Here is a 57,671-nt window from a genome sequence, read left to right as displayed (position 1 = left end):
ATTAAAAAATATTGGCAAGTGACTATTTTTAAAGATTCTCCGGCTAATACCCCTCATTCTTTGCTTTTATTAGTTCTGGTTGCTTGTCTTTATTTGACTATAATGATTTTTCAATGGGAATGGTCGCATATTGAACTGCAGTTCACTTATTTAGGTGCCATTTTTGCGGCTATAGCATTAATAGTTTCTTATACGCTCTATACAGGTATTTTATTAAAGGCCCTCGGTGTTTATAACCGCTTTGTGCAAACTCTTACCTCTCTTTTTGCTTGCCATTTTATTATTCATATTTTTGCTATTCCATTACTATTATTCATGCCCGTGGTCTCCACTAATGGAGAGATTTCTTCTCCTCTGATGCTTTTAGGTATTCTTTATTTACTGGCTACGTTGATTTTAACGGCCTGGCAATTTATTCTCACAGTTTACATTTATAAGGAAGCTTTATCCCTTCCTTATTTTCCCGCTGTGCTTGCTAGCGTTGGGCTATTAGCAACTAATATTTTAACTATTTCTTTTTGGCGATAACTATGCATTTACATATTCTGGGTATTAGTGGAACTTTTATGAGTGCTTTGGCAATTCTTGCCAGAGAAGCAGGATATACCGTCACAGGGAGTGATGAGCATTGTTACCCTCCCATAAGCGATTTATTGCGGGATAAAGGTATTGAATGGACGGAGGGATACAGTGATTCCACTACCGCTTTAAAAGCCGATTGTGTAATTGTAGGGAATGCAATAAAACGGGGGATGCCAGTAATGGAAGCCGTATTAAATGCCCGTCGTCCTTATATTTCTGGCCCGCAGTGGCTTGCGGAAAATATTTTGTCGCGTTACAAAGTACTTGCGGTTTCAGGAACGCATGGTAAAACTACTACTACTTCTATGCTTGCTTTTATACTTCATTATGCCGGGTTAAATCCGGGTTTTTTAATAGGTGGAGTTTCTAGTGACTTTAAAACCAGTGCGCACTTAGGGGAAGGTGAGTGGTTTGTCATTGAAGCAGATGAGTATGATAGTGCTTTTTTTGATAAGCGACCTAAATTTATCCATTACCATCCTGAAGTCGCTATTCTCAATAATTTAGAATTTGATCATGCGGATATTTACAGTAACCTGGAAGCGATTCAACAACAATTCCACTATTTTTTAAAAACTATCCCTGGTAATGGTTTGGTTATTAAACCGAAAAATGATACGGCATTAAATGCCGTAATTGATAAAGGATGTTATTGCCCTATACAAGAAATTTCTTTAGACGACAATGCCGATTGGCGAGCAAAATTATTAGATGACACCGGAAGCCGGTTTGAAATTTGGTATCAAGGGAAATGTGTTGCGGAAATTAATTGGTCTTTAATTGGACAATTCAACGTAGAAAATGCTCTCGCTGCCCTCGCTGCCAGTAATCACGCAGGAGTAGAACCTGCTAAGGCAGCGGAGGCTTTAATGCATTTTACTCCAGTAAAAAGGCGTTTAGAGATACGCGGGTGTAAGAATGGTATTACTATTTATGATGATTTTGCTCATCATCCTACCGCTATTAGACGAACGCTTGAAGCTTTAAAAAATAGCCAAAGACATAAACGTATTAATGTTGTATTAGAGTTTGCTTCCTATACTATGCGAACAGGAGTGCATTCGGAACAAATGACGGAGGCATTAAGACTTGCCGATCAAGCATTCGTGTTGAACCCACATGACTTTGATATTCAGACCATCGCCAAAGATTGGCCTTCTTCTTTTTTTATTTTAGCAACGGTTGATGACATTGTGGCAAAGGTAGCCGAAGAGGCTAAGGAAGGAGATGCGGTTTTGGTTATGAGTAACAGGGGGTTTGGGAATATCCATCAGCGGTTGATAGAGAATGTGGGTTAAAAATGTAGGTTGGCGCCGATAGGCCCAACAATCATGTTGAATGAGATTGATTGGTTGGGCCCTTGGCACCAACCTACACTTATTTAAACCCCTCGCGTAATCCTAATGCTGTAGGCAATTTATCCATCATCGCTGAGCCAATATTTTTAGCCAGTCTATCGATTACATTTTCTTTGTAGGTGTAGTCGACCATTTTTTCAACTTTAATAATCTCTCTGGCTAGTTGGCCGGGGCTGGCAAAACCATCTATCAGGCCTAGCTGTTTGGCTTGTACACCGGTCCAAAAGAGACCTGAGAATGTTTCCGGGCCAATAATGAGTCGGTTGCCTCTACCTTCTTTCACCTTATCAATAAATTGTTGATGAATGATATTTAGCATTTGTTTTAAAAGCTTTTCTTGATCCGGCGTCACTTGGGAAAAAGGATCCATAAATCCTTTGTTTTCTCCTGAAGTATAAAGTCGACGCGTTACGCCTAGTTTTTGCAGGGTGTCGACAAAGCCAAAACCATTATAGAGAACGCCAATAGAGCCTACGAGACTTGAGGGGCTGGCATAAATTTCATCTGCCGCTGCTGCTACATAGTAGGCAGCAGAAGCGCAAGCATCTACACAAACCGCATACACTTTGATATCAGGATATTTTTTGCGGAAATAGCGAACGGTGTTATACATATAATCCGCTTGTACCGGGCTACCACCTGGACTATCAATACGAAGGATCATGGCTTTCATGTTATTATTTTTATAAGCCTTTTCCATGCTCTTCATTAGGTTGTCGGCATTGGCGCTTTGATCGTCAAAAATGGTGCCTTTGAGATCAATGACGCCTACATGGGGGGTTGTTTTTGTTTCTTTGGTGTCCGTTTGTTTAGCCAGAATAGAATATAAAATCCATAAAATAAAAAGAAAAATAATAACTCGGATAACCCAACGCCAAAACCGTCTGCGCTTCTGATCGCGCATATATTCTAAAATAATTTTATTCAGTAATAGCTGCGATTCATTTTCTGCGGGGGAATTATTATTCATACTATCTACTTGATTTTTTTATAATGAAGCCACATTTTACGGTAGATAAAGATCAATTTAAATCTCAAAAATAAGGTTTTTTATTATGCGAATGGACAAACTCACCTCCAAGTTTCAAATGGCTTTAGCTGATGCTCAATCATTAGCATTAGGAAGAGATAATAATTTCATTGAACCGGAACATTTAATGAAAGCATTACTGGATCAACAAGGAGGGAGTTGTCGCCCGCTGCTCTCCAAAGCAGGAGTGAATATAGCGCAATTACGAACCCAACTTGATCAAGCGTTGGAACGATTGCCACAAGTATCTGGGGGAATGGCTGGAGAAGTACACATTTCCAATAGTCTTAATCGCTTATTAAATCTTACTGATAAATTAGCCCAACAGCGTAAAGACAATTTCATTTCCAGTGAGCTTTTTATTTTAGCCGCAATGGAAGAGGGAGGCAGTCTCGGTAAGTTATTAGAGCAAGCAGGAGCCAATAAAAAAGCTGTTGAGAAAGCAATTGACGAACTACGTGGTGGGGAGGCAGTAAATGATCCTAATGCAGAAGAACAACGCCAGTCCTTGGAAAAATATACCCTCGATTTAACGGAACGCGCAGAACAAGGGAAGCTGGACCCTGTTATTGGCAGAGATGATGAAATCCGTCGTACTATTCAAGTATTGCAAAGACGTACGAAAAATAACCCGGTATTAATTGGTGAGCCAGGAGTAGGTAAAACTGCTATTGTAGAAGGTTTGGCACAACGTATTGTAAATGGTGAAGTTCCCGAAGGTCTTAAAAATAAACGCTTACTTTCTTTGGATATGGGAGCATTAATTGCCGGAGCGAAGTTTAGGGGGGAGTTTGAGGAACGTTTAAAAGGAGTTTTAAAAGATTTAGCGAAACAAGAGGGACAAATCATCCTCTTTATCGATGAGTTGCACACAATGGTAGGAGCGGGGAAAGCAGAAGGGGCTATGGATGCAGGTAATATGTTAAAACCTGCCTTAGCCCGCGGTGAGTTGCATTGTATAGGTGCCACTACCTTGGACGAATACCGTCAATATATTGAAAAAGACGCAGCGCTAGAGCGTCGGTTTCAAAAGATCCTGGTTAATGAGCCTAGCGTCGAAGATACTATTGCTATCTTGCGCGGCTTAAAAGAACGGTATGAAGTACACCATGGGGTGGAAATTACTGACCCTGCCATTGTCGCTGCGGCAACTCTTTCTCATCGCTATATTACTGATCGCCAACTACCAGATAAAGCCATTGATTTAATCGATGAAGCCGGTAGTCAAATTCGCATGGAAATTGACTCCAAACCCGAAGCTTTAGACAAACTGGATAGGCGGTTAATTCAGTTAAAAATTGAAAGGGAAGCTTTAAAGAAAGAATCGGATGAAGCTTCTAAAAAACGTTTAGATGATTTAGAAGAAACTATTGGTGAATTAGAGAAAAAGTATTCTGACTTAGAAGAAGTTTGGAAATCAGAAAAAGCAGTATTACAAGGAGCAACACATATCAAAGAAGCCCTTGAGAAAGCAAAAATTGAATTGGAAACGGCAAGAAGAGCAGGAGATCTCGGAAGAATGTCCGAGCTTCAATATGGGCGTATTCCTGAATTAGAAAAACAACTGGAACAGGTTAACCAATCAGAGCAGCAGGAAACCAAATTAGTACGTAATAAAGTGACAGAAGAGGAAATTGCCGAGGTTGTTTCTAAATGGACAGGAATACCCGTAGCTAAAATGCTTGAGGGGGAAAAAGAAAAGTTATTACACATGGAAGAAGCGTTGCATAAACGGGTTATTGGGCAAAATGAAGCGGTGGATGTAGTTGCTAATGCTATTCGGCGTTCACGTGCAGGATTGTCTGATCCGAACCGTCCCATTGGGTCCTTTTTATTTTTAGGCCCTACAGGCGTAGGAAAAACAGAATTATGTAAAGCTTTAGCGGAATTTTTATTTGATACAGTCGAGGCAATGGTGCGCATCGATATGTCTGAGTTTATGGAAAAGCATTCGGTAGCTCGCCTGATTGGTGCACCTCCTGGTTATGTGGGATATGAGGAAGGAGGGTATTTAACGGAAGCAGTAAGAAGAAGACCTTATTCTGTTATTTTGCTAGACGAAATAGAGAAAGCGCATACGGATGTGTTCAATATCTTACTCCAAGTATTGGACGATGGTCGGTTAACGGATGGACAAGGACGAACAGTGGACTTTCGCAATACTGTTATTGTGATGACTTCTAACCTCGGCTCACATTTAATACAGGAAATGAGTCACAAGCATGCAAAATACGAGGAAATTAAAGAAGCGGTTATGGAGTTAGTAGGGCAGCATTTCCGCCCCGAATTTATAAACCGTATTGATGATAGCGTTGTTTTCCACCCATTGAGCAAAGAGCAAATTGGCAATATTGCTACTATTCAAATTAATAATCTAAAAAAACGTTTACAGGTGCAGGATATAGAATTAATTGTTGATCCCAAAGCACTGAATTATTTGGCCGAAGCAGGATATGACCCTGTATACGGTGCAAGACCATTAAAACGGGTCATTCAACAAAAACTAGAAAATTCTCTGGCGCAGGCGTTATTAACAGGTAAATTTGGACCCGGGGATAAAATAAAAGTGAATGAGGTGGACGGGGAGCTAAAGTTTAATTAAGTCGGGGTAATCAAGGTTTCCATTCCTCACGGTCGCGGCTCTGTGATTCCAATAACAGAGCCGCGACCGTAAGAGAGTGAAATACTGGATTTTCTGCACAATCCTACTGTAATTGCCTCCATGATTGTCTACCCATTCTTGTTGTACCCAAATCCAGTGTAGTCTTTTGTATTTCACCGCTGGTACCGGCCATATAAGCGATAGCGCCATCGGCAATATGCGCAATAGCAGGTGTAGAAATAAGGCCTACTTGTGACTTAATACCACTAACGGCAACGTTCACTGTATTACCTGCTTCTACTATGGCAACGGTATCGTTAGTATCTACGGTACCACTATTATCGGCATCTAATACCGGATTGATTAGCCGGGCTCCGGTAAATGCATCCAAGGTCATAAGCCAGCTTTCCCCTCCAAAATCACAAGGATCAGAGGTGGGAATAATTGTTGAAAAAATAAGTTTTTTATCCAGATAGATCATATTGGAAATGATACGCTCGCCTTTTAGAACCCCATTAACAGCTAGATCTAAATACCATCCTCTATCATTATTGGACAGTTGGTTGTTACTAGTTACTCGGACATCACCGGCTTCTTCAATAATCGTTTGTTGTCTTAAAAAAGCCCTACCTGAAATGGTGGTAGCACTATCATCGCGTAATGCATAGACAGTTTGAAGACTCGTATCGGTTTTATCGGCATTTTCAATATAACGGCCCGTACCTACATATATTTGCAAGCCGGTGGCGCTATTAGCTATACGCGATACGGAGATTTTTGATGTAATCGCTTGTCTTTTTCCATTTGCATCAGTTGCTACAAAAAACGGTACTGGACTGCTTCCTGACTTAAATGAAAAATCCCACTGAGACGTGTTGCTAGAAGAAATGTCTATTTTCCATACATTACCAAAAAGGTCGCCTACATAAATTAAATCAGCTATGAAATTACCGTCGCTATCTACAACCGTCGGAGTGGACATACCGTTAGGTCTTGCAAGATTTAAAGGATCAGCGCTCATTCCCACGCCGGTATTAAATTTTTTAATAATCGCGCCAGTGGAAATGTTAACTATATATAAAACTGCATTTCCCGTAGAGCTTACTCTACCATCCGAATAGGTATTATTATAACCATTGCCAAAAATAGCAGCCCATTCACCATTAGCCAGACGCACAATTGAAGGCTGGCTATAGGTAAATCCGAGATCTATATCGTTAGCATCAGTAAACTCCCATTTAACAATACTGGAAGCATTACCTTCGCTGAAAGTTCCTGGATTAGTAACATCTAAAGCGTATACGCCTTGTCCACCCCCATTCAGCCCCCCGGAGATAATTGTTCGCCATTGGTTATTTATAAAAACGTCAATCACGGTAGGGGAGCCGTCCACAAAATAATTGTGGCTATAAGTATCGGAGCTAAGAAGATTTAATTTGCTGTATATTGCAGAAGGTATATAGGCTAATAACTCATCTCCGGTAGAAGAGTCAAAAGCATGCAAAGCACCATCATTCGCCCCTACGTAAATGACCGATTTACGGTTGAGATTATTCTGTCGGAAGCTGCTGTACGGGTTACTATTTTCAGGTTCTGAATCACCCCAATATGCAGGGTATTGTTGTTCCGGTATGCCCACTGCTATGGGGTTTGAATTAATAATATCCCCTAATAAAGTACTGCGATTACGAAATGTTCCTCCATTTTTAACTTCTGATGATTTACTACCACGGAGATAATTCAAACGCAAACTGCCTAAATTATCTAATACAGCATTAATGGGGTTTGTATTAAGCAAGGTAATTTGAGAGGCATCTAATTCATTGCTAGAAGGAGAAGCAGGGAGCGAAGGCCAACGAAATGGAATGCCTTTATTTAAAGAGGGTTTATAAGTAATTATGTTTCTGCCAGTGTTGAAATTTACCAAATTAAGTTGTTGAGCTGCATCCCATACTGCTCCGGCAGAACCATTCCCGTTTGTGAGGATATCGCCGGTAACTGGATCAATACCAAAAGCCAGTAATTGGCCACTCCAATCAGTGGTACGGAAAATTGCTTGATAGATTTGTGTTTCTGTCTCGAGAAAACCGCTACTCAAAGCGGCAGAAGAAAAAGAACCTACTCTTTCTAAAATTTGTGAAAGTGCTTTTCCTAGCTGTGCTTTTAAATTATTAGCATTGGTTACAAAGAAATGGTTATCGGGATTTCCGCTGTTGCTTGCGTCAAACTCGCGTGTTTGATCGGGAATATTGTTTTTATTTAAATCGTTAAATCCCCCCCATTTTGCTGCATACCATAAAGGAGACTCGAGTAGGTTGGCAGAAGGTAAGCTACTGGGTGAAAAGGTACGCGTGGCTGAAGTGGGTAACGCAAGATTATCTTGCCACGCTTCACCGGGTTTTTTTCCAGGAGGGGTGTCCAGGAAATAGTCAATATCATTGTAAGAAGCAGTGTCTACATCGCGAATTTCAAGATACACCCCGTCCGCTGTCGTACCGGAAATAATATAGCCTAAATGTTGAGTGATACTTCCCGCGGCACTTAAGTTTTGTATGGTTACACTAAGGCTACTATCACTATCTACATTGACGGTATATCTAACAATTGCATCCATATCAAAGTCAGAACCTTGTTGGACATCTTCAAAATTAACGCGAAAAACCGCGCTGGTATCTGTTAATGATTCAAAATAAAAATCTACCGTATTATTGGTTGGTTGATAAGCTCCTTGTGTCGCGTCAATACTTAAGCCCTTTACGGATTTAGCAAAAGGAATAATGGTAATAGGCTTATTGCCTACTTTTAAAGTAATCTGCGGGGCGGGGGCTGATAAAGAAACCATAAAGGATTTGATATTTTGTTTGCCTGAGGCAGAGTTCACATCATTGATGTATCCATAATAAGTAACATCTGCAAGATTATAACTACCTTGAGAGTTCGCTTCATAAGGGGCAAGACCACGGATATTACCAAAACTGCTCACTGTTTTTGGAGTAGGGGCTCCATTCGCTACGCTTCCTGATTGACCAATAAAATAGGAGCTGCTAGTCAGTCCTTCCCCAGAAAATATTTGTTGGCCAAGCGAGGAAGCATTTAAAGAAGGGGTTAGATCGCCGGAGAAGCTTGTAAAACTATTTCCTGGCACTTGATCGCTATCATAAGAAGGTAAATCACTGACTACTACTATATTGGCTTTCGAACAGCGCGGATATTGACTATAAGGATTAACCCACGTAGGTTTAGCAAGCCCAAGCGTGGAGTCTGTTCCACCGCTGTAATCAAAACTGGGGGTAGGAGAGGCTTTCCCGGCAAAATAGCGAACGGCCTCATACACCATTTCCGCCAAAGGATTACCCCACATCTGGCATTCACCATTTACAATATTACGAGTGACAATTAATCCACAGTCGTAATTATAATCCGTTTGAAAACCGGAAACGGTTAAACGATTTAAAGTACCGATAATGCCATTAACAGAGGTAAATTGCCCGGTAGATAGGTCAATTTCATCCACGATAGAGGAAATATTTTTACGTAGCACCCCTCCTTGCAAATTATTATTATAAGAACCCGTTAGTAAACCAAAGTACATCGAATTATTTTCCCCAAACTCTTGTAACAGTCCTATGGGTTTTTTAGTGGAACTATTTGGATAGGTACGGCAGTTCTCTTCCAGACCTACGTTGCTATCGCAAACTTTTACGCGAACAACATAATTAGTCACACCAGAAATAGTAGGTCCGGTACTACCATTTTGCACCCGTGATCCCGCAACGGGCTTTTCAATACTTACCCATTCCCAAATGCGGTAAGGTTGATTTAAGGCAACGCGAAGAAGCGGTACATTCGTGCTGTTTCTAAGTGTGGTATTGGCAAATAAATGGTAATAAGTACTATAAGTTGGTGCAGAAAAAGGAGTGTAATCACTAATATTATATCCATTTACAAATAAACTTCTGTACTCCTTACCCCAACTGTGTGCGTCTTGCGGAATATAGGAGCGCTCAAGAATAGTGGTGCTGGTGGAGTCAGTAGAACGATATCCTCCATAGAGCACTTTGCGCAGGGCATCGAGCCTTGACATGGTTAAATAGTTTAAAAAATTACCGCTCCAGGTGCCTGGGCAGGTTCCTGTTTGGGTAACTGAGGTGGGGTAAAAGTATTGACCAGAGGAATCATAGGAATAACATTTTTTACTATCAAAATAACCATAATAAGAAATACTAGGCTTAAACTGAATGTCAATAACGCCATCGCCATCAATATCGGATGCATCATCATAAGCCTCAAAATATAGTTTATGATCGCGGCTTACCACAAAAAGTGTTAAAGGCGCGACACTATCAGTTAAAAATAAAGGCGTTTGTGATAAGTTCAAGGTGGCAGCAAAACCGGGTGTACTAAATAGCACTAGCAAAGGCAGTAAATAACGTTTCATATTAAAACCTCCTGCCTAATGAGGTTTGTAAAATAGTTACTGAACTGGTGGTAGAGCCTGTACCTCTAGCGGTTACCTGATAGTAAGTAACCCCTTTACTTTTTACAGAAGAGTCGCCAATGACAGGGGAGTCGGGTACAAATTGCAGAGCCTCAATATAATATCGCGGTTGGGTAGTAATATTTGTGAGGGAGGTATTATATACGGCTGAATTTGTTTCCCACCAAGTGTTTGTTTGTGCTGTAACTACTAAATTTTGATAGGGGGCTTGCACACAGGGAAAGGGGTTGCAGGTAGATACTGCGGGTGGGAGGATACTTAAACTCATTAGCCAACTTTCCCCCGCTGCTAAAGCAGTTTCCGCCGCATTAAAAGATAATTCTTTATCTTGTAATGTTGAAGCCATTTTTTCCTGCATGCTCGTGACTTGCATAGTGCTTACACCTAGCAAAGTAATTAAAAAAAGCATGATTAAAGTCACTGCCAGGGTGGCGCCGCATTGTTTTATCATGACGGTAACCCCCTATTACGAATAGTTATGTAACTTTCCCATTCCCGGCGTAATTTGCGGTCAGTGGGTGTATAAGTTACCCCATTGAATTGATAGGATTGGGGTCGTGGAGCCACATTTTCTATAGTAGCGAAGAGTAAATTTAATTTGATGCTGATTACTTTATTCCAATTATTATCACTATTAACCTCTGCTGCAGTTTGATAACGATCCGCCGTTTTATCACTATTTAAATCAACCCCATAACTAATTTTCATTCGTTCAATGCCGTCTACAATTTCAACCTCATTACCCAACACATCCTGGCGGACAAGTGCATAAATGGGTTGATTGTCACCATTAGTACGGCCTGAGTCTTTAACATAAAAAGCATAATATATGTAACGCATGACCTGAGCGCCCGCGGTATAGGCGGTTGTTAAATCATTGGAAAGATTATTCGTGACAGTATGGGTGATCGCCGTGGCATTGGTATCCCCGCCAGCAATAAAAATATCTCCTACCAGGCAATTACTAATAACCACTACCTCTCCCGCTTTAACCCCCAAGCGGTCATAAACTAAAATTGGATTATTGGATTTATTCATATCAGAGCGCAATTGCACCCCGGTATTCGCTGCCATGCGTATTTCTATAGCATCAGTGCCCGCAAGTACTTTGCCGGTTAAATGGGTAGGTAAATTAGGATTAAAGGCACCGGCGAGTCCTTCAAAACCATACAAAGGAGTGTCATAAAGTAACACTTTTGAGGGATCTTTGACGTTATTGGTCATGGTTACGAAATTTTCGCCGGCACATCCTTGGAAGCCAGCCATGCGAATTTCTTTATTTAAAAAATAATTTGCCACGCGGCCATTTTCTTGTAATCGTGATAGCGCTTCTTGAATACGAAACGTATTTTTATTAGAAATATATACAGAACCTGCGGTAGCAACTAATAAGGTTCCCAGGGTGATAGCAATCATCGCTTCAATAATAGAAAAGCCTTTCATAATCGCACCTCCATGGTCAAGCAGGTGAGGTCTACTTTCTCATTACCGCTACACCCTAAGCCGGTTACACCGGTGCGATTATTATCCCAGCGGACAGTCACAACATAATGATTTCCATTTTTAGTTACTGTACCTTGACCCGAAGGTAAAAGTTTAGAGTTTGTTGTATTCCATAAATTTAGATCGCGCAAAGCGGACTCTGCCGCAGTACAATTTGTACAAGAAGGGAGGGAGGGAATACCAGACAGAGAGTTATAAAGTCCACTCTTTACACCGGTATAATTGGCACGCATGCGGTCTAACATGCTTTCTGCTTGAGCAATGGCAATGGAACGTAATTGAGCAGAGTGGTTATAACGAATCATATTAACTTGTAAGGAGGCAATACCTAACAAGCCAATTGCTAAAATAACCACACTAATCAAAACTTCCAGTAAACTAAATCCTTGCTGTAATTTTGCGACAAGATTCATGTATAGAAATTCCAATGCCCTCTCTATAAAAATAGTGCATTTTTTGTGCCATTGTATAATTTATATGCAAATAATGCAGCCTGGTTACTGGTTAACCAGTTTTTTATCTTACGAAATGAAGGATTTCAAACCTGGTTGACCAGCAACCAGGTTATAACTACTAGGAGAAGGTAAATAAATAAAAATGACTTTTAACAAATAAAATCGTTAGGGAAGACTACGGAGACACTGTTATTGGGTAGGGAGAGTTTGACTGCACCTGCCTTAAGTATGCATTGCCCAATTTGCTGATCAGTAAGCGTACCTGCGCTATAACTAGTTGCACTGATGGTGTAAGGTATTTGAAAGTCACAGGGCAGTTGATCAATAACTGCGGGTGCGCTCCCACCTTTTAAAGTAACTGAATAATTGATGCCAGCATCACCATTGGTGATGTTAAATGCTACGCGTTCATTTCCCTGTACGGCAGTGGAAACAGCTAATTCTACTTTACAATTTTGCTCGGGTTCGGCATGTGCGGTTAATACGCAAATGGAAAGTAGCGAAACTGCTGCCATTCTTATTTTTTTTACCATGATAATCCTCACTACAGAGTTAAGTTATACTGCTTTAAAAGCCACGCCAATATAGCATTTTTTTTTTACTAGAGGGCAATGCCCACATTAAGCTCACTCCTGTCATTTTCCGCATCGCTTGCTTTTATATCAGGCTTTTTAAAAAAACGCATTCCCATAGTACCGATAAAAAAACCGCCTGTTAGAAACGCTATATTTACACCTATGGGGATGCTTGTTAAGAAAAAGCCGCTGGTAATAAGAGCTATCGCAAATGCTATCATTAAACCGCCCAATATTTTGAAACCAACCCCCTTCAATTTTTCTGCTTGCTCTAAATATTGTTCTTTCCTTATTCTGGCTGTTAAGAATTGTTTATTGTTTACTAAACAAGCGATAAGGGTATCGGGATTAATATCTTTAGCTAATTTATGCGATTCGATTTGTATAATTATTTTTTCAGCATCTTTTTTTAGATGTGGTTTTGAGATTACTTCATTAATTGTTTTTCTAAGGGTATCGAGGGCTATGCCATATCTTTGTTCTTGGTCTTGTGTCCACGTAAAAGCATAGGTATATGAAGGACTACTGTGGACAGAATCAGCATAAGCTTCTTCTTCGTACGCAATAATACATTGGTGTAAAATTTTATGACCTATTTCTTTATTTAAAGCAAACTGTTGTAATTGCTTAGCTAATTCGTGCGTAGGTGCGAGACGATTGGCAATAATAGGTTGCCAAACTTTATTGGTAATATTGGCAGCCAGGTAGTCAAAATATTCCGGTTTGCCAGTGGCAGCTTGTTTCTCCCTCGCTTTGGTAACAAGGGTATTTACTAAAGCGACAGTTCGCTGGCTAAATGTATATTTACCTAATCCCTGCGGACCCTCCAAATTAAATAATTCCGCGATTTTTTCCCCATCATAGGTATCAACATACCTTTTAATAAGATCTGCTAAAAAATTACTGGCTCCTTGTCGTATAAAAAGAGGACCGCAAACAGTAAAACAAACGTCTGAAAGATGGCTTACAACTAGAAGAAAATCTTGCTCAGTGAGGGACTCCACTAATAACTTTGCAATATTTTCGCGTTCTATTTTTGGTTTTGCACTGATGTCCCAATAATTTTCGGCTGTAATTTGGTCTAGACGAATTTCAGGAGTAAAGGGAATGAGAGTCATGGTTTTCCTTAGCAATATATAGTTCGTCCTTAATAATAAGAAATTATTTGGAAAAAATTTCTCAAATTTAATGGCAATCTTGGCTAAACTGACATTAAATCAATAATAAGACATTAAATTCAAGGATGAGAGAGAAAGAATAGAATGACAACTTCTTTTCCACATAAAATCATTATGATTGGCTTTGGAGGAGTTGCGGGCTGTACGTTACCGCTCTTGCTACGCCACCTGGAAATTTCCCCATCGAGGATACTCGTAATTGATTTTCTGGATAAAACAGAAGTTCTTCATCCTTGGATTGAACAAGGATTAACGTTTATCCAAAAACAAATTACCCGCGAAAATTTAAATGCAGTTTTACAGACGTATGTTTCTACCGGTGATTTACTCGTCGATTTATCTACCTATATTAATAGTATGGAAGTGCTCAATTGGTGTCATGATCAAGGCGTTATGTATATTAATACTTCCCTTGAGATTTGGGACCTGGATGAATTAAGTAATAAGTCGTTTACCGAACTTACTTTGTATGCGCGACACATGGAATTACGAAAAAATGAAAAATTATGGTTTGATACTAAAGGATCTACCGCAGTTCTTGATCACGGAGCTAATCCCGGATTGGTTTCGCATTTTGCAAAAATTGGACTGGAAGACATTGCGGAAAAAATTCTACGAACAAAACCGCAAGATCCGCGAAGGAAATTGTTGGAAAAATTTTTAAATGAAGATAATTTTCCTGGTCTTGCTGAAATAACTGGAACGAAGGTTATCCATATTAGTGAAAGGGACACGCAAGTAATACATAGCCCTAAAAAACCCAATGAGTTTGTTAATACGTGGTCTGTTGAGGGCTTAGCGGAAGAAGCGATAGCGCCAGCCGAGCTTGGGTGGGGGACTCATGAAAAGAATTTACCGAAGAATGCTGCTTCCCATATACATGGACCTCAGAATCAAATTTGTCTTACGCAAATGGGGCTGGATACGTGGGTACGCTCATGGGTTCCTTCTGGAGAAATTATAGGGATGGTTATTCGTCATGGTGAGGCATTTTCCCTCTCCGATTATTTAACTGTATGGGATAATTATAAAGCCCGTTACCGCCCCAGTGTTTATTATGCTTATTGTCCGGCAGATTATGCTATTAATTCGGTGCACGAATATAAAATGCGTCGTTTTAATTTACAACCAACGCAGAGATTAGTAAAAGAGGAAATTATTGAGGGTTATGATGAATTAGGTATTTTATTAATGGGCCATGATTTTAATTCATGGTGGGTAGGGAGCATTTTGGATATCCATCAAGCAAGAAAATTATTGCCTGGGGAAAATGCCACGCTGGTACAGGTTGCTATTTCGGTCGTCAGCGCTATTTTATGGATGATTAAAAATCCCAATCGAGGTGTCAATTTGCCAGAAAGCCTGCCTCATAAAGAAATAATGAAAACTGCTAAACCTTATCTCGGCAAGTTTGTTTCTCGCTCGGTCAATTGGACTCCTCTTACCTATAAAAATCCTAAATATACGGACTTTGCAGAACCTGAAAGGAACAATGAAAATTTATGGGAATTTAGAAATTTTTTGGCGTAACTATGGGAAAGAAAAATAGTAAGCAGTATATATTATGGCTAATTTTCTTTTCTTCTTTGTCGCTTGCTTATGCAGAAACTCCGGATTCTGAACCGCCAAAGGAAGGCTTTTTTTCATTACCTGCTTCGCAAATTCCTGGTCCATTTTATTCATTTGGACAAAATCTTATATCAAAAGACCAGTTACAAATATTTGGAGAACTTGATTATTTATATAGTTCCCTTTCTGTTTACAATTTTTCCGCAGCCCCTACATTACTTTATGGGTTGAGTGATTCAGCTTCTATCTTATTGACTATGCCTTATGCTCTTAAGAATAGATCAGGATCCAGGCATTCTACAGGTATTGGCGATACTGTATTCCAAGGGGAATACGGTTTTTATGAAACGTCTGATAAAAGACACGAGTCAACCGCGACCATTGTCGGAAACTTCTCTTTACCTACAGGGTCCTACAGTAAGAATCCAGCAACTGGTTATGGGTCTCCCAGTTTTTTTATAGGAACGACTTATAACCAAACATATACAAATTGGTTATGGTTTGCTTCGCCCGGGTTTACATGGATTGCCCCTAGAGAGCATGTGCACTTAGGGTCTCTTTACTACTATCAAGCAGGGATTGGACGCAATATTAGCAGCCAACCCGATAAATTTATCTTTAGCGGTATATTAGAAATCGATGGACAGTATACGGAAAGAAATAAAATAGATGGCCTTATTGAACCGAACACAGGGGGAAATATAATTTACTTAACGCCATCTATATGGTTTTCTACAGAAAAACTAATCGTACAAGTGGGTATTTCTTTCCCTGTTTCGCAAAATTGGAATGGCAATCAAAATAATATTAGTTACTTGGCTTCAAGTTCAATTGGATGGAGTTTTATGTAAGTTGGGCCGAAAGACCTAACAATCATCCAGGGGGTTAAATGTGGTGCCTTTGGCACCACACCCATGAGTAGTTACTTACAGTTAAAATCGTTAGGAAATACCACAGAAATACTATTATTGGCTTGACCTAAAATAATATCACCTGCTTTTAAAACACAAGTTCCTATAGCACCAGAGCCTAAGTTAAAGGAAGGTGAGAAGAATTGTGTAGCTGTAATTGTGTAAGGCACATCAGAGCAGATAAGTTGGTCTAACAACTTGGGAGAGCTGCCACCTTTCAGTGTTACCGAGCGATTAATTCCGTTAGCCGAATTTATATTAAAGGCAACGCTTTGGTCAAATCCTACCGGAGGGCTCGAAACCGCTACTTCTAATGAACAAGAGTGGGATGTTTCAGCATTTGCAGAGGAAAAAGCTGAAATGGCAATTAATGAGAGGGTAGCGGTTGCAATTTTCTTAAACATCATGTGTAAATCCTTATTATTATTTTTCTTAAAACTCATTTTATTCCCACTGTGCATGGTGAATAAAATCGCGCGCAGTATATTCCATCAAAATTAATATGTACATCAAAAGATTAGAAAGGATTTTTTGCGGGCACATTTGCTTTTACGAGAGCATTTGCACGGAGATAAATTTTCAATCCCTTATTAAAATTTACCCCTCCATCGCAACAGGTAAGGGATGTACTTTGGTACACTCGCAAGAAGAGTGTGGGGCTCGCAATGACGTCCTCTATTCGCTAAAATGAGCCACTTAAAATATTTTATTGAGTATTATGCCTAAGCGAACGGACATACAATCTATTTTAATTCTTGGTGCCGGTCCCATTGTTATTGGACAGGCTTGTGAATTTGATTATTCGGGTACGCAGGCAGTCCGCGCTTTAAAGAAAGAAGGTTATCGCGTTATTTTGGTCAATTCTAATCCTGCTACCATTATGACTGATCCTGAATTAGCTGACGCAACTTATGTAGAACCTATCTTGTGGCCTGAAGTGGCCAGAATTATTGAGCAAGAAAAACCCGACGCGCTATTGCCCACGATGGGTGGACAGACTGCATTAAATTGTGCCCTGGATTTGGTTCGCGAAGGAGTTTTAGAAAAACATAACGTAGAGCTCATCGGGGCTACCCGCGAAGCGATTGATAAAGCGGAAGATCGGGAGAAGTTCCGCTTGCTTATGAAAAAAATTGATTTAGAAATGCCGCGTTCGGCAATTGCCCATAGTTTAGAGGAGGCTTTATCCGTTCAAGCCCATTTGGGGTTTCCTGCGATTATTCGACCCTCTTTTACTATGGGCGGAAGTGGGGGAGGTATTGCCTATAATCGAGAAGAGTTCGAAGAAATCTGCCTGCGTGGTTTAGAACTTTCGCCAACCCATGAACTTTTAATTGATGAATCGGTGCTGGGCTGGAAAGAATATGAAATGGAAGTGGTACGTGATAAAAATGATAATTGCATTATTGTATGTACCATTGAAAATTTTGATCCCATGGGCGTACATACTGGCGATTCTATTACCGTGGCACCAGCCCAAACGCTAACTGATAAAGAATTTCAGCGTATGCGCGATGCAGCTATCAAAGTATTGCGCGCGGTAGGTGTTGATACGGGCGGTTCTAATGTGCAGTTTGCGGTTAATCCTGATGACGGGCGTATGTTAGTTGTAGAGATGAATCCACGTGTTTCGAGAAGCTCCGCTTTAGCATCAAAGGCTACCGGTTTTCCTATTGCCAAAATTGCTGCATTACTAGCTGTTGGATATACCCTGGATGAGTTGTCAAATGAAATAACGGGTGGAAAGACGCCGGCTTCTTTCGAACCTAGTATTGATTATGTGGTAACTAAAATTCCTCGTTTTAACTTTGATAAGTTCCCGCAAACTTCTCCGATATTAACTACCCAAATGAAATCAGTGGGCGAAGTGATGGCTATCGGATCCACATTCCAGGAATCTTTGCAAAAAGCAATAAGAGGGTTGGAAATTGGTCGCAGCGGTTTACATACTCTATTTAAAGAGAATGATATAGCTATTTTACGAGGCCATTTACGCGAACCAACTCCTGATAGGTTATGGTATATTGCTGATGCTTTTCGAAAAGGATTAATGCTGGAAGAAATTCAGCAAGAATCTAAAGTGGATCCCTGGTTTTTAGCCCAAATTGCAGAGTTAGTTCACACGGAAGATGCAATGAGTGGTTATTCTATTCATGACCTCAACAAAGACACACTCTTTCAGCTTAAAAGAAAAGGATTTTCTGATGGATATTTAGCTTCCCTTTTATACTGTTCAGAGGAAGAGGTAAGAAATCGCCGTACAGAACTTGGGATTAAACCCGTTTATAAAAGAATCGATTCTTGTGCAGGAGAGTTTCCTAGTGAAACCGCTTATCTTTATTCTACTTACGCTTCTTTTTGTGAAGCGAACCCGCAAAAAAATGATAAAAAAGTCGTCATTCTGGGAGGTGGCCCCAATCGAATTGGTCAAGGTATAGAATTTGATTATTGCTGTGTACACGCATCTTTAGCATTGCGTGCAGCAGGATACCAAACCATTATGATCAATTGTAACCCTGAGACGGTTTCTACCGATTTTGATACTTCCGATCGATTGTATTTTGAACCGGTAACCCTGGAGGACGTTTTAGCTATTGTAGAATTGGAAAAGCCATTAGGCGTCATTGTGCATTATGGAGGCCAAACGCCTTTAAAGTTGGCGCAAGCTTTAGAAAAAAACGGGGTCAAAATTATTGGTACCTCTTCTGATGCTATCGATATGGCAGAAGATAGGGAGCGTTTTCAAAAGTTGGTTAGCGCGCTCAATTTACATCAACCACCGAATGGCACCGTCCGTAGCGAGGAAGAAGCAATCCTTCTGGCACGTAAAATAGGCTATCCCTTAGTCGTTCGACCTTCTTATGTGTTAGGGGGACGGGCGATGGAAATAGTCTACCAGGAAGAAGATTTAAAGCATTATTTAGCTCATGCAGTGCAAGTATCGCCCGATTCCCCTGTACTGCTTGATAAGTTTTTAAATGACGCGATTGAAGTTGATATTGATGCCGTTTGCGATGGAAAAGAAGTACTAATTGGCGGCATTATGGAACATATAGAACAAGCGGGCGTTCACTCAGGTGATTCTGCTTGCATATTGCCTCCTTTTAGCCTAAGTGTCGTTGTACAGCAAGATTTAATGGAGCAAATCAAGCTAATGGCATTAAAATTAGGCGTGGTAGGTTTGATTAATGCCCAATTTGCCATTCAAGCGGATGACATATACGTATTAGAAGTGAACCCGCGGGCTTCTCGCACAGTTCCTTTTGTTTCTAAAGCTACAGGTTTACCCTTAGCCAAAATAGCAGCATTATGTAAAGTGGGTATAAGCTTAAAAGCTCAGGGGTTAGGCTCGAATTATCCGCTGCCTTCTTTTTATTCCACAAAGTTACCTGTTTTCCCCTTTGTGAAATTTGCAGGCGTTGACTCTATCCTCGGACCTGAGATGAAATCCACAGGAGAAGTAATGGGGATTGCCAAACGCTTTGGGCAAGCTTATGCCAAGGCACAATTAGGAGCAGGTAGTCATATCCAAAAAAGGCGTAAAGCGTTTTTATCTGTAAGAGATGCAGACAAAGCAAGAATAGGTGAAATTGCCAAACGTTTAATAGATCTGGGTTTTGAGATCATTGCGACCCGGGGAACAGCTATGGTATTACATGCAGCAGGTATCCCCTGTACACGTGTTTTTAAAGTGGCGGAGGGAAGGCCGCATGTGGTGGATTATATTAAAAATCATGATATTGATTTCATCGTAAATACCACTGAAGGAAAAATAGCTATTGCTGATTCTTTCGCTATTAGGCGCAGCGCATTGCAACATAAGGTGAGCTATACTACAACGTTATCTGGTGCGGAAGCTGCATGTTTGGCTATGAAATATGAAGATCGGGAAACAGTAACCCGATTACAAGATTTACATAAAAGAATTTAGGTGAAGGTTATGCAAAAATATCCAATGACAATCGAAGGTTCTGAAGCTTTAAAAAAAGAACTCCATCGTTTAAAAACCATAGATAGACCAAAAGTAATTGAAGCGATTGCCACTGCACGTGAGCATGGAGATTTAAAGGAAAACGCTGAATACCATGCGGCGCGCGAACAACAAAGCTTTATCGAAGGGCGTATTCAAGAATTAGAAGCGAAATTGTCACACGCCCAGATAGTAGATATTAGTAAGTTGGAAAACCAGGGAAAAGTAGTTTTTGGCAGTACGGTAAAACTATGCAATATTACCACAGACAAAGAAACCACTTTTCAAATCGTTGGAGAAGATGAGGCTGATATTAAATTAAATAAAATTTCCTATAGCTCACCTATAGGAAAAGCACTTATCGGAAAACAGTTAGATGATACCGTAAGCGTTCAAACACCCGGGGGAATGGTAGAGTATGAAATTATTGAGGTAAATTATTAGCTTGCATATACTACCCAACTAATGGATTTTCGTGGAGCAATAGATGGCTCATTCTGGTACAAAGCATAATGAACATACGAAAGAAGAAGATTTACATCAATTTTATATCAATATTCTCAACTGCATTCCCAGTATTATTTATTGGGTTGACTCTAATTGTAAACTGAAGGGTTGTAACAATAAGTTTGCCCAACTATTGGGTTTGCAGTCTGAACGTGATTTTACCGGAACGCCTTACGAATTAATGGAAAAATTTGGCCATTGGTCAAAAGAACGGGTAGAGCAGTTTCGGTTAGAAGATATGAAAGTAATTTTCACCGCAGAAGCTCAAAATGAAGTTTACGAAAAACCAGTTTTAGATAAAAAAGACAAGCCGATTTATTTTCTTTGTAACCGCACCCCTATACTTGATAAAAATAAAAAAGTAATTGCCTTGGTTGTAGCCTTGACTGATATTTCTGAATGGAAAGAAGCACAAGAAAAGAATTCTGGGGCTGAGAGTGTAAAAAAGCGTGGAAAGTCAAAAAAAACCCAGCCCTACGTATTAATGGTAGAAGATAACTTAATCGCTCAAAAAGTCGAATATGCACTATTAACCGAATTAAATTGTCAGGTAGACGTGGCTGAATCTGGCGATAAAGCGGAAGCGCTTTTTAAGCCAGGAAAATATGATTTAATCTTGATGGATATTGGCCTGGAAGATACATCAGGCTATATGGTAGCAAAAAAAATCCGTGACACAGAAAGTAAAACGCAATTTCACGTACCCATTATTGCTCTCACTTCTTACCAAGCCGACGTGGTTAAATATGACGTACATGATTACTTTATGGACGGTGTTATTACCAAGCCCCTGACTAGCGAACAAGTCAAACAGCTTATACAGCGTTTTATTTATCATGAAGAAGACGTAGAAGTAACGGGCTTAAAGTTAGTGGAATAGAATGGTAGCTTTGATGGGCCTGGCGGCTCAGGGCGTCACTTTTTATTCAACTTCTAACATATCCCTTTTATTCTGATATTTCTTTTTGTCCGTCCTGCATAGGCAGGAATCCATTTCTATGATGGAATTGTGCCAATTAAGAATAGATTCCCGCCTATCGCGGGAATGGCAGGCATTAAAAAAGACAATCCCTGAGCCTGACGCGGCGCGACCTACAAGAAATCTAGGGTAAATAATAATAGGGGTTGGGTAGTTTAAATGTTTTTTCTGCGAAACCACCTTTAAGATCGCTCATTTGATCCCCAATAGAAGCAATGATGGTATAACCCATATGGGTAATTTTTGCACGTGCGTTGGATTTGAAAGGAATAATTGAGGTTTGTTCATAACTTTCGGGCCTGAGAAATAATCCTTTATAGCCTTTAAAGCCTGCATTATTTAAATTTTTATTCGTTGCAACGCGTAATGATTCGCCTCTTCCAGTGACAAAAAATACACTCACTCCATTTTTTAAAGCAGTTTGAAATAATTTTAAGGTAGGTTTGATCTCGGGGGCGTTGGCGGCCTGGATCTCTTTTTTCACTTGCTCTTTACTGCCGGTAAAATTACGTAATACCATTTTGTCATAATTAGTTAGGCAGGTTTCATCAATATCAAGAACAATGGCTAATTTTTGTGGATGGACAGCTTTTTCGTTTGTTTGTACACGCTGTAGAATATAAGCATTCGCTTGAGAAACAACTTGATTTAGCTCTTTTTCATAAGTACCCGAGTCATGGTACGTTTTAATTTCGGAAAGAAGCTGAGTAAGATTGGCCGGCTCAGCATGAGTACTGGCCTGGAAAAATAATGTGGAGACGATCAACAAGAATAGATTAAACTTTTTGAACATTTTTACTCCTCATCCGACTAGCGCCGTCTATTATATAGAAAATGTCATGGATGTCAATGGTGCAATCTGTTTAAATTTTGCCACACCTAACTTCGCCAGTCCAGGTAACGAAGCAATATACCCTGGTTGCTTGCCTCTCAGTGTGATTACGTTCGCAATAACAAGAACGAATACGGATTAAATTTGCTCCATTTTCTAATATTCGCTATCATTAGCCATTTTTTGTAAATAGAACCAATTTAGTACTATATTATACTTAATAACCTAAATAAGACTTAATTAGTACTAGATTAATCACGATAGGAATGCTATGCTGCGCCTCAGCAAGTTGGCCGATTATGGAACAGTTATAATGGTGTATTTAGCCAAGCGGGCTAATCAGCTGGCGAATGCACGTGATATTGCTTTGCATACCCATATTTCTGTACCAACTGTCAGTAAAGTATTGAAGCGTTTAACGGCGGCAAGTTTATTAACTTCGGTCCGTGGCGTCTCCGGCGGCTATCGTCTTCAACGAGCACCCGCTGATATTTCTATTACTGATATTATTTATGCTTTAGATGAACCGCGTGGACTAACCGAATGTAGTTTAGAACCTAATACTTGTTCTCTACAAGGTGTATGTCATGTTAAAGGTAATTGGCGCTTAATAAGTCAAGCAATTGAATCGGCATTGGATAGTGTGAGTCTTGAAGCGCTGGCTAAACCCACGCTGCAATCTTTTGAGCTGCAACGAATTAAGAATTTAGCAACTGGAGCTAGTGGTGGCTAAAAATAATACCCATTTAAACTCTCTTTTAGAAAGAGATTATCAACATGGTTTCGTAACAGATATTGACGTGGAAACCTTTCCTCCCGGACTAAATGAGGATGTTATACGTCGGTTGTCTGCTATTAAAGGGGAACCTGAATTTTTATTGGAATGGAGGCTCAAAGCATTTCGTCATTGGCAAACCATGCCTCCTCCAGAGTGGTCCAGCGTTCATTATCCTCCTATTGATTACCAGGAAATTTCCTATTATTCAGCTCCTAAAAATATAAAAGAGGGTCCTAAAAGTTTAGATGAAGTAGATCCTGAACTTTTACGCACTTATGAAAAATTGGGCATTCCCCTGCGTGAACAAGAATGGCTTGCTGGCGTCGCGGTTGATGCGGTATTTGATAGTGTCTCGGTTGCTACTACTTTTAAAGCAAAACTTGCAGAAAAAGGCATTATATTTTGTCCTTTATCAGAAGCCGTTAAAGAATATCCTGATTTAGTTAAGCAATATTTAGGAACGGTAGTTCCTTTTCGGGATAACTTTTATGCTGCTCTCAATTCAGCGGTTTTTAGTGATGGTTCTTTTGTATACGTTCCTAAAGGAGTACGTTGTCCAATGGAATTGTCTACTTATTTTCGGATTAATGCGAAATCCACAGGGCAGTTTGAGCGGACTTTAATTGTGGCTGATGTTGATAGCTATGTATCCTATTTGGAAGGATGTACTGCCCCCATGCGCGATGAGAATCAGCTGCATGCCGCGGTAGTGGAATTAGTCGCTTTAGATGGTGCGCAAATTAAATACTCTACAGTTCAAAATTGGTATCCCGGAGATAAGGAAGGCAAAGGAGGGATTTATAATTTTGTAACCAAGAGGGGTGCTTGCCGTGGTAAACGCTCCAAAATCTCCTGGACCCAAATTGAGACGGGCTCGGCTATTACCTGGAAATATCCCAGTGTTATTTTGCAAGGCGATGATTCGGTAGGTGAATTTTATTCTGTTGCGGTAACTAATAATTTACAGCAAGCAGATACCGGTACCAAAATGATTCATATTGGTAAAAATACCCGATCAACTATTATTTCAAAAGGGATTAGCGCCGGACGCTCGCATAATGCATACCGCGGCTTGGTACGCATAGCCCCCACCGCTTTAAATGCACGCAATTATACACAGTGTGATTCCATGCTAATGGGCAGTGACTGTTCTGCGCATACTTTTCCTTATATTGAGGTAAAAAATCAAACAGCTCAAGTTGAACATGAAGCCACTACTTCTAAAATAAGTGAAGATCAGTTGTTTTATTGCCAACAACGAGGAATTGATACGGAAGATGCCGTTTCAATGATTGTAAATGGTTTTTGTAAACAAGTTTTAAAAGAATTACCAATGGAGTTTGCTGTTGAAGCAACCAAACTTCTTGGAATCAGTCTGGAAGGGGCCGTGGGTTAATATGTTAACAATTAAAGATTTAAACGTATCAATAAATGATCAGGCAATTCTCAAAGGAATAAACCTCAAGGTTAAAGCCGGCGAAGTTCATGCCATTATGGGACCAAATGGTTCGGGAAAAAGTACCCTTTCCAAGGTATTGGCTGGTCACCCTGCTTATGAAATAACGCAGGGCAATATCTCTTATGAAGGGAAAGACTTATTACCTTTGAGCCCTGCTGAAAGGGCTCAGGCTGGAATTTTTATGTCATTTCAATATCCAGTTGAAATACCCGGCGTTACCAATATTAATTTTTTGAAAGCCTCTGTAAACGCAGTACGTAAAGGACAAGGCTTAAAAACTTTGGATGCCATTGAATTCCTAAACTTTATCCGTGAAAAATGCCAGTTGGTCGATATGGATGAAAGCTTCTTATATCGAAGTATCAATGAAGGGTTTTCTGGGGGGGAGAAAAAGCGTAATGAAATCCTGCAAATGGCTGCTTTAGAACCTAAACTCGCCATTCTTGATGAAACTGATTCTGGTTTAGACATTGATGCTTTGCGTATTATTTCTGAAGGAGTAAATGCTTTACGGAGCCAAGAGCGCGCAATTATTTTAGTAACCCATTATCAACGCTTATTAAACTATATTGAACCCGATTACATTCATGTGCTTGCTAACGGGAAAATTATTAAATCGGGCGATAAATCTTTGGCTTTAGAGTTGGAAGAGAAAGGATATAGCTGGTTGGAGGAAAAGGAAAAGGTATGAGCGAACTCCTCGAATTTTACCAGAAAGAAGCAGTCAATCACTTTTCTGCTATTCCTTTTATTGCAAAATTACAGGAAAAAGGTTTAGAACATTTACAACAACATGGTTTTCCAACATCGGCTCTTGAAGATTGGAAATATACCAAAATGGATTCTTTTTTAAAAAATACTTTCCATATTAATGAAGAACATAATAATGCAACCTTTAACGATACAAGTCCGTTTCTTAATATCACCAGTAGCTCTATGTCTATTGTAAATGGAGAAATTTTTCTGGGGGATAAGGCGGATAACCGTGTAATTATAAAAACCTTGGAGCAAGCCAGTACGGAACATCCTGAATTAGTAAAAAAATATTTAAGCACGATTTTAAAACCGGAGCATGGATTCCACGCTCTCAACATGGCTATGTTAAATAAAGGGATATTTATTTATATTCCTCAAGGCGTAAAATTGCAGGAGCCCCTCTTACTCACCCACTGGCAAGATAAAGAAAACCAGGCTCACTATATTCATCATTTAATTGTGGCAGAACAAGATAGTGAAGTTTCTATTATTGAAGACTATGCTGGCAAAGAAGGCTGTTCGTATTTTACTAATACCATCACCGAAATTTTTGCTGCCAAAGGGGCGAGTGTCCATCATTTTAAAATGCAAAGAGAAGGTAAACTTTCCTATCATATAGGACATACCAGTGCAAAACAGAATGAAAGCAGCAAGGTTCAATTGCATACTTTTAACATTGGTGGAAAGATTGTGCGAGGTGATACCTCGGTTCATTTACAAGAGCCGCAAGCGCGCTGTTTTTTAAATGGTATTTATGCACCCCAAGAAGGCCAGCACATTGATCAACACACAGTGGTTCACCATCAAGTGGCCAACTGTAGAAGTGAAGAAGATTACAAAGGAATTTTAGGAAAAAAATCACGCGCTGTTTTTAATGGTAAGGTGATTGTTGCTAAAGATGCTCAGCATACAGAAGCGAAACAACAAAATAAAAATTTATTGTTAGCTGCTGATGCAGAAATTGATACCAAACCACAACTTGAAATTTTTGCAGACGATGTTGTTTGTTCCCACGGTGCTACGGTTGGCCAGTTAGATGAAGAAGCCTTATTTTATTTTGCCACGCGCGGCATAGGGGCTGAAGAAGCAAGTCAGTTTTTGATCCACGCTTTTGCGGCGGAAAACGTGAAAGCATTTGGCGCTATACTTTCTCCTTGGGTAGATAAACTTTTAAATAAACAGCTACGGTGAAAAATGAGTACTGTGACAAGAGCGGTTTTTGATGTAAACGAAATAAGAAAAGACTTTCCCTGCTTAAACCAACAAGTCAATGGAAGTCCTCTTATTTATTTAGATAATGCGGCCACGACCCAGAAACCCAAAAGTGTGATTGACGCTATCTCTCATTTTTATATGCATGACAATGCCAACGTTCATCGTAGTGTGCATTCATTAAGTGTACGAGCAACCAATCTCTATGAGGGTGTGCGAGAAAAAGTAAGACGTTTTATTAATGCAAGAAAAACATGTGAATGTATTTTTGTACGCGGTACGACAGAAGCTATTAATTTAGTAGCTCAAAGTTTTGTAGCTCCGCGTCTCCTGCCCGGTGAAGAGATCTTAATTACAACCATGGAGCATCATTCTAATATTGTTCCCTGGCAGATGGTATGTAAAAAAACGGGCGCTGTACTTAAAGTCGCCCCTATCTCACTGGAAGGAGAGGTGTTACTGCAAGAGTTTGAAAAAAAATTAACGCCTAATACCAAATTTGTCGCTATTAATTATGTTTCTAACGCCCTAGGAACCATAAATCCCGTAAAAAAAATGATAGAAATGGCGCATGCCCACGGTGCTCTCGTTCTTTTGGATGGCGCACAAGCGACCGCACATTTACCTATCGATGTCCAGGATTTGGGTTGTGATTTTTATGCTTTTTCCGGCCATAAAATGTATGGACCAACCGGCGTGGGTGTTCTTTGGGCAAAAGAGCATTTGCTAGATGGAATGGCTCCCTATCAAGGTGGGGGCGAAATGATTAACTATGTTACTTTCCAAGCAACCGATTATGCTCCACTGCCTTACAAATTTGAGGCAGGTACCCCAAATATTGCGGGCGTAATCGGGTTAGGTGCTGCTATGGATTATTTATGGTCTCTGGATTTAGAAGCGATTGCCGCCTATGAGCAGCGTTTATTGGAGTACACAACACTCGCTGTTCAATCAGTTAAAGGATTTAATTTAATTGGCACGGCGCGCGCGAAAGTGCCTATTGTAGGTTTTGTTCACGGAAAAATTCATGCTCATGATATAGGAACGATTATGGATAGCGAGGGAATCGCTATTCGAAGTGGACATCACTGTGCAATGCCTTTAATGGATTTTTATGGGGTTCCGGCCACCACGCGCATTTCCTTATCTTTCTATAATACGGAAAAAGAAGTAGACAGTTGTGTACGCGCATTGCATAAAGTCAAAGAGGTATTTGCCTAATGGATTTACGTGAACTTTATCAAGAAATTATCATTGATCATAACCGTAATCCCCGCAATCACCGCGAGATGGAGAATCCCACAGCACATGCGCAGGGCTTCAATCCGCTATGTGGCGATAAATTAACGCTCTATCTTCATATTCAAGACCATATTATAAAAGACATCAGTTTTTTGGGCTGTGGCTGTGCTATTTCCCAGGCTTCTGCGTCTTTAATGACGGAAGCTTTACAAGGGAAGACGATAAAAGAGGCGCATGAATTATTTTTGCGCTTTCATCACATGACAACCAAAGACGACGATATACCTTTTCTTGCTACCGATAAATTAACTGTGTTAGCAGGAGTGAAAGCCTTTCCCGCCAGAGTGAAATGTGCCACCTTGGCATGGCATACATTGGAATGTGCTTTAAAAAAAGAAGAGGCAGTGGTTTCGACGGAGTAATTAAACGTATGTTTGGTTTAAAGAAAAAGCAAGGCAAAGAGGTTTTAAAAGACGCTGTTATTGAGGCTCTAAAAACCATTTTCGACCCGGAAATCCCGGTCAATATCTATGATCTTGGTTTAATCTATCATGTTGAAATTGATGACGAGCATAATGTCCATATTCAAATGACCCTTACCTCGCCCGGATGTCCTGTAGCGCAAACTTTTCCTGGAACGGTAGAACAAACCATTAATAAAGTAGAGGGAATCCATGATTGCACGGTCGAACTCGTGTGGGAGCCGCCCTGGACTCAAGAGAGAATGAGCGAAGTGGCACGATTGGAATTAGGAATTTTTTATTAATGCAAAGAATGCCTTGGCAACCATCGGCCTCTTTAGAAAATTTAAAATTACGCTCACAAATTCTTGCGAATATCCGTAATTTTTTTGGCTTGCGCGATTATTTAGAAGTGGAAACGCCTATCATGGCACGTTATGGGATAACCGACGCTTATCTTGCCAATATAAAAGCTACTTTTAGACATGCTACTTATTATTTACAGACATCCCCAGAATACCACATGAAAAGATTGCTGGCGCAGGGTAGCGGTCCTATTTTCCAAATAGCGAGGGTGTTTAGAGATGATGAGTATGGTAGATGGCATAATCCTGAATTCACATTATTAGAATGGTATCAGTTGGGAGTAGATCATTTAACTTTATTGCAAGAAGTAGAGGCGCTTTTACAAGAAATACTAAAATGTCCCCCGTTATTAACAATGACTTACAGTCAAGCATTTGAAGAAATTGCGGGATTTAACCCTTTTTCTGCCACTATTCCCGCGCTTAAAAATATTTTAAAAAAATATAACTTAGATACGGTTTTGCATGAGGATGAGCAAGAAATTGATCAATACTTATTTTTGCTAATGAGTCATGTAATCGAACCGGCTTTTGACGAACACCATCAACCCATAGCACTTATCGATTTTCCCTCCTCGCAAGCCTCATTGGCCAAAATAGAAAATGGAGTAGCACAGCGTTTTGAGGTGTATTTTAAAGGCATAGAGCTTGCCAATGGTTTTTATGAGCTCTCGGACGCCGAGTCGCAAAGAGTACGTTTTGAAAACGACAATGCGTTAAGGCGACAAAAAGGCTTGGAACCTATGACGCCTGATGAATATCTGCTTAATGCATTAGAGCACGGATTACCCACTTGTAGTGGAGTAGCGCTCGGTCTGGATCGTTTAATTGCTATTGCACTACAGGCCCAGGGAATTAGTGAGGTTATCAGTTTTAATTTTGAAAGGGCTTAGCCTGATCTGGGGAATCGGCGTATTTTTGCAGGCTCCATGAGAGTTATTGCCCAAGGTACGCCATAATTAAAAAATTGTGCTATCATTTGATAGAACAATTTTAGAGACAAATATGGATACATTTACCGTAAGAGATTTAAGAGAGCGAACAGGTACTTTAATTAGCGATGCAGAGCAAGGCCAGGTTTCACTGGTCACTAAATTTGGGCGTCCTGTTTTTTTGGCTGTCCCATTCTCAGAAGAGTTGATTAACCTTGGGTTACGAACTTCTTTGGCTATTAAATTATTTAAAGATGAAATTCTAACTCTAGAAAAAGCAGCGAAAGTTGCTGAATTAAGCGTAGAATCCTTTATAGATAAACTGGGGCAGCTCGGCATATCAGTAGTTAACTATTCTGAAGAAGATTTAGAACAGGAACTAAAAGATTTTGAATAAAAAGATCATCGTTGCCGATGCTGGACCTTTAATTGCTTTTGCTAAAATTCAACGCCTTGATCTATTAAAAAAAGTATTAGGTCAAATCATTGCTCCCCAAGCAGTAATAGATGAATGTTTAGTAAACCCTAAATTACAAGGGGCAGCGGAAATTACTGATGCTTTAAAGGGTGGTCTAATTAGACAATATGAGAATTTGCAGGGGGAGAAGGAAAAGTTTCTGTTTGAAAATCTAGGTCAAGGAGAAGCCTCTGCTATTTTGCTGGCACTTCAACTTCATTCCAAACTCTTAATTGACGAACGGATAGGACGCAGAGTTGCAAAACAAAAAAATATATCCATTATAGGTACCGCGGGAGTTTTACTGCTAGCTAAAGAAAAAAAATTAATTCCGAAGGTCGCAAGTTTAATTTATGAATTAAAAAATGTGGGATATAGGTTATCGGAAGATTTGGTGAATACCATCTTAATCAGAGCAAAAGAATAATTTATCGAATGCAGGTGAGGTCGGGCGGTCAATAATTCCATCTCGATCGTTTGTTGGCCTGCCTGCCCAGTCTACATGAAATAAAGGGTAGTAACTTTTTCAAGGTCCAGTAATGTTTCGCAGTGATTTATTCTTTCTATGAACGCCTGTTTTTGTTGTAGATCCCTTGCATAGTATTTAGCGAATTTTCTTGCCTGGATAATGGCGAACTTCTCGCTTTTTAATAATTTGGTTAAGGCAGTTACGTGATCAAAAAATAATTTTCCGATTTCGGGGGCTGTAGGACATTTATACTCTGCTCCTTGGCTTTCTGCGATTAATTTACCAATTAACCAGGGTTGACCTACACTGGCTCTGCCTACCATGACTCCGGCGCAGTTTGTGGCTAGCATTTTTTGTAATGAGCTTAGGCAACTTATATCTCCATTACCTATGACGGGTATTTCCAACTCTTCGACAAAAAACTGGATTTGATCATAATGACAGGGAGTATCGTAACCCTCGCGCCAATTTCTTCCATGCACGGTAATAAAATCAATGCCCGCATCCTTCACTACTTTTACAATTTCATGATTAAACCTATCCGTACTGTGGCCGTCCACGCGAATTTTTATAGAAACGGGAAGATGGGTATTTTCTTTTAATGCTTCCATTAAGCGATACAGCTGAGCAGGTGTCTGCAAAAGACGAGAACCTGCTCCTTTCGCACGTATTTTATTGACGGGACAGCCGCAGTTTAAATCGACTAAACTGGCACCTTGATCAGTGACTAATTTGGTCGCCTCGGCCAATTCTTTCGGATCGTTCCCTGATAATTGAAAACCAACAGGACCTTCCTTATTGTCAATATGAACGAATCGCTCATTTGATTTTTTTTGAAACAATAATGTTTTGCATGAAATCATTTCCGTATAACAGAATGCCGGCTTGCTTATTGTCCAGGTCAGCGCTCTAAAAGGTGAGCAGCTGACCCCCGCCAAAGGGCCCTGGATAATATTGACGGGGAAAATGGCTTTCCCTACTGTAAGTGATTTAATCAAAGTCATACTTAAGGGGCAACTTGAGTCTGTAGTGCTGGCGTCTCTTTTTCTATACGTTTAGGCACTCTTTCGTCGTTCTCCGTTATAGATTCAGCATGCGATCGTTTGGGTGGTTTAAAAAATCGCGGTTGCTCTGTTATTGGCGAACCACAGGAAGGCAAAAGCGGAAGAGGGGCTGCAGGAGGGAGGGGGCGCGGTATAGGTAAAGACATAGGCTTTCCTGTAGGATCTAGTGCACCAAGGCACAAACTCATAGGAACTTCACAGGGCATCTTCGCTTCAATGTTATAAAAAAGATCCACGATACGGCCTACTACTTTTCTAAATTCCTCCGGATCTTCTGTCATGAATACTTTTTTAGGAAACTCACTTCCCACGTCACTCATACATCTAAACTCTAATAGAATAGAAAGGGCAAGTCCGGCGAGAATGTCTGGGCCCCAAAAAACCTCTTGTGAACGTTGTGCAACACGCTCTATGGATTTTATAGAACCATCAGGTTGTCTCTTTTGATAAATATATGTTTTGTATGGTTCAAAGCGATCATTAAGGAAGGAGTCTTCATCACTTTCATTTTCAGAGTACTCTTCATCAGACTCTGCGTCTTCCTTTTTAGGGGCATCGAATTCTACTATTCGTACCACATCGTCAAATTCATAAACTTTATCTTCATCATTAGTATAATTGACCCAATCATCAAAACTAATCCAACCCCTTTGTCTCATCATGGGGTTGAAATCGAAGATTAAATGGGTGTCACTTTGTTTTAACCAAGGCCATAGTTTAAAGTTATCGCCTATGCCTAAACAAAAAAAGACAAAGTTTGCATTTCCGGTAGCAGCATCTGACTCTCGGGTGTGTACCCCCGTAGCTGGTAAAGAGTGGGAGTTTTTTAAGGCTGTATAGGACTTTAAGCTGCCCGCGGCGAGAATCTCCCGGATAGCTGAGGTTGAATGTCTCAGTCGAAAGGGTAACTGCATAAACCGATGGACGAACTGTCGCTCTTCCGGTGATAACTCCCCTAATTTAATAAATAAGTTATGAATATTGGTTTGCGAGGTTTCTTGGCAAGTAAAGCCATCCAATCGCATCCCTGCTCTTAATTCTTCATAAGCAGCTTTTACCGCACTATCGGCTAAGTTAAAGGCGTCAGCAGATACCGGAGATGGAGGAAAAAGAGGATCGTGGCGATCGTGTATTTTTCCTAACGTCTCCATAAAAGAGTAGGAGTAATCTAATTGTCGCAGGGCAGGTAAAGTAAGGTGACTGGGTCCATGTGTTTGAAGATGTAATTTGATGGTGTCGGTGTCTGTTAATATAGTGCCAGCCGCACACGCACGAAGAGCCGTGTAAAAGTCCTTAAGAAGGGAGAGCTGTGCTTCTAAAAACTCTGGAGGAAGTCTACTTTTATTAAATTCTAGCCAACTCTGGTTAAAAAATTGATAAATAGCGAAATAATGATTAACCGTCAAAAAAATTGTATGCAAAACCCTGGTAGAAAGCGTGGTTTCTGTGGTACTTTGATTATATCTTCCTAGCTCATTTGCCAACCAATCTTTAAACTTGGCGGTATTAAAAATAAACTGGCTGGTAGGGGAGATGTGGGGAAAACTCGGGGGATAAAAAACAAAAACCTCTCTTAATGTTTGCAACAACCTGCTTTGCTCCAGTAAGGCAGGAGATAATCTTTCTCGTAAAAAGGTAAAAGCTTCTTGGTTTGTTAACCCTGAAAAGTAATAAGCACAGGCCATTTCTATTAATTCGGCTTCCGTGAATGGGGACTTCGAATCCATTTGAATTAAACTGCGCACAGAGCCTCTTAAGAAGAGCCTGGTACAGGTAGAATATAAATCTTCGAAATGATGGGATTTAAAATCAACAATTGTTTCTTGAGTTAACATGCTTTCTGGAATATCGTCTCGTAAAACAGCTTCCATAAAGTCGGCGGGGGGAGCTGGGGGGGTACTGGCACGCTTATATATTTCTTTAAACGTTTCCGATATCTTTCCCCAATGTTCCGCAGCATAAATATTGGGGTAATCTTTTATGTAGTATAAGGGTTGCAATGCTTCAGGGAGGTCTTGCTTTGCGATAGTAGACCATGTTCCCAGGAAAAAAATGGCTTTATTAAAGTAGGAATATACGCTTGCCTCACCTTCTTGCAAAAAAATACTTGCCACACTATTTCTCTGCTGGGTGGTATCGAAGCTTAAATACATCCCCCCAAAACAAAGCCAGGCTAGCTCTTCCGTAGGTATAGCTTCTTGCGAATGGAGAAGGGCTTCTATTTTTTGAGAAAAATAATCTAATTGTTTTTGGTTAATGGCTGTGAGGATTTCTTGTAATTTTTCGTTTATCATTTGTTTATTTAATAATTAAAAAACAAATGATAATACATACTGGATAAAAAATTAACTTGTTTCAAAAAATAACCAGCAAATGGAAAATAAACCCATACAATGACGATCTGTGGATAACTGCTACTTATTTTTGTTCTTTCAAAACAAAAGTGAACCTCTAAACATAGCTGCTTATATCTGTATACATCTAACCCCAGTCCACACTCATTTCTTCGTATAGACTTATCCACAAAATCTGTGGGTAACTCTGTGTGTATATTTTAAAAAATGAGATGTACAAAGAAGATTGCCTAGTGTCTATAGTTTCTGCAATGGGATTTTTAATAGGTAGTGCCTATGGCCTGAAATATGGTCACTTTTTTCCACACGATTATTCTACCGAGCTGCGATCGCAAATCCTCGTTCCCATTCGTTCTAAATAATACTACTATTAACAATAACCAGGATGCTAAGTGCAGGATTTACACATGTTTGAATTATTCATCTTCTATGTTTTCGTGGGGTTTGCAGCACAGATAGTCGATGGGGCTTTAGGCATGGCATACGGCGTAATCAGTACTACTGTTTTAGTAAGTTTTGGAATACCTCCAGCTGTGGCGAGTGCTTCTGTGCATACTGCCGAAATCGTCACTACCGGTATTTCGGGTATTTCCCATGCGATGTTCAAAAATGTTGATTATGTGCTTTTTCGCAGATTAGTTATTCCAGGTATTATTGGAGCGGTCTTGGGAGCCTATGTTTTAACGATAATTCCCGTGAACATTGCCAGGCCTTTGATTGCTATTTATTTTATTATTATGGGCGTCATTATCCTCAGTCGGGCGTTTCAAGGTGGGAAAATAATGCAAAGCATCAAAAATTTTTTTTCTCACCGTATTACGCGTCAAAAATTACCTTCCAAAGAAGCCAAGGGTCTTATCCCTTTAGGCCTGGCGGGTGGTTTTTTTGACGCAACAGGAGGCGGTGGCTGGGGATCCATGGTTACATCTTCGCTATTGGCGCAAGGCACCACCCCGCACTATACAATTGGTTCTGTCAATTTTACGGAATTTTTAATAACCATTAGCTCTTCCATGACTTTCTTTTTTACGATTGGTATTTCACATTGGCTTATCATTTTGGGTTTGATTGTAGGCGGAGGAATAGCGGCCCCTTTATCCGCTTATATCGTTCGCCGTATCCAACCCAGGATTATCATGCTCGTTGCGGGGTTTGTAATAATTGGCCTTAGTATTCGAACAATCATCAAATTATTTTTTTGACAGGTAATCTTGGTAACCAGAATGTCTCCTCATCGAAAAGTTTATACTAGCGGTAAGATTTATATTTTTGCAATCTGGGCAGTAATTTCTTCCATTTCTTACGCGGATCAAACTTTTAAAGGATCCTGGAACGCTTTTACATTAACCACACCACAAAAAGAGCATTCTGTTTTCTTTTATTATAAAGTCGAGGCGCGTTTTTTTAATGATAATCAACAAGATGAGTTTTTAACCCGCCCGGCTTTCGGTTATATGGTGACTAAAAAGCTAAGTCTTTGGCTTGGGTATGATTTGTTTCAGAGAATGCAAAATTCAGCGCGTTATACCCAAGCTTATTGGCAACAACTGCAAACGACACTTATGCAAACAAGCCAACTTAATCTTGGGTTTAGAAATCGAATCGAAGCCCGTTACAATCACCTGGCCCCTAAAACGGCATTCAGAGATAGGGCGAGAGCTTTTTTTACCTTTAATGATGCTATTAGTAAAGGAATATCCCCAGTAATTTATGATGAGATATTTTTTAATCTGAATCATCCCCAATGGGTTTCTGCCAAGACTATTAGCCAGAATAGATATTTTGCAGGAATAGAATGGCAACTTGATAAATATACCAATTTATTGGTAGGGTATCTTGAGCGCAATAGTTATGAACGGTTAGGAACCATAAGAGACCATTTACTTAGTATTGAGCTTGAGGTAAAACTTTAATAAGCCTTTCTACACAAACTACTATACTCACATTGGCTACAAATGCTTTCTCTACTGGGAAGCGGTGCACAATACCCCGATGTAAATTCCTGGACCAGGCGGGTTAAGTTCTCTCGCCAAACTTCGCGTTGATTTATCCAGGAATGTTCTTCTTTCAATGGTTTTAATCCCTGTAAATCAATAAAGTCTTGGCTAATTCCCTGGCATTCAATTTTGCCTGTTTTTATTTGTAGAAAAAGCAAGGCGTTTATGGAGTTATCAAGAAGGGCATATAATAACAGTTGCGGTTCTTCAGGCCTTTCCTCGTACCATGGTTTTTGACTGGGTAAACTGCTTTTGTAATCAATGAGCCATTTAGTGTTTTCTACCTTATCAAGCCGGTCAACACGTACTTTAAATTCAACGCCGGCTATATTAATTGTAAAAGATTGCTCCAGGGCTTCTATGGTAAATGCAGGTCTTTGTTTTTCCCATTCGATACACCCGTAAACTAGTTTTTTTAAACGGATAGTTTCGATTTCCTGTATTACCGGAGAAAAAGAAACGCGGTTTTCGTTGTTTAAGGGGGCTAAACTGGTTTGAATGGTTTCTTCAATAAGCGTTTCTAATAGAGGGGGAGAAAGAGCATTTAACTGCGTTTGGCTTTCTATTTTTTTCCAAATGTTTTCCATCACTCTATGAATTATTTGTCCTCTTTGTAGGGGATTTAGGCCAGCAAAAGACTCTAATTTTGCATAGGCGTGTAAACGGTGCGCGGCGAATGCGCGAAAAGGGCATTTTGCCTGGTTGGCAAGAATTGCCGTACCCCCAATAATTGTCTCTTCATTTATTAAAGGGAGGAAATAATTTTCTTTCCTCTCAATTAAACTATGAGAAAATTTTTCTTCTACTGCTTCAAAATCAAGGAGGGGAAGATTAACTAAAAAATGACTAGGCATCTGGGGAATGTCATCAACTAATGAAGGATAGCTAAAGATGTTGGTGGAACTACTATTTTGTAAACGCTTGAGTAGCTTATCCATTAATTCCACCTGGCTTACCGGGTCTGCGAAAGGCATCTTTTTTTCACGTTGAAGCGAGCTGTTTATAAAGGGAGTAGTTTTACCTCCTTGGAGAAGACTTTGCAGGGTCAGTCCGCTTACCCATAGTTTATCAAAGGTACAGCCTGAAGCTTCAAGAATACCTAAAATTTGCAGAGGAGCATTATTTTTTTCCGGCTGAAATGCCGTATTTTCTACCAATAATTGTAAGTAGTCTAACGCCTGTTCCCTGGTTATTTTTTCGTGCAAAAAAGAAAGCGTAGTAAATTCATCTACTAGTTGTAAAAATTTTTTGTAATATTGGAAACACTCCGAATTCAGTGCATATTCACCGGGGAAACCGATTTCTGCTAGCCGTTGTTTGAAAAGAAATACCCACTCATTTAATGGGGCTTCCAAGGGGTAAGGGGTTAGTTTTTTTATTATTTCGCTAAAAACAGGAGCGGTTTTTTCGCAAGAAGCTATGAGGGTAATGGAGGTCACAGTTTCTTCTTGTAGTAACTGATTGCTATCTGCTAACTCTGCGCGCGCAATAAATTCACTATGTGCGCCTTTTAAATAAGGGCTTTTTAGTAAGTGTTGCACGGTTTGTCTGGTTACAATTTTATTTAAATTTAAAAATTCCAATGCATGCGCAATGAGTGGAAATTCAATCAGGGGCTGAGCATAAGAAATATTAAAATCTTCTGCTTTAAAATGTCTTAGAAATTCTCTATGGAATCGTTGCGCTTGTAAGTGTAACTCTGGAACCACAATACCAACACATTTTTGAGTATTTAACTGTTCTTTTGCCCAGTGAATAAGCTGGGTTAATTCGTGCTCTTTATCAGAAGCTGCAAATTGATAGCTATACGATGGTATAGCTGTTAATTCATAGGTTTTATGGCTACAACCTGCATTTTCCAAAATTTTTTGCAGCGCTTGCTGTTGGGGGGTAAAGTCATCAAAGCAAGCCCATATAATCATGGCAGGCACTTTTATTTGGCTGAGAAAAGAACCTAAATAATTGCCTAATTCTTCTTCAGTTAAGGCATTGTGGCGACGCAGTTCTTTTTCAAACTGTTTATGCCAATTATGGTAAGCACTGGTTTGATTGTTATACAAAAAACTAGGGTGGTTAATGGATAACTGCCAATAATGGAAACGTTTCCAGGTTTCTGCGACCATTAAAAGTAACCCTTTGGGTATCGGCTCACCATTACCGATGATTTGTTGCCATAAAAATAATTGTTGCAATTTGCTTAGTAAAATCGGGTGGGCTTGACGGTTTAGTTGATGTCGGACTTTTTTATATAAAAAATGTAAAAAACTATGGTAAGAAAAACAAAGGGGTTTTTTGCTAATTTTTTTTTGTTGAATATAGGATTGCAAAAAATGCTGGCTTAACCTTTTATTGGGAGTAACTACAATAGCTCCCTTTTCAAGTTCCTGTAAAAGCGCTGCTTTATTGTTTAGGTTTTCGGCCATGCTTTATTGTTTTTTGATCTATTTTTTGTTGACCATATTTAGGTGTTTTGGTTCCGATCGTTATTCCGGTTGGGGATGTACGACGAACGTATAAAGAGCGCAATAAAAAATTCACCAGGTAGCCTCTTAAAAAAATAGCGGCTATTCCAGCAAATAATGCTAACCACACTCCTGCAAGTATAAAGCTGTAAAGTAAAACTAACAAATATAAATAGAAAAGATGCTGGGTGGTTGCATTTAAGAAAAGGCTGGGATTGTGTTGTTTTAAGAGGATGAAAAAACCCAACGTGTAAAAGGGTACAGCCACCATGACCATTAAAAATGCCCACCAAAACGCATGTTTTTTATAAGGAGTGGGGCTATGGACGATGTTCTCCCCAAATAAAGCGCCAAAAGTAGCAGCGATAATAACGGCTAACAATATGGCTTTAAAAAGAGGAATAGAGAAATCTATTCCCAAGCTATACATAACGACATCAATAGCAAGGGTAATAATAATTGCCAACAGGCTAAAGTAAATAGCAGAAAGCAGACGGGGGTTAGAAATGCTCAGTGCTTCTTCTTCGCGGTCCATATAAATCTCTCCCTTTTATGATTAATTTTAGCTCATAATTGGGCTATTGCGAACGCTAATAAGTCCTGTCTATTACCTACGTTTCGCGCGGATAAACAAAACTTCCGTACGGGAGTATGCGAAGATTTATATCGGTGCGACCGACAATAACGGAGATATAAATCTATGTAACAGCATTTTGGAGTTTCCTTCGTATCTTATCTACACTTAATTTATAAATAAAAAATACCGGATAAAAATATGGATATTATCCCTTTTTTGAAGTTAATGGCGGATAAAGGTGCTTCGGATTTATTTTTTAGTGTTGGAATTCCCCCCCATATCAAAATTGAAGGGATAACCGCTCCCGTGGGTAAAGCGCCCATCCACTCGCAACAAATGATCGAAATTGCCAATTCCATGATGAATGACTCCCAACAAAAAGAATTTGCAGGTACGATGGAATTAAATATGGGACTATCAGTAGAAGGAATTGGGCGTTACCGTATTAATGTCTTTAGGCAAAAAGGTGAAGTGGCAATGGTAATTCGCTATATAAAAGGCGAAATACCCTCTATTGAAAATTTAAACCTGCCCCCTATCCTTAAAACTATTGTTATGGAGCAACGTGGCTTGGTTTTAGTAGTTGGGGCGACCAGTTCTGGTAAATCGACTACCTTGGCTTCCATGATTGATTATCGCAATGAAAATTATTGCGGCCATATTTTAACAATTGAAGATCCCATTGAATATTTACACCAGCATAAGAAATCCATTGTTGACCAACGGGAAGTGGGAATAGATACCCAAACTTACGGAAATGCTTTAAAAAATGCCATGCGTGAAGCACCTGACGTAATCCTCATTGGTGAAATAAGAGACAAAGATACTATGAAACATGGTTTAGCCTACGCTGAAACGGGTCATTTATGTTTATCCACCTTGCATGCCAATAATTCCAACCAAACCATGGACCGCATTATAAATTTCTTTCCCGAGGAAGCGAGGCAACAACTTTTATTAGATCTCTCCTTAAACTTGCGCGCTATTATTTCCTTGCGTTTAATACCAGGCTTGGCTGCCAAAAGAGTTCCTGCAGTGGAAGTATTGTTAAATACTCCCTATATCTCAGACCTAATAGAAAAAGGAAAAATAGAAGAAGTAAAAGAAGTTATGTCTAAAAGTACCGAACAAGGCATGCAAACTTTCGACCAAGCATTGTTTGATCTGTACAAAAATGGCAAAATTAGTAAAGAAAACGCGATATATTATGCTGATTCTAAAAATAATGTGGGGTTAAAAATCCGCTTATCTGAGGAGGGAAATTTTGATCAAGATAGTGATCTCACCATACAATCAGATGATATAGATAAATTTAAATAATAGCCTACATTGTAAGGTATACATGTTTTCTCTTCAGCCTTCGTGTTAACACGCGAAGCTAAGTTTGGGATTATTAATTGGCTTGGAGATTAGTAATTTGTGGGGGAGCAAATTAATCAATTTGCATGTTTTTATATAAATTTACATTTTGACAGCTAAAAGCATCGTATGACCGTTTATTTTAAGGAAGAAAGAATTGATCTTGGCGACCAAGTTCTCAATTCTGGACATAATGTTTACACTAATTCTCGTTACGAAATTGGTAAAGGTGAATTTGTTTCTGTTATTTATAAAAAAAATAAATATAAAAACCCGGAGTTATCGCTTTTTGAAACTGCTTTTGGAGAGATAGCCCGTCTTTTTTTGCCTTTAAATTTAACCGCAAAACAAGTATTAGTTAAAGATGAAGCGAAAAATATTGTTGGTATTTGTGCCGAGAGAATTACTTATCCCATTACACAAAGAGAAGGTTTATCTTCCCCATTTTTCTCTTTCGACTCTAAAGAAGAGGGGATCCGTCTTACTCCAGTGCACGCAAAAAATTCAAACGAAATACCTTTTTATTTCCTAAAAGAGTTTCCTTCCGGGTTTTTTAGTAAAATGAAGACAGCTTGTGACCAAGGTAAGCTTTCATTGAATATGGAGTCTTTAGCTGGTGTTTTAGCTACTTCCTATACCCTGGAAGAAGATGATCTGCATAAAGGTAACTTCGGATTTTATATTGTAGAAAAAGGCGGTATACCTGAAGTTGTATTTTTTAAAATCGATCATGACCTAATGCTTGCTGATAGTGTTATGTCGTATTGTAACGCTCGATTTTTTAATTGGTTTAACGGCACGGATGCTTTTAAAGTAACCGCCAAGGATCTTTTAAACTTTCCTGCTTTGCAGGACTCTAAAAATTATTACTGGCCTACTCGTGAGCGCTCTCTGAGTGCTATTCGACCTTACGCATACACATCGAGCGAAGAGACAGAGGCTTTTGCCAGTCTTGCTCAATCCCAAATCTTTATAAAAGAAAAATGGAAGGCTTTTTATAAGCATATTTTAATTCCTCCAGCGATCATCAAAGAGTCACTCTCCAAACAATTTAATTGTAATAACCCGGATGAACGGGCCAAAGTAGCTCTGATTACTCAGTCTATCGTTGCCAGACAAGCCAAGTTACGCGCCGTATTATTTACTCTCCCGGAATTTCGTCGATTTGTACGTGAATTGTCAGAAGAGGAATTAGCAAGCATTAAGCATACTATTGTACCGTTTACTTCTTCGGCCTCTACAGAAGTGGAGAAACGTATGATTGAATATGCTGCGCTTTGTCGGTCAGGAGTTTTTAAAAAAGGAGATACTCCTTTGCATGCGGCCATTCGTTTAGGCGATTTTCGTTACCATGAAACGGTGCTTGCTTTTAACGAGTTCATGAATACAAAAAATGCTTGGGGACAAACTCCCCTGGATTTGGCCGTATTTAATTATCAACAAAAGAAAAAAGAAAAAGATAATGACATTCGAAGCAGTCTGCCCTGCATTATCAAATTTTTAGTGCAAAACGGCGGGGAAAAAACCCATGCTTTCTTTCGATTTATAAAAGCTGTCCATTACGATGCAGATTTGTTTTTATTTTCAACCGGTTATCCAACCAGAGCTTTGCAAGCAAAAAATTCGCAAGAACTCAGAGAAGTATTACGAGATATAGGCGAAGATCACCGTTATTGTTTGAAAATGCAAAAACAAATAGCGGTTATTTGTATTCGTAAGTTTATCGAAGCTAATAAAAAAAATATGTACTTAAAAAAAGAATTAATGAACTTAAAACGGGCATTAAATGGTGATGGTGAGCAAATGCCTGCTCCTGAACTTAATTATATTCGCCAATTACGAAGCCAATTATGGATCATTCGTATTTTGCGCGGGTTGTTTGGATATACTACCACTAAAGCTGAAATAAATTCGTTACTTGATCGTGGAATAAAAGAAACCTCTGATCTGTGCTGTAGTGAGCAATCCATTTTTAAACATACAACTTCCAAACCAGAAACTTTTATTTCCCAAACTTTAACGAAATGTTTATGAATTTAACCCCCTGGGTAAACCCAGGGGGTGCGTGCTATCAGTAATAGTACCAAACACCATTACGATAAACTCTTCTTTCTTGAGATTGGCCAATCTGATTGCCCACAAGAGCACCAGCACCAGCACCTATAGCAGTTCCAAGAGCGGTACCTCCACTTACTGCATAGCCAATTCCAGCTCCTGCAGCAGCACCAGCAACAGTCCCTACTTGGCTTGGGCTTCCACAGCCGCCCAAAACTAATGTGCTAAGACCAAAAAATAAAGATAAGATTAATTTTTTCATAGTATCAATCCTCTTGAATGTTAACTCCTTCATTACCAATGATAGTACAAAAAATAGAAAATAAAGATAAAAAATGATCAAAATGTGGTTTTTGAGATATGAGTAAGGGTTTATATTTATGGTTTCGCGCGTAAAATTGGGTGGGTGCGGCAAGCGAGTATGCGGAAATTTATTTCCTTGAGAAAATATTTCTCAAACAGTACTATACCCAAGAAACTCCAAAATGCTATTTTTGATCTATCGCTTTTTGCGCCTGGGAAACCAAAAAACACCCAATAGCTGGGTTATTATTCGTCTTTTTTAATTCCCCAGACCCAAAAATCGAATCGTTCAAAAACATAGCTTTTTGAAGCTTCTTGGGTATACCAATAAAAAATAAGGAAAAACGCGTATGTTTAGAGGAAGTATTGTGGCTTTAGTGACTCCTTTTCATAATGGAGCCGTTGATGTACCTCGTTTACGTGAATTAGTGGAATTTCATATTAATGCGGGTACCCATGCAATCGTTGCTGCAGGTACTACTGGCGAATCCGGGACGCTGACGTATGAGGAAAAATTATTAGTTATTAAAACAGTGGTAGATCAAGCCAAAGAACGTATTCCTGTTATTGCCGGTACTGCAGCGAATGCTACCGCTGCTTGCATCGAGTTGACCAAAAAAGCGATGGAGTGTGGTGTGCATGCAGTGCTGATTATGACTCCAGCCTATATTAAGCCCACCCAAGAAGGCTTATTTCAACACTACAACGCCATCGCTCATGCCGTGCCCGTGCCCATTATTTTATACAACGTTCCTGGCAGGACTGCCTGTGATTTGCTTCCCGAAACTGTTGCCAGACTTTCCCATATATCCAATATCATTGGCATAAAAGAGGCCACTGGAAAAGAAGAAAGATTAAACCAACTGCTTTCATTATGTCCCACAGTAGATATATACAGCGGTGACGATCCAACAGCTGCTGAATGGATGTTGAAGGGAGCTAAAGGAGTGATTTCAGTGACGGCCAACGTTGTACCTAAGCAAATGGCCAAAATGTGTGATGCAGCAATGGATGGGAATAAAGAATCTTGTCTTTCCATCAATGAAGAAATCATGCCGCTACATCAATTACTGTTTGTAGAGTCTAATCCTATTCCTGTCAAATGGGCGATGCATCGCCTCGGTTTAATAAGTAATGAAATCCGCTTGCCCTTGACCATTCTTTCAGATAACCATCAGCAAGCGTTAGAGAAAGCCATGAAAAAACTGCGGTTATTATAATAAAGAGGTAAATGTTGTGTACAAAATAGTGTTGATTTTATTGAGTATTATCTTGTGTTCATGTTCTTCCTACTATACTAGTAATGGTGAGAAGTATTATTTGTCTAGTAGAAACGGAGAGAATTTGGTTGTTCCTCCGGGTCTTACAGAAGATAATATAAGTCATTTTCATGACTTACCGGAGCAAACACAAAATCCTCAGGTAAGTATTGAGCCACCTACTGTTTAGGAGCTTTGTAAAGGATGCAAACACCGGTAGAGGAACTTGAAGCAATTAAACAGCTTTCCCAAAGACTGGTGGATGCACAGCAAAGTATTCGCATTCTCGATTCTATTAAATGGGATGAAAATATCCGCGAAGAATTTTTTAAACACAAGGCTAAAAAACTACCGGCAATTAATGAGGATTATTATAAAAATAAACCACTTCCTTTTGATGCGAAGGAAAAAATAGAGGAATTTAGAGGTATTTTACGGGATACCCAAAATCAATTTGGCCAATATGCTTCAATTACTCGACTCATAAAACGCATGTGCGATGAATATAGTCGGGCGGTGCAAATGCTTGCCGGACGTGGAACCTCCACTTTCTGCGAAATTTCCATGGAGCTTTATGGCAGTCCTAATGATGTTTTTTATGCCGGTGGGCCTCGTTTATCAGAGTTAGGTGCTTTACTGTTTGATGTACTAACTACCTTGGATGTGCAGTTACAATCCGATGCGGATGTTAAAAGATATACCCCCGAAGAAGCTCAAGAAATTTTACAGGCACGGTTAAGCGCTTTTTTTGATAGACACACCGGGAAAGTGACTGTGATGGTAAGTGATGGCATGATTGCTGACGCTTCCGCAGGGGCTGATAATATTAAATTAAGTCAGCGGGTAATGTTTAGTGACCGCGATATAAGATATCTTGAAGTGCATGAAGGGTGGGTGCATGTAGGTACTACGTTAAATGGAAGCATGCAACCGTATTGTAATTTTCTTTCCAAAGGTTCTCCCTCCAGTAGTGTTATTCAAGAAGGGCTTGCTGTTTTAACAGAAGTGATTACATTTTCCTCTTACCCTGGAAGGATGCGAAAAATTACCAATCGGGTAATTGCCCTAGATAAAGTTACCCAGGGCGCTGATTTTTTAGATGTTTATAAATATTTTCTTGAGTGTGGTTTAACAGAAGAAGAAAGTTATAGACAAAGTGTTCGTATATTTCGAGGCAGTACTCCTACGGGCGGGCCATTTACCAAAGATTTATCCTACGCAAAGGGATTCGTACTCATTTACAATTTTATTCGTTTTGCTATCAGCCAAAGGAAAATAGATGCCATTCCCTTATTATTTTCCGGTAAAGTGGTTTTAGATGATTTACCTTTATTAAAGGATTTGTTGGTGAATGGGATACTAGAGCTACCCACCTACCTTCCTCCGCAATTTCGTGATTTAGCGGCTCTGAGTGCCTGGTTAAGTTTTTCTTTGTTTTTAAATAAATTTGATTTAAATGAAATTCAGAAGAATTTTCGCTTCTTGTTAGTGTAGAATATATATCCAAAATACTTCAAAATAGTATTTTTGATATAAAAATCCTTCTCCATAAGGCACAAAAGATGAATAAATTAGAGCTGGCAATAGGTGTGTTTGACTCTGGAATGGGCGGGCTTACTGTGTTGCGAGCCTTACGAAACGCTTTACCTAATGAATCATTTATTTACCTCGGTGATACGGCAAGATTGCCGTATGGTACGAAAAGTCCTAATACAGTGCAGCAATATGCGACGCAAATGGCGCGGCTTTTGGTAGAAAGAAATATTAAAGCGTTAGTTATTGCGTGTAACACCGCTACCACGGCGGCCTTAACCCACCTCCAAACATTACTCCCAGACCTACCCATTATCGGGGTGGTAGAGCCGGGTGCTATGGCCGCCGTAGCAGCCACGAAAAGTAACAAAATTGTAGTTTTGGCTACGGAAACAACGATTGCAAGTAATGCGTATCAACGGTTAATTTCTGAAAAAATACCTTCTGCCACAATTTCTGGCTTAGCTTGTAGTTTATTAGTTGCATTAGCGGAAGAGGGTATGGTTGATAATGAAATAGCACGGACTACTTTAAACCATTACCTGGTTAACTTTTCCAATCAAGATACCGTCCTTTTAGGATGTACGCATTTTCCTGTTTTTAAACCGTTAATACAAAAGATATTGCCTGAAGGTGTGCGAATTGTTGATTCCGCAGATGCTACGGCGAGTGCCTTAAAAAAATTATTGATGCAAGAAAACTTATTGCATGTAAATCATAATCCTACCATTGAATATTTAGTCACCGATTCTTTAACCCGTTTTCAGAAAGTAGGATCGCTATTTTTAGGTGAGAACCTAAAAGAAGCGAATTTGAAACTGATTGATGCATAAAAAAGTCCTGTTAGATTCAAATAAGAGCAAAATAATTAATCTTTGCCTATAATTTAATTGACTTCTTTAGACATCATATTGCGGGAGAAAGTTTGTGACTCATGACGAAATTGAAGAGTTATTAGAGGAGCTGGTCGCAAAAGACGCAAATTCTTGTCAAACTTTCCTAGATAGCATTGGTAGTGAAAACCATGATCAATTTGCACGGGTAATGTACGATAATTGGGAGATTTTTTTTCCTGAATATGAAAAATCTGCCTGGGATGCGTTTACACCCTGGTTACGGGGAGAAGGTAGTTCCTATTTTGATGATTTTAAAAGCTATGTGGACACAGTGCATCCATCTGTTTCTGAGGGGCAACTATACTCAGATATGTCACCGCGCGATTTAACAGCAGCACCACAAGATGAAGAGGAAGTAGACAGGGAAATTCTAGAGCGAGTAAGTGCAGCACAAGCAAGAATGCGCGAAGAATTACAAAGACAAGATGAAGCTGCGCGATTAGCAAAAGATGAAGAAGAAAGACGCGAATTAGAGAGATTGGCAGCCGAGGCAGCCAAAGTTCCTCTTCCTGAGGATGATGAGGTTATTCCTGAAGATGAGGAGCCTATTGCTGAAGTGGAAGGTGGGGGGCAACCTCAGCCCAAAAACATATCCGCTCCAGCTGCCAAAGAAGACAGGAAAGGTGGGAAACTATTTTGGATGGAGCAAGATAGTATGATGCGTTTCACCGACTCTTTGTTACAAAAAGGTGAAAAGCTTGGTGACATACTTCCGGCAGAACGGAAGCTTATGCTAATGACTAGCGTTGATAACGCTCCTTCTTTTGAAGCAAAAAGGCTAACGGAGGGACAAACTATTGCGTCTTTACAAAATTTTGGGGTAGATGAAAAGAAAAAGGAGCGAGTGGGGGCGCTGCTTCAAGACCATAAAGGAAGAATATTTGATCATTCCACTTCTAATTTACTTCCTGAAGAGAAAAACCTAGTCGCATTAAAAATGGCTAAAATGATGTTAACCAATTATCCTGGCTATGGTGATATTATAATTTCTGCCCCCGTTCCTAGTTCTAAAGCAGATATTGAACAAGCAAACAAAGTGTATGCGTCTCTTTTATACTTAAAGAGTCAAGACCCTTCATTAAAAGACATAAAAATCATCTCTCTGGTGAAAGACTGCAATGGGCCTAAAAACAGTTCACCCGCTGCGGAAAAATCTTATATTGAAAAATATTTGAAAGATTCGCTCCCTACAGCAAGTATCGAAAAAACACATGTCAGCGAGCTAGCTGTGCATCAGAATGCATTACGTGAGCGAATAAGGGAAGCGAAAGGGCTGGGAAGAGAAAGCTCGGAAGTATTAAAAGAGGGAGATACTTTCTCCACTGCTCCCAAAAAATAGCAAAGTTTTGTAGAATCTAGTCAATACCCTTAATCCCCGCTTAAGTTTTCTATCTTAAAATGGTATTAATTTAAAGAAATAAATCGGAGTCCCAATGTTATCTCCTGAACAAATACAGGCCCTTATTCAGGCTATTAAATCCATTGAAATTGATAATGAAGACGGGAAGAAAGCGCTTCGTCTGTTGATTGAAGTTCCTATAGAAGAATTAGATCGTGTTATTGAACAACAGAGAGGTAAATTACAAATTGGGGAAGCTTTGCCACCTGTGCAATTTGAAAGAGATGAGTTATCTGCCATTGCCGCGGCAGATAAAGAAGCGATTGTTCCGGTATTGCAAGCAGCTAAGGATCAAATAGCTCTTCACGAACTGACAAAAGAGCTTAAAGATCTGGAAGCACAAATGGAAGCCGCTAATCAAATAGATGTAGCTAGTACTACCCTCACAGAAGATTTGGCTGAGAAAGAAGCTATTTTGACAAGCATAGCGGAGTCAATCGCAGAGCTGTTGCAAAGATTTGAACAAGATAAAGCAAAGTTTTCAGAGGAAACTGCCCAAGCCCTTCGGCAAAAGTTAAATGAAACTCAAAGAAAATTAGATGCGTCATATGAACTTCTGAGGGATATCCGTAGAAAACAACCGGATCCGGAAACTGATCCTTTAGTAGATATAACTGGCGGGCACGTCCCCGGACCGCAGGTGAAACCTGTGGATAAACCTTCACCTAAAGCTACTGCAAAAGTATTTTTAATGGAACAAGATAGCTTGCTTGACTTTGTCGATTCGCTGGAAACAGCCTCAAACTTACATGACCCAGTGAAAGAAGAAGGTCTGTCTTTGCGGACTGACATAGCTAATGCGCCTTATTTTAAAGGAATTAAGATACCTGAAACGCAAGTTATTTATTCGCGCTGTAATTTTGGTGAGGATAAAGACAAAAAACCCCGCATCGGCAAAATTGTGCAAAACCATCGTGGCGTGGTATCTGATCGCTCAACGGGAAATTTAACAGATGACGAGAAAAGCCTGGTTGCTATTAAAGCGGCAAAAATGCTATTAAGCAACTACCCAGGTTACGGTGAAATATTTATTACCGCTCCTTTAAGTTCTCACAAAGATGTTGTGACCCAAGCAAATAAAGTTTATGCAGCCATTTTATTATTACAAAAAGATAACCCCGAGTTAGCTAATTTAAAAATTGTTTCATTAGTAAAAGGTTGTGATGGTCCAGGGAAAAACGCCACGCCGTCTCAAATCGATAAATTTGTGAATAAACATTTGAAAAGTATATTTCCCAAAGCTGCTAAAGAAAGTGACACCTTAAAAGAGCTTAGCTTCTACCAAAAAGAATTAAAAGATAAATTAAATGAAGCGCGGCAAAAAGCAGAGGATACCTCTTCATTTCACGTCCATGAGGGCGATGAAATCAGGCATGGGAAATTAGAACCTCAGATGTAGGATTAAAGTTGGACCGGCAGAAGTCGTACTTGATTGCTGGTCAACCAGGTTTTCAGGTTTTGATCTAGCGAAATCAACCAGACCTGAAACCTGGTTGATCCGCAATCAGCTACGATGGTTAAGAGAAAAATTAAATCAGACCTCACAACGTAGAGATATCGCAGCCGCAATTAAGGTGCAATTTTCTGAGTTCTATTCCTCTTTTAACGGCCTTTGCATCAAATTTTCAACAGCTTTTTGGGCGGTGATTTTCTCATTGAGCAGTTGATTTACCTGTTCACATATAGGCATTTCAACTTTGAGTTTTTTCGCCAGCGCACATACTTGGGCCGCGTTATATTTTCCTTCAACTACTTGCCCAATTTGGCTTTCGGCGGTGGCCATTTTTTCGCCTTGCCCTAATAACAATCCGAAACGACGATTTCTCGATTGATTATCTGTGCAGGTAAGGACTAAATCACCTACTCCTGCAAGCCCCATAAAAGTTTCTGCCTTTGCTCCCAATGCATGTCCCAAACGACTCATTTCTGCGAGCCCGCGCGTGATTAAAGCGGCTTTTGCATTGGCTCCATATTGCAGCCCATCACTAATTCCGCAGGCAATAGCTAATACATTTTTTACTGCTCCACAAAGTTGCACGCCTGTATAATCTTCACTTATATATACGCGCATGGTGTTACCGTGCAGCAAAGACTGTAAGTCTTTTAAAAAAGATTGTTCATTGCCGGCAACCACTAAGGCAGTAGGCAAGGATTCAGATACTTCACGGGCAAAAGAAGGCCCCGCTATAATAGCGAAAGGAAAATTTTTTCCCCATTTTGTAGCAACAATTTGGCTTAATAATTGATTGGCTTTGGGGTCCAACCCCTTGGTAAGCCAAGCTATGCCCTTGATAGGTTTAGGTATATTGGTCAACACAGTGGCGAAGGCATGGGAAGGAACAGCAATAATGACATACTCTGCTGCTGTTACACTTTGTTGTAACTCATGAGTCGCTCTTAAACATTTGGGAAAAAGGGCATGGGGTAAGTAACGACTATTACAGCCATCGTTTTGCATTTCTTCTACATGCTTAAGATCGCGTGCCCATAAATCAACAGGATAACCTTTACGAGCGAGATGAATGGCTACCGCTGTACCCCACGATCCCGCTCCTAATATGGTTATCCTTTTACTCATATTTAATTACTAGTTGCAGCTTTTTTCTCAACTTCAGCCTTACGCTTTTCTTCCAACTGTTGCATGTAAATAGCGTCAAAATTAATAGGCGCCAGTACTAATTGCGGGAAGCTTCCACGGACTACTTCCGTAGTAATGGCTTCACGGGCATAAGGGAAAAGAATGCTAGGGCAGAAACTTCCTAAAAGATGCTCCAGCTGTTGAGCAGGTGCGCCTTGAATAGTAAATATACCGGCTTGTTGCACCTCCACAAGAAATGCCGTCTCTTTTTGATTTTTAACCGTAGCAGTTACAGTTAAGGTAACTTCATACACACCTTCTTCCAATTTTGTGTGCTTGGTGTTTAGATCTAAAGATAACTCGGGTTCCCATTTTTGTTGAAAAATGGCTGGCGTATTTTTTGTTTCAAAAGATAAATCTTTAACATAAATACGCTGAATCATAAAATGGGCTTCATTATTAGGGTTATTATTTTGCTCACTCATGGTGTGCTTATCCTCGTAAAAGTTCATCTAAACGCCCAGAACGCTCCAGGGCATACATATCATCGCAGCCACCAATTGCTTGGCCATTAATGAAAATTTGGGGAACGGTAAAACGATTGGTTTTTTGAATCATTTCCTCTCGTTTTACTGGGTCTTCATCTACCCGAATTTCCGTATAAGTCACTCCTTTTCTATCTAATAGCTGTTTAGCACGTACACAATAAGGGCAAAAGCCAGAACTATAGATAATAACTTCGGCCATATTCTATCCTTTCGTTTTTTTGACTAAGGGGAGGTTGGCGGCGCTCCAGGCACTTATTCCGCCGGATAAAACCATGGGGTTGCTATACCCTTGTATACGTAATTTATTTGCTAAAGAAGACGATTGTACCCCGCGAGGACACACCAAAATAAGAGGTTTGTCCTTGTATTTGCTCATTTTTTGCTGAGAAAAATCCTCTGCAGTCGCACGTATAGAGTTAACAATATGGCCTGTTTTATAGGCTTCGGCATCGCGTAAATCAATAACAACGGCATCTTGTGAATTAATCATATTAACGGCTGCGGAAGGTGACAATTCTTTCGCCTTCTTTTTATTAGAAATCACTTCATTGATAAGGATAAAAACAACAATTACTATGAGAGCTACCCATAGCATCCAATGATTTAAAATAAATTGCTGTAACTGAGCCATGCTATGCCTGATTTATTATGATAAAAGGCGAATTATCCTTTGAATGCGGGTCTATGGCAAGAGGGGAGGTATGTTCTAATGTAGATTGGCGCCAAAGGCTACTCCTGTCATTCCCGCTTGCGCGGGAATGACAGCTCGTTAAATACGCGAGAATGACGGGCATTAAAAAGTGACGATTTACCGTTCTATCGGATATCCATTCATTTCCCACTCGGAAATACCGCCATTTACAGAGTAAACTTCTTGATAGCCCATGTCTATCAAGCACCGGGCTGCATATAATGAGCGCGCACCGGCGCGGCAGTGTAAGTAGATAGGCTGATGGCGGTCGGGAATATGTTTTTCAATCTGTTGGGTAATTTCATCTTTGGGAATATGCAAAGCACCAGGGATGCGGGATTCTTCCCATTCCTCATTTTCTCGTACATCAATTAAGCATAACTCTGGATTTGTTTCTTGACGTTTTTTAAGTTCTTGCACAGAAATGGTATGAACCTCAGGATTTATCATAACGGGTCTCCCTTATAGCTGGTCTTGTCAGCGTTGAATGATGAATAAACCAATAAATGGCGGCGGTTATTACGCCGCCAATGAGTGTGGCAAAAGCCCAGGTAGGGCCAGATACAAGCGCAGGTTTTTGCCCCAGGTTATACAAATTTCCTGCGTCTCTTGCTACGGCACCGGCAAAAATTACATGTAAAATGGCACTAATTAAAAGGATTAAATAATAAAATGTTTGGATTTGAGCACTAAATTTTTGAACTAATTCAGGTAACATATATTATCCTTAATGAATTCTTTTCATAATAGCAGAAATTAATATTCAAGTATCTTGAGTATTACCTAACTCCTGGCTACGTTTTTAAAAATAAGGAAGGGACGTGTTAAATACTTCAGTACCTCATTTAACTATGGCACATGCAGGCCCATTGCATACAGTAGAAAAAGTAATACTTAATCAAGTGGCAGCAATAGAAGCATGGTTTAGAAAGCGCTGGCAAGAAACCCCTGCTCCAATTACGTCTTCCGTGGATTTGCGTCATGCAGGTTTTAAGTTAGCACCTGTTGATACCAATTTATTTCCAGCGGGATTTAATAATTTAAATAAAGATTTCTTACCTTTATGTATCCAAGCGGCTCAGTCCGTATTAGGCAATAATCCCTGTACAAAAATATTATTAATCCCTGAAAGTCATACTCGTAATCTTTTTTATTTTCAAAGCTTGCAGGTTTTGCAAGATATTTTAGTTAAGGCAGGTTACGTTGTCCGTTTGGGTAGTATTGATTCGCAACTAGAAGAGCCCAACAAAATTGAGACCGGAAAAGGCCAGCTTTTCATCGAGCCCATAATTCGACAAGGCAACCGCATAGGGCTGCAAAATTTTGATCCTTGCGTAATTATATTAAATAATGATTTATCCGAAGGGGCTCCAGTAATTTTAGAAAATATAGAGCAACACATTATTCCCGGCCTTAAATTAGGCTGGGCTAACCGTTTAAAATCTACACATTTTCGATTTTTTGATAGCGTTAGCAAAGAATTTTGTACCATGGTGAATTTAGATCCTTGGCTTATCAATCCCTTATTTAAATCAGTAGAAGGGGTGGATTTTTTGGCACAAGAAGGCCTCGATGTTGTCGCTGATGCGGCCAATGAACTTTTAGTCAACATACAACAAAAATATAATGAGTATGGTATTAAAGAAAAACCTTTCGTTGCGGTAAAAGCAGATAATGGAACCTACGGCATGAGCGTGATGATGGTTCACGAAGCGCAGGAATTATTGCAATTAAATCGTAAACAAAGAACAAAAATGGCCGCGAGTAAAGGCAGTCGTAAGGTTGATAAAGTGATTATTCAAGAGGGGGTATATACTTTTGAATCCATGCCTAATGGTTCTGTTGCAGAGCCGGTAATCTATATGATAGGACAATACGTTGTAGGTGGTTTTTATCGTGTGCATCAAGAAAAAGGCGCTGCCGAAAATTTAAATTCTCCTGGCATGCATTTCGAACCGTTGGCATTTGCCCATCCTTGTAATATGCCTAGAGAGGACTTGGAAGTCATTGATTGTACTAATCGATTTTATACTTACAGTGTAATTGCAAGATTAGCAGCTCTTGCTGCTGCTAGAGAAATAGATGCTATTGAGAGAAAGGGAAAGGTATGAAGCTTGGCGTATTAATGGATCCTCTAGAAAAAATAAAACCCTATAAAGACTCAACCGTAGCCATGATCAAAAGTGCAAACGCCATGGGCTGGTTTTGTGCTTTTTTTACTCCCAAAGATGTATTCTGTAAAGACGGGGAGGTATTTGCAAACATTTCTGAAATTATTGTACAAGAGAACAATTCTAAAGAATGGGCGTTAGTAAAAGAGTCAATAGAAAAACCTCTCACTTATTTCGATATTATTCTAATGCGTAAAGATCCTCCTTTTGATATGGAATATATTTTTGCAACGTATGCTTTAGATTTAGCAGAAAAAGAAGGGGTATTGGTTGCAAATAAACCCCAGAGTTTACGCGATGCAAATGAAAAATTTTTTACCTTGCAATTTCCACAATGCTGCCCACCAACCTTGGTTTCGCGTAGCATTCCTCGCTTAAAAAAATTTTGGCAACAGCATAAAGAGGTTATCTTTAAACCTTTAGAGGGGATGGGAGGCAGATCTGTTTTTCATGTTAACCAGGAAGGAAATAATTTATCAGTAATTTTGGAAACATTAACCCATGGGGAAACGATTACCATTATGGCCCAGCGTTACATTCCTGAAATCAAAGATAAAGGAGATAAACGCATTTTATTAATTAATGGAGAACCCATTCCTTATGCATTAGCACGAATCCCGGCCAAAGGCGAGTTAAGAGGCAATTTGGCTGCAGGGGCTTGCGGTAAAGTGGTTCCCATCAATGAAAGGGACAAATGGATTTGCCAGCAAATTGCCCCCACTTTAAAAGAAAAGGGATTATATTTTGTAGGAATTGATGTCATTGGGGATTATTTAACAGAAATTAATGTGACTAGTCCGACTTGTATTCGTGAGATAGAAAAAGAAACGAACCTGGATATAGCAGGGGATTATTTGCGGTTTTTGCAGTGGCTGTAGGTTGGCGCCGAAGGCCCAACAAACGTAATATCAAAGAAGCTTGACTCATTTGCTACGCCTTCTGCGGCAGAAAAATATTATTTAAATCCCAACTGTCGCCAGGCTTCAAAAAGAATAATGGCAACAGAGTTGGAAAGATTTAAGCTTCTGCTCGATTCCCGCATTGGAATCCGTATCCCCTGATATTGCTCTCTTATCTCGGGAGGCAGCCCCCGTGTTTCAGGTCCAAATAAAAGTACATTATCGTTTTGGTAACTCACTTCACAGTAATTGGTCACGGCTTTAGTAGTACAGGCGAAAATATGGCGATTTTTATTTTTTTCACTAAATTCCGCAAAATTTTTATAATGTATAACATTAGCCCATTCATGATAATCAAGACCCGCACGCCGCATTTTTTTGTCGTCTAAGGCAAAACCCAAAGGGTGGATTAAATGTAGCTGGGCCCCTGTGTTAGCACAGAGGCGAATAATATTTCCCGTATTAGGAGGAATTTCAGGTTCAAACAGTGCGACGTGTAGCATTGGAAACAGCACTTAAAATAGGATAAATGTCTTCGTCGTTGGTATTAGGAAGTATCGTCTTTTTTGAATCATCTTCCACATCGTCCACATATAAGTCTCCACTGTCTTCTTGCGCGTCTTGTTGGCCAGTGATTAGGTAGTTACGATGCTGCAAATAGGCATCCCTCATGAAAGAATACTTATCCATGGCCTCGTCCATTAATTTGTCCGTTTCCAACATTTGGGCACGGAGATCTACGTAACGAACGCCAATTAAAGACCACACTACGGTATCAGAAGGAATATAAGGATACGGTGTAAAAATTGTATAATCAAATAACATACCCATCCCATCACGAATAGTACTGGGCCCCAAGAAAGGAATAACAATGTAAGGGGATTTTTTATCGCCCCACTTGGCAAAAGTAAGTCCCAAATCATTACGATGTGGTGGGAGATTTATACGCGAAGCAGGATCAAAAACTCCCACTACTCCAAACGTAGTATTTACAAATAGTCTCCAGGTATCTTTTAATGCATAATTCGGATCCCCTTGGAGTAAGTCATTGGCAATTGCTGGAAGCAAAGCAATATTATTATAAAAATTATTAACGCCAGTTCGGACGGGGGGAGGTAAAATGGCTTGATAGATCTTGGCAACAGGCTTTAGGACAACAGTATCAAATGCATAATTAAATTTATACGTTTGCCGATTAATAGACTCATAAGGATCGTCAGGGTTTTCACCTTTTACGCAAGCTACTAACAAAAATAAGGAAAAAACAAAAAGTAAAGGAAAGCGCATGTTTTTCTTTTTATTAGGATTAATTTTTGTATCTTACACGAGATAATATGAAACCTCTAGCTAGCGTCTAAATCCTGTCTAAGAATTTCAATGCTTGCATGAATGATGGCATCAATAAGTCCGGGTTCGCGATCGCTATGGCCCGCGTCTCGAACAATACTTAAGTGAGAAGCTGGCATGGATTCATGTAATTGCCACGCTGCCGATAAAGGGCAAACCATATTATAACGGCCGTGAATCAAGTAAGTAGGGATGTGCCTGATCTTTTTTATATTTTCAAGAACTTGATTTTCTTTTATAAAATATTGATTGCTTACATAATGGGACTCCAAGGTTGCCAAGGTTAAAGCAAAGTGGGGGTCATTATAGGCATCAATGACATTTAAATTAGGTTGCAAGCTGCTGCAATGCGCTTGCCAGGTAGCCCAGGTTTTGGCTGCGGAAATTCGGGCCAAATCGTTCGTCCCTTGCAGGCATTCATTAAAATAGCCAGTGATGTTATTTTGCCGGTTGCCAGGGATTGTCTTAATAAAATCTTGCCAATAGTCAGGATAAATTTTCGCAGCGCCGCCTTGATAAAACCAATCAATATCATCTTTGCGACCTAATAAAATTTGATGAAGCAGTAAAGCATTTACATTTTGCGGGTATTGTTCTGCATAAAGTAATGCCAACAATGAACCCCAGCCACCACCAAATAATATAAAACGATTCAAACCTAAAAAATGGCGGACTGCTTCAATATCATCTATTAAATCCTGGGTGGTATTATTTGCAAGTTCCAAATGCGGAGTAGAACGACCACATCCTCTTTGATCGAAGATAATAATACGGTAACGTTGGGGATCAAAAAAACGCCGTAAATGCGTATCACCACCTGCTCCCGGCCCCGAATGCAGGGCAATGATTGGAATACCATTGGGGTTACCCGATTCCTCTAAGTACAGAACGTGCGGTTTAGTAACCGAGAAGATGTGGGAAACATTGGGTTTTATAGCTGGATAAAGTGTAAGCATAAGAATTACCAAAGATTTTGAATAATCTTATACGACACATTTAAAAACCGCAAAAAAATTAAAGAGAGTATATGTCTAGTAAAAGTGTTGAACTGTCCTCCTTTACTATTTAAAGTAGGTTGGGCCTTCAGCACCAACCTACTTTGCTTTGGCTGCTAAATTTAAGATAATACGCAATTCGTATGTATGGGAATGATTATGGCTAAAACACCCTGGTTAGAGGGGCTTAATGAACGTCAATTGAGTGCTGTCACTGCTCCTTTAGGGAATACTTTAGTATTGGCAGGGGCGGGGAGTGGTAAAACACGCGTCTTGGTAAATCGCATTGCCTGGCTTGTTGAACATGAATTTATATCCCCGAATGCTATATTGGCCGTTACTTTTACTAATAAAGCTGCTGGGGAAATGAAAGCGCGTTTAGGTCAGTTGTTGGCATTTCCCATAGAAGGGCTTTGGGTAGGAACCTTCCATAGTATTTGTCATCGTTTATTACGCCGTCATTATAAAGATGCTAACTTGCCGGCACAATTTCATATTTTAGAT

General features: G+C 39.7%; 53 protein-coding genes and 1 pseudogene (1 of these 54 running past the window's edge). 31 read left to right on the top strand and 23 right to left on the bottom strand.

Annotated features, from left to right (window positions below):
* Positions 1-528, top strand: the 3' portion of a protein-coding gene (locus EL206_RS01405) for a hypothetical protein (RefSeq protein WP_058461263.1). Its footprint begins 15 nt before the window's first position; the window shows 528 of its 543 coding nt (coding positions 16-543); the start codon falls outside the window, past its left edge; the stop codon is at positions 526-528.
* Positions 529-530: 2 nt separating this feature from the next.
* Entirely contained in the window at positions 531-1,880 is a 1,350-nt protein-coding gene (mpl, locus tag EL206_RS01400) for a UDP-N-acetylmuramate:L-alanyl-gamma-D-glutamyl-meso-diaminopimelate ligase (protein ID WP_058461264.1), read from the top strand.
* 79 nt (positions 1,881-1,959) lie between these two features.
* Here mpl and EL206_RS01395 read toward each other — a convergent pair whose 3' ends face one another.
* Positions 1,960-2,910, bottom strand: coding sequence for a S49 family peptidase (locus tag EL206_RS01395; RefSeq protein WP_058461265.1), 951 nt, complete (start codon positions 2,908-2,910; stop codon positions 1,960-1,962).
* A gap of 85 nt (positions 2,911-2,995) precedes the next feature.
* Between EL206_RS01395 and clpB the strand changes: the two genes are divergently transcribed.
* On the top strand, positions 2,996-5,572 hold the full coding sequence (gene clpB, locus EL206_RS01390; protein WP_058461266.1) for an ATP-dependent chaperone ClpB: 2,577 nt from the start codon (positions 2,996-2,998) through the stop codon (positions 5,570-5,572).
* Positions 5,573-5,675: 103 nt separating this feature from the next.
* Here the strand turns inward: clpB and EL206_RS01385 are convergent, their stop codons facing one another.
* From EL206_RS01385 to EL206_RS01360, 6 genes are all read right to left on the bottom strand, one after another.
* A complete protein-coding gene (locus EL206_RS01385; protein WP_058461267.1) occupies positions 5,676-10,010 on the bottom strand; it encodes a pilus assembly protein in 4,335 nt (1,444 codons plus the stop codon).
* Position 10,011: 1 nt separating this feature from the next.
* Positions 10,012-10,521, bottom strand: a complete 510-nt coding sequence (locus EL206_RS01380) for a pilus assembly PilX family protein (RefSeq protein WP_058461268.1) — start codon at positions 10,519-10,521, stop codon at positions 10,012-10,014.
* The gene (locus EL206_RS01375) at positions 10,518-11,513 is read right to left on the bottom strand and encodes a PilW family protein (protein WP_058461269.1); all 996 of its coding nucleotides are present in this window, start codon (positions 11,511-11,513) and stop codon (positions 10,518-10,520) included. The genes EL206_RS01380 and EL206_RS01375 overlap by 4 nt, the downstream gene beginning before the upstream one ends.
* Positions 11,510-11,986: a type IV pilus modification protein PilV gene (gene pilV / locus EL206_RS01370; RefSeq protein ID WP_058461270.1), complete on the bottom strand. Its 477-nt coding sequence runs from the start codon at positions 11,984-11,986 to the stop codon at positions 11,510-11,512. Before pilV ends, EL206_RS01375 begins: the two co-directional genes overlap by 4 nt.
* Positions 11,987-12,177: 191 nt before the next feature.
* The gene (locus tag EL206_RS01365) at positions 12,178-12,561 is read right to left on the bottom strand and encodes a hypothetical protein (RefSeq protein WP_058461271.1); all 384 of its coding nucleotides are present in this window, start codon (positions 12,559-12,561) and stop codon (positions 12,178-12,180) included.
* Positions 12,562-12,629: 68 nt separating this feature from the next.
* On the bottom strand, positions 12,630-13,721 hold the full coding sequence (locus EL206_RS01360; RefSeq protein WP_058461272.1) for a TMEM14 family protein: 1,092 nt from the start codon (positions 13,719-13,721) through the stop codon (positions 12,630-12,632).
* Positions 13,722-13,865: 144 nt separating this feature from the next.
* On the opposite strand from EL206_RS01360, the gene EL206_RS01355 reads away from it, so the two are divergent.
* Together EL206_RS01355 and EL206_RS01350 are read left to right on the top strand one after the other, a co-directional pair.
* A complete protein-coding gene (locus EL206_RS01355; RefSeq protein ID WP_058461273.1) occupies positions 13,866-15,311 on the top strand; it encodes a saccharopine dehydrogenase C-terminal domain-containing protein in 1,446 nt (481 codons plus the stop codon).
* Positions 15,312-15,313: 2 nt separating this feature from the next.
* Positions 15,314-16,201: a transporter family protein gene (locus EL206_RS01350; RefSeq protein ID WP_058461274.1), complete on the top strand. Its 888-nt coding sequence runs from the start codon at positions 15,314-15,316 to the stop codon at positions 16,199-16,201.
* A 71-nt stretch (positions 16,202-16,272) separates the two neighbouring features.
* Here the strand turns inward: EL206_RS01350 and EL206_RS01345 are convergent, their stop codons facing one another.
* Complete coding sequence (locus tag EL206_RS01345; protein WP_232048498.1) at positions 16,273-16,668, bottom strand: hypothetical protein; 396 nt, start codon at positions 16,666-16,668, stop codon at positions 16,273-16,275.
* A 311-nt stretch (positions 16,669-16,979) separates the two neighbouring features.
* Between EL206_RS01345 and carB the strand changes: the two genes are divergently transcribed.
* Genes carB through EL206_RS01330 form a run of 3 tightly spaced genes read left to right on the top strand, consistent with a single transcriptional unit; the run spans position 16,980 to position 21,618 of the window.
* Complete coding sequence (carB, locus tag EL206_RS01340; RefSeq protein WP_058461275.1) at positions 16,980-20,192, top strand: carbamoyl-phosphate synthase large subunit; 3,213 nt, start codon at positions 16,980-16,982, stop codon at positions 20,190-20,192.
* Between the two features lie 9 nt (positions 20,193-20,201).
* The gene (greA, locus tag EL206_RS01335; RefSeq protein ID WP_058461276.1) at positions 20,202-20,675 is read left to right on the top strand and encodes a transcription elongation factor GreA; all 474 of its coding nucleotides are present in this window, start codon (positions 20,202-20,204) and stop codon (positions 20,673-20,675) included.
* A gap of 43 nt (positions 20,676-20,718) precedes the next feature.
* On the top strand, positions 20,719-21,618 hold the full coding sequence (locus tag EL206_RS01330) for a response regulator (protein WP_058461277.1): 900 nt from the start codon (positions 20,719-20,721) through the stop codon (positions 21,616-21,618).
* Positions 21,619-21,841: 223 nt separating this feature from the next.
* Here EL206_RS01330 and EL206_RS01325 read toward each other — a convergent pair whose 3' ends face one another.
* Positions 21,842-22,510 carry an HAD family acid phosphatase gene (locus EL206_RS01325; RefSeq protein WP_058461278.1) on the bottom strand — a complete coding sequence of 223 codons (669 nt, stop codon included), beginning with the start codon at positions 22,508-22,510 and terminating at the stop codon, positions 21,842-21,844.
* Positions 22,511-22,820: 310 nt separating this feature from the next.
* Here EL206_RS01325 and EL206_RS01320 point away from each other — a divergent pair, with 310 nt between their 5' ends.
* The 10 genes from EL206_RS01320 (at position 22,821) to EL206_RS01275 (ending at position 30,638) form a co-directional block, all read left to right on the top strand.
* Positions 22,821-23,282 carry an SUF system Fe-S cluster assembly regulator gene (locus tag EL206_RS01320; protein ID WP_058461279.1) on the top strand — a complete coding sequence of 154 codons (462 nt, stop codon included), beginning with the start codon at positions 22,821-22,823 and terminating at the stop codon, positions 23,280-23,282.
* Complete coding sequence (gene sufB / locus EL206_RS01315) at positions 23,275-24,723, top strand: Fe-S cluster assembly protein SufB (protein WP_058461280.1); 1,449 nt, start codon at positions 23,275-23,277, stop codon at positions 24,721-24,723. The genes EL206_RS01320 and sufB overlap by 8 nt, the downstream gene beginning before the upstream one ends.
* Position 24,724: 1 nt before the next feature.
* The gene (sufC, locus tag EL206_RS01310) at positions 24,725-25,477 is read left to right on the top strand and encodes a Fe-S cluster assembly ATPase SufC (RefSeq protein WP_058461281.1); all 753 of its coding nucleotides are present in this window, start codon (positions 24,725-24,727) and stop codon (positions 25,475-25,477) included.
* Positions 25,474-26,733 carry a Fe-S cluster assembly protein SufD gene (gene sufD / locus EL206_RS01305; protein WP_058461282.1) on the top strand — a complete coding sequence of 420 codons (1,260 nt, stop codon included), beginning with the start codon at positions 25,474-25,476 and terminating at the stop codon, positions 26,731-26,733. The genes sufC and sufD overlap by 4 nt, the downstream gene beginning before the upstream one ends.
* A gap of 3 nt (positions 26,734-26,736) precedes the next feature.
* A complete protein-coding gene (locus tag EL206_RS01300; protein WP_058461283.1) occupies positions 26,737-27,975 on the top strand; it encodes a cysteine desulfurase in 1,239 nt (412 codons plus the stop codon).
* Positions 27,975-28,418: a Fe-S cluster assembly sulfur transfer protein SufU gene (gene sufU, locus EL206_RS01295; RefSeq protein WP_058461284.1), complete on the top strand. Its 444-nt coding sequence runs from the start codon at positions 27,975-27,977 to the stop codon at positions 28,416-28,418. The genes EL206_RS01300 and sufU overlap by 1 nt, the downstream gene beginning before the upstream one ends.
* A gap of 8 nt (positions 28,419-28,426) precedes the next feature.
* Positions 28,427-28,762: an SUF system Fe-S cluster assembly protein gene (locus EL206_RS01290; RefSeq protein WP_058461285.1), complete on the top strand. Its 336-nt coding sequence runs from the start codon at positions 28,427-28,429 to the stop codon at positions 28,760-28,762.
* Entirely contained in the window at positions 28,762-29,715 is a 954-nt protein-coding gene (gene epmA, locus EL206_RS01285; protein WP_058461286.1) for an elongation factor P--(R)-beta-lysine ligase, read from the top strand. The genes EL206_RS01290 and epmA overlap by 1 nt, the downstream gene beginning before the upstream one ends.
* Before the next feature lie 112 nt (positions 29,716-29,827).
* A complete protein-coding gene (locus tag EL206_RS01280; protein WP_058461287.1) occupies positions 29,828-30,151 on the top strand; it encodes a UPF0175 family protein in 324 nt (107 codons plus the stop codon).
* Positions 30,144-30,638 carry a PIN domain-containing protein gene (locus EL206_RS01275; protein WP_058461288.1) on the top strand — a complete coding sequence of 165 codons (495 nt, stop codon included), beginning with the start codon at positions 30,144-30,146 and terminating at the stop codon, positions 30,636-30,638. The genes EL206_RS01280 and EL206_RS01275 overlap by 8 nt, the downstream gene beginning before the upstream one ends.
* Positions 30,639-30,709: 71 nt before the next feature.
* Here the strand turns inward: EL206_RS01275 and EL206_RS01270 are convergent, their stop codons facing one another.
* Both EL206_RS01270 and EL206_RS01265 read right to left on the bottom strand, forming a co-directional pair.
* Positions 30,710-31,684, bottom strand: a complete 975-nt coding sequence (locus tag EL206_RS01270; RefSeq protein WP_058461289.1) for a tRNA dihydrouridine synthase — start codon at positions 31,682-31,684, stop codon at positions 30,710-30,712.
* A 2-nt stretch (positions 31,685-31,686) separates the two neighbouring features.
* Positions 31,687-34,038 (bottom strand): hypothetical protein, encoded by a 2,352-nt coding sequence (locus EL206_RS01265; protein WP_058461290.1) that lies wholly within the window; start codon positions 34,036-34,038, stop codon positions 31,687-31,689.
* 467 nt (positions 34,039-34,505) lie between these two features.
* On the opposite strand from EL206_RS01265, the gene EL206_RS01260 reads away from it, so the two are divergent.
* Both EL206_RS01260 and EL206_RS01255 read left to right on the top strand, forming a co-directional pair.
* Complete coding sequence (locus EL206_RS01260; RefSeq protein ID WP_058461291.1) at positions 34,506-35,300, top strand: sulfite exporter TauE/SafE family protein; 795 nt, start codon at positions 34,506-34,508, stop codon at positions 35,298-35,300.
* A gap of 21 nt (positions 35,301-35,321) precedes the next feature.
* The gene (locus tag EL206_RS01255; RefSeq protein WP_058461292.1) at positions 35,322-36,011 is read left to right on the top strand and encodes a DUF2490 domain-containing protein; all 690 of its coding nucleotides are present in this window, start codon (positions 35,322-35,324) and stop codon (positions 36,009-36,011) included.
* Here EL206_RS01255 and EL206_RS01250 read toward each other — a convergent pair.
* Together EL206_RS01250 and EL206_RS01245 are read right to left on the bottom strand one after the other, a co-directional pair.
* Entirely contained in the window at positions 36,008-38,518 is a 2,511-nt protein-coding gene (locus tag EL206_RS01250; protein ID WP_058461293.1) for a PD-(D/E)XK nuclease family protein, read from the bottom strand. The genes EL206_RS01255 and EL206_RS01250 overlap by 4 nt on opposite strands.
* Positions 38,496-39,092, bottom strand: a complete 597-nt coding sequence (locus EL206_RS01245; protein ID WP_065310916.1) for a hypothetical protein — start codon at positions 39,090-39,092, stop codon at positions 38,496-38,498. The genes EL206_RS01250 and EL206_RS01245 overlap by 23 nt, the downstream gene beginning before the upstream one ends.
* Positions 39,093-39,332: 240 nt before the next feature.
* Between EL206_RS01245 and EL206_RS01240 the strand changes: the two genes are divergently transcribed.
* A complete protein-coding gene (locus EL206_RS01240; protein ID WP_058461294.1) occupies positions 39,333-40,454 on the top strand; it encodes a PilT/PilU family type 4a pilus ATPase in 1,122 nt (373 codons plus the stop codon).
* Positions 40,455-40,622: 168 nt separating this feature from the next.
* Positions 40,623-42,527, top strand: a complete 1,905-nt coding sequence (gene ankK / locus EL206_RS01235; RefSeq protein ID WP_058461295.1) for a Dot/Icm T4SS effector AnkK/LegA5 — start codon at positions 40,623-40,625, stop codon at positions 42,525-42,527.
* Positions 42,528-42,564: 37 nt separating this feature from the next.
* On the opposite strand, the gene EL206_RS01230 is transcribed toward ankK, so the two are convergent.
* Positions 42,565-42,810, bottom strand: coding sequence for a glycine zipper domain-containing protein (locus EL206_RS01230; RefSeq protein WP_058461296.1), 246 nt, complete (start codon positions 42,808-42,810; stop codon positions 42,565-42,567).
* Between the two features lie 391 nt (positions 42,811-43,201).
* Between EL206_RS01230 and dapA the strand changes: the two genes are divergently transcribed.
* From dapA to EL206_RS01200, 6 genes are all read left to right on the top strand, one after another.
* Positions 43,202-44,071, top strand: coding sequence for a 4-hydroxy-tetrahydrodipicolinate synthase (gene dapA / locus EL206_RS01225; protein WP_058461297.1), 870 nt, complete (start codon positions 43,202-43,204; stop codon positions 44,069-44,071).
* A 16-nt stretch (positions 44,072-44,087) separates the two neighbouring features.
* Entirely contained in the window at positions 44,088-44,300 is a 213-nt protein-coding gene (locus tag EL206_RS01220; RefSeq protein ID WP_084758811.1) for a hypothetical protein, read from the top strand.
* Between the two features lie 14 nt (positions 44,301-44,314).
* Complete coding sequence (locus EL206_RS01215) at positions 44,315-45,604, top strand: flavohemoglobin expression-modulating QEGLA motif protein (protein ID WP_058461298.1); 1,290 nt, start codon at positions 44,315-44,317, stop codon at positions 45,602-45,604.
* Between the two features lie 68 nt (positions 45,605-45,672).
* Entirely contained in the window at positions 45,673-46,476 is an 804-nt protein-coding gene (gene murI / locus EL206_RS01210) for a glutamate racemase (RefSeq protein WP_058461299.1), read from the top strand.
* Positions 46,477-46,570: 94 nt separating this feature from the next.
* Positions 46,571-47,878 (top strand): hypothetical protein, encoded by a 1,308-nt coding sequence (locus EL206_RS01205; RefSeq protein WP_058461300.1) that lies wholly within the window; start codon positions 46,571-46,573, stop codon positions 47,876-47,878.
* Between the two features lie 94 nt (positions 47,879-47,972).
* Positions 47,973-49,337 carry a hypothetical protein gene (locus tag EL206_RS01200; protein ID WP_058461301.1) on the top strand — a complete coding sequence of 455 codons (1,365 nt, stop codon included), beginning with the start codon at positions 47,973-47,975 and terminating at the stop codon, positions 49,335-49,337.
* Positions 49,338-49,529: 192 nt separating this feature from the next.
* Here EL206_RS01200 and EL206_RS01195 read toward each other — a convergent pair whose 3' ends face one another.
* The 6 genes from EL206_RS01195 to EL206_RS01170 form a co-directional block, all read right to left on the bottom strand.
* Positions 49,530-50,516 carry an NAD(P)H-dependent glycerol-3-phosphate dehydrogenase gene (locus EL206_RS01195; RefSeq protein WP_058461302.1) on the bottom strand — a complete coding sequence of 329 codons (987 nt, stop codon included), beginning with the start codon at positions 50,514-50,516 and terminating at the stop codon, positions 49,530-49,532.
* Positions 50,517-50,518: 2 nt separating this feature from the next.
* Positions 50,519-51,001 carry a protein-export chaperone SecB gene (secB, locus tag EL206_RS01190; protein ID WP_058461303.1) on the bottom strand — a complete coding sequence of 161 codons (483 nt, stop codon included), beginning with the start codon at positions 50,999-51,001 and terminating at the stop codon, positions 50,519-50,521.
* A 7-nt stretch (positions 51,002-51,008) separates the two neighbouring features.
* Positions 51,009-51,263, bottom strand: coding sequence for a glutaredoxin 3 (gene grxC, locus EL206_RS01185; protein WP_058461304.1), 255 nt, complete (start codon positions 51,261-51,263; stop codon positions 51,009-51,011).
* Between the two features lie 3 nt (positions 51,264-51,266).
* Positions 51,267-51,695, bottom strand: coding sequence for a rhodanese-like domain-containing protein (locus tag EL206_RS01180; protein WP_058461305.1), 429 nt, complete (start codon positions 51,693-51,695; stop codon positions 51,267-51,269).
* 177 nt (positions 51,696-51,872) lie between these two features.
* Positions 51,873-52,205 carry a rhodanese-like domain-containing protein gene (locus tag EL206_RS01175; protein ID WP_058461306.1) on the bottom strand — a complete coding sequence of 111 codons (333 nt, stop codon included), beginning with the start codon at positions 52,203-52,205 and terminating at the stop codon, positions 51,873-51,875.
* On the bottom strand, positions 52,192-52,473 hold the full coding sequence (locus EL206_RS01170; protein ID WP_058461307.1) for a hypothetical protein: 282 nt from the start codon (positions 52,471-52,473) through the stop codon (positions 52,192-52,194). The genes EL206_RS01175 and EL206_RS01170 overlap by 14 nt, the downstream gene beginning before the upstream one ends.
* A gap of 133 nt (positions 52,474-52,606) precedes the next feature.
* Here EL206_RS01170 and gshA point away from each other — a divergent pair, with 133 nt between their 5' ends.
* Both gshA and gshB read left to right on the top strand, forming a co-directional pair.
* Positions 52,607-53,866: a glutamate--cysteine ligase gene (gshA, locus tag EL206_RS01165; RefSeq protein ID WP_058462333.1), complete on the top strand. Its 1,260-nt coding sequence runs from the start codon at positions 52,607-52,609 to the stop codon at positions 53,864-53,866.
* Entirely contained in the window at positions 53,863-54,804 is a 942-nt protein-coding gene (gene gshB, locus EL206_RS01160) for a glutathione synthase (RefSeq protein WP_058461308.1), read from the top strand. Before gshA ends, gshB begins: the two co-directional genes overlap by 4 nt.
* Positions 54,805-54,881: 77 nt before the next feature.
* Here the strand turns inward: gshB and trmL are convergent, their stop codons facing one another.
* Genes trmL through pip form a run of 3 tightly spaced genes read right to left on the bottom strand, consistent with a single transcriptional unit; the run spans position 54,882 to position 57,128 of the window.
* Entirely contained in the window at positions 54,882-55,328 is a 447-nt protein-coding gene (gene trmL / locus EL206_RS01155; RefSeq protein ID WP_058461309.1) for a tRNA (uridine(34)/cytosine(34)/5-carboxymethylaminomethyluridine(34)-2'-O)-methyltransferase TrmL, read from the bottom strand.
* Positions 55,306-56,112: an MlaA family lipoprotein gene (locus tag EL206_RS01150; protein WP_058461310.1), complete on the bottom strand. Its 807-nt coding sequence runs from the start codon at positions 56,110-56,112 to the stop codon at positions 55,306-55,308. Before EL206_RS01150 ends, trmL begins: the two co-directional genes overlap by 23 nt.
* Before the next feature lie 56 nt (positions 56,113-56,168).
* Entirely contained in the window at positions 56,169-57,128 is a 960-nt protein-coding gene (gene pip / locus EL206_RS01145) for a prolyl aminopeptidase (protein WP_058461311.1), read from the bottom strand.
* A 186-nt stretch (positions 57,129-57,314) separates the two neighbouring features.
* Between pip and EL206_RS10195 the strand changes: the two are divergent.
* Positions 57,315-57,659 (top strand): annotated as a pseudogene (locus EL206_RS10195) (UvrD-helicase domain-containing protein); the annotation flags it as partial.
* Between the last annotated feature and the right edge of the window lie 12 nt (positions 57,660-57,671).

This window comes from Legionella adelaidensis, from assembly GCF_900637865.1.
Taxonomy (GTDB): domain Bacteria; phylum Pseudomonadota; class Gammaproteobacteria; order Legionellales; family Legionellaceae; genus Legionella_A; species Legionella_A adelaidensis.
Note: the sequence above shows the minus strand (reverse complement) of the source record. Positions and strands in the feature narration are given on the sequence as shown.

What these genes read in the sequence shown, in the direction of transcription:
- mpl (WP_058461264.1), top strand. Translation starts at nt 531, where the DNA reads ATGCATTTACATATTCTGGGTATTAGTGGAACTTTTATGAGTGCTTTG.
- EL206_RS01395 (WP_058461265.1), bottom strand. Translation starts at nt 2,910, where the DNA reads ATGAATAATAATTCCCCCGCAGAAAATGAATCGCAGCTATTACTGAAT.
- clpB (WP_058461266.1), top strand. Translation starts at nt 2,996, where the DNA reads ATGCGAATGGACAAACTCACCTCCAAGTTTCAAATGGCTTTAGCTGAT.
- EL206_RS01385 (WP_058461267.1), bottom strand. Translation starts at nt 10,010, where the DNA reads ATGAAACGTTATTTACTGCCTTTGCTAGTGCTATTTAGTACACCCGGT.
- EL206_RS01380 (WP_058461268.1), bottom strand. Translation starts at nt 10,521, where the DNA reads ATGATAAAACAATGCGGCGCCACCCTGGCAGTGACTTTAATCATGCTT.
- EL206_RS01375 (WP_058461269.1), bottom strand. Translation starts at nt 11,513, where the DNA reads ATGAAAGGCTTTTCTATTATTGAAGCGATGATTGCTATCACCCTGGGA.
- pilV (WP_058461270.1), bottom strand. Translation starts at nt 11,986, where the DNA reads ATGAATCTTGTCGCAAAATTACAGCAAGGATTTAGTTTACTGGAAGTT.
- EL206_RS01365 (WP_058461271.1), bottom strand. Translation starts at nt 12,561, where the DNA reads ATGGTAAAAAAAATAAGAATGGCAGCAGTTTCGCTACTTTCCATTTGC.
- EL206_RS01360 (WP_058461272.1), bottom strand. Translation starts at nt 13,721, where the DNA reads ATGACTCTCATTCCCTTTACTCCTGAAATTCGTCTAGACCAAATTACA.
- EL206_RS01355 (WP_058461273.1), top strand. Translation starts at nt 13,866, where the DNA reads ATGACAACTTCTTTTCCACATAAAATCATTATGATTGGCTTTGGAGGA.
- EL206_RS01350 (WP_058461274.1), top strand. Translation starts at nt 15,314, where the DNA reads ATGGGAAAGAAAAATAGTAAGCAGTATATATTATGGCTAATTTTCTTT.
- EL206_RS01345 (WP_232048498.1), bottom strand. Translation starts at nt 16,668, where the DNA reads ATGATGTTTAAGAAAATTGCAACCGCTACCCTCTCATTAATTGCCATT.
- carB (WP_058461275.1), top strand. Translation starts at nt 16,980, where the DNA reads ATGCCTAAGCGAACGGACATACAATCTATTTTAATTCTTGGTGCCGGT.
- greA (WP_058461276.1), top strand. Translation starts at nt 20,202, where the DNA reads ATGCAAAAATATCCAATGACAATCGAAGGTTCTGAAGCTTTAAAAAAA.
- EL206_RS01330 (WP_058461277.1), top strand. Translation starts at nt 20,719, where the DNA reads ATGGCTCATTCTGGTACAAAGCATAATGAACATACGAAAGAAGAAGAT.
- EL206_RS01325 (WP_058461278.1), bottom strand. Translation starts at nt 22,510, where the DNA reads ATGTTCAAAAAGTTTAATCTATTCTTGTTGATCGTCTCCACATTATTT.
- EL206_RS01320 (WP_058461279.1), top strand. Translation starts at nt 22,821, where the DNA reads ATGCTGCGCCTCAGCAAGTTGGCCGATTATGGAACAGTTATAATGGTG.
- sufC (WP_058461281.1), top strand. Translation starts at nt 24,725, where the DNA reads ATGTTAACAATTAAAGATTTAAACGTATCAATAAATGATCAGGCAATT.
- sufD (WP_058461282.1), top strand. Translation starts at nt 25,474, where the DNA reads ATGAGCGAACTCCTCGAATTTTACCAGAAAGAAGCAGTCAATCACTTT.
- EL206_RS01300 (WP_058461283.1), top strand. Translation starts at nt 26,737, where the DNA reads ATGAGTACTGTGACAAGAGCGGTTTTTGATGTAAACGAAATAAGAAAA.
- sufU (WP_058461284.1), top strand. Translation starts at nt 27,975, where the DNA reads ATGGATTTACGTGAACTTTATCAAGAAATTATCATTGATCATAACCGT.
- EL206_RS01290 (WP_058461285.1), top strand. Translation starts at nt 28,427, where the DNA reads ATGTTTGGTTTAAAGAAAAAGCAAGGCAAAGAGGTTTTAAAAGACGCT.
- epmA (WP_058461286.1), top strand. Translation starts at nt 28,762, where the DNA reads ATGCAAAGAATGCCTTGGCAACCATCGGCCTCTTTAGAAAATTTAAAA.
- EL206_RS01280 (WP_058461287.1), top strand. Translation starts at nt 29,828, where the DNA reads ATGGATACATTTACCGTAAGAGATTTAAGAGAGCGAACAGGTACTTTA.
- EL206_RS01270 (WP_058461289.1), bottom strand. Translation starts at nt 31,684, where the DNA reads ATGACTTTGATTAAATCACTTACAGTAGGGAAAGCCATTTTCCCCGTC.
- EL206_RS01265 (WP_058461290.1), bottom strand. Translation starts at nt 34,038, where the DNA reads ATGATAAACGAAAAATTACAAGAAATCCTCACAGCCATTAACCAAAAA.
- EL206_RS01260 (WP_058461291.1), top strand. Translation starts at nt 34,506, where the DNA reads ATGTTTGAATTATTCATCTTCTATGTTTTCGTGGGGTTTGCAGCACAG.
- EL206_RS01255 (WP_058461292.1), top strand. Translation starts at nt 35,322, where the DNA reads ATGTCTCCTCATCGAAAAGTTTATACTAGCGGTAAGATTTATATTTTT.
- EL206_RS01250 (WP_058461293.1), bottom strand. Translation starts at nt 38,518, where the DNA reads ATGGCCGAAAACCTAAACAATAAAGCAGCGCTTTTACAGGAACTTGAA.
- EL206_RS01245 (WP_065310916.1), bottom strand. Translation starts at nt 39,092, where the DNA reads ATGGACCGCGAAGAAGAAGCACTGAGCATTTCTAACCCCCGTCTGCTT.
- EL206_RS01240 (WP_058461294.1), top strand. Translation starts at nt 39,333, where the DNA reads ATGGATATTATCCCTTTTTTGAAGTTAATGGCGGATAAAGGTGCTTCG.
- ankK (WP_058461295.1), top strand. Translation starts at nt 40,623, where the DNA reads ATGACCGTTTATTTTAAGGAAGAAAGAATTGATCTTGGCGACCAAGTT.
- EL206_RS01230 (WP_058461296.1), bottom strand. Translation starts at nt 42,810, where the DNA reads ATGAAAAAATTAATCTTATCTTTATTTTTTGGTCTTAGCACATTAGTT.
- dapA (WP_058461297.1), top strand. Translation starts at nt 43,202, where the DNA reads ATGTTTAGAGGAAGTATTGTGGCTTTAGTGACTCCTTTTCATAATGGA.
- EL206_RS01215 (WP_058461298.1), top strand. Translation starts at nt 44,315, where the DNA reads ATGCAAACACCGGTAGAGGAACTTGAAGCAATTAAACAGCTTTCCCAA.
- murI (WP_058461299.1), top strand. Translation starts at nt 45,673, where the DNA reads ATGAATAAATTAGAGCTGGCAATAGGTGTGTTTGACTCTGGAATGGGC.
- EL206_RS01200 (WP_058461301.1), top strand. Translation starts at nt 47,973, where the DNA reads ATGTTATCTCCTGAACAAATACAGGCCCTTATTCAGGCTATTAAATCC.
- EL206_RS01195 (WP_058461302.1), bottom strand. Translation starts at nt 50,516, where the DNA reads ATGAGTAAAAGGATAACCATATTAGGAGCGGGATCGTGGGGTACAGCG.
- secB (WP_058461303.1), bottom strand. Translation starts at nt 51,001, where the DNA reads ATGAGTGAGCAAAATAATAACCCTAATAATGAAGCCCATTTTATGATT.
- grxC (WP_058461304.1), bottom strand. Translation starts at nt 51,263, where the DNA reads ATGGCCGAAGTTATTATCTATAGTTCTGGCTTTTGCCCTTATTGTGTA.
- EL206_RS01180 (WP_058461305.1), bottom strand. Translation starts at nt 51,695, where the DNA reads ATGGCTCAGTTACAGCAATTTATTTTAAATCATTGGATGCTATGGGTA.
- EL206_RS01175 (WP_058461306.1), bottom strand. Translation starts at nt 52,205, where the DNA reads ATGATAAATCCTGAGGTTCATACCATTTCTGTGCAAGAACTTAAAAAA.
- EL206_RS01170 (WP_058461307.1), bottom strand. Translation starts at nt 52,473, where the DNA reads ATGTTACCTGAATTAGTTCAAAAATTTAGTGCTCAAATCCAAACATTT.
- gshA (WP_058462333.1), top strand. Translation starts at nt 52,607, where the DNA reads ATGGCACATGCAGGCCCATTGCATACAGTAGAAAAAGTAATACTTAAT.
- gshB (WP_058461308.1), top strand. Translation starts at nt 53,863, where the DNA reads ATGAAGCTTGGCGTATTAATGGATCCTCTAGAAAAAATAAAACCCTAT.
- trmL (WP_058461309.1), bottom strand. Translation starts at nt 55,328, where the DNA reads ATGCTACACGTCGCACTGTTTGAACCTGAAATTCCTCCTAATACGGGA.
- EL206_RS01150 (WP_058461310.1), bottom strand. Translation starts at nt 56,112, where the DNA reads ATGCGCTTTCCTTTACTTTTTGTTTTTTCCTTATTTTTGTTAGTAGCT.
- pip (WP_058461311.1), bottom strand. Translation starts at nt 57,128, where the DNA reads ATGCTTACACTTTATCCAGCTATAAAACCCAATGTTTCCCACATCTTC.